The sequence below is a fragment of the Actinomycetospora cinnamomea genome, from assembly GCF_003096675.1.
Lineage (GTDB): Bacteria > Actinomycetota > Actinomycetes > Mycobacteriales > Pseudonocardiaceae > Actinomycetospora > Actinomycetospora cinnamomea.
On record NZ_QEKW01000008.1, the window covers coordinates 114627 to 170976 of the forward strand.

56 protein-coding genes and 1 pseudogene (3 of these 57 cut by a window edge) are annotated in these 56350 nt (G+C 75.1%); 16 read left to right on the forward strand and 41 right to left on the reverse strand.

Annotated features, from left to right (window positions below; translation table 11 throughout):
• On the reverse strand, positions 1–977 hold the beginning of the coding sequence (locus C8D89_RS16505; protein ID WP_243418163.1) for an ATP-dependent helicase. 2293 nt of this gene lie to the left of the window's left edge; the window shows 977 of its 3270 coding nt (coding positions 1–977); it begins with the start codon at positions 975–977; its stop codon lies beyond the left edge, outside the window.
• Between the two features lie 269 nt (positions 978–1246).
• On the opposite strand from C8D89_RS16505, the gene C8D89_RS16510 reads away from it, so the two are divergent.
• Positions 1247–1555 carry an MGMT family protein gene (locus tag C8D89_RS16510; RefSeq protein WP_116709217.1) on the forward strand — a complete coding sequence of 103 codons (309 nt, stop codon included), beginning with the start codon at positions 1247–1249 and terminating at the stop codon, positions 1553–1555.
• A gap of 154 nt (positions 1556–1709) precedes the next feature.
• Here the strand turns inward: C8D89_RS16510 and C8D89_RS16515 are convergent, their stop codons facing one another.
• From C8D89_RS16515 to C8D89_RS16540, 6 genes are all read right to left on the reverse strand, one after another.
• A complete protein-coding gene (locus tag C8D89_RS16515) occupies positions 1710–2840 on the reverse strand; it encodes an MSMEG_0565 family glycosyltransferase (RefSeq protein WP_116709218.1) in 1131 nt (376 codons plus the stop codon).
• A 1-nt stretch (position 2841) separates the two neighbouring features.
• Complete coding sequence (locus tag C8D89_RS16520) at positions 2842–3687, reverse strand: carbon-nitrogen hydrolase family protein (protein ID WP_116709219.1); 846 nt, start codon at positions 3685–3687, stop codon at positions 2842–2844.
• Positions 3688–3697: 10 nt separating this feature from the next.
• Complete coding sequence (locus C8D89_RS16525; protein ID WP_116709220.1) at positions 3698–4573, reverse strand: carbon-nitrogen hydrolase family protein; 876 nt, start codon at positions 4571–4573, stop codon at positions 3698–3700.
• Entirely contained in the window at positions 4570–6123 is a 1554-nt protein-coding gene (locus C8D89_RS16530; protein WP_243418164.1) for an MSMEG_0567/sll0787 family protein, read from the reverse strand. The genes C8D89_RS16525 and C8D89_RS16530 overlap by 4 nt, the downstream gene beginning before the upstream one ends.
• A complete protein-coding gene (locus C8D89_RS16535; protein ID WP_116709221.1) occupies positions 6093–7232 on the reverse strand; it encodes an MSMEG_0568 family radical SAM protein in 1140 nt (379 codons plus the stop codon). The genes C8D89_RS16530 and C8D89_RS16535 overlap by 31 nt, the downstream gene beginning before the upstream one ends.
• A gap of 80 nt (positions 7233–7312) precedes the next feature.
• On the reverse strand, positions 7313–7831 hold the full coding sequence (locus C8D89_RS16540) for an MSMEG_0572/Sll0783 family nitrogen starvation response protein (protein ID WP_116709222.1): 519 nt from the start codon (positions 7829–7831) through the stop codon (positions 7313–7315).
• A 487-nt stretch (positions 7832–8318) separates the two neighbouring features.
• Here C8D89_RS16540 and C8D89_RS16545 point away from each other — a divergent pair, with 487 nt between their 5' ends.
• On the forward strand, positions 8319–9296 hold the full coding sequence (locus C8D89_RS16545; protein WP_243418165.1) for a hypothetical protein: 978 nt from the start codon (positions 8319–8321) through the stop codon (positions 9294–9296).
• A gap of 109 nt (positions 9297–9405) precedes the next feature.
• Here the strand turns inward: C8D89_RS16545 and C8D89_RS16550 are convergent, their stop codons facing one another.
• From C8D89_RS16550 to C8D89_RS16585, 8 genes are all read right to left on the reverse strand, one after another.
• Positions 9406–9705, reverse strand: a complete 300-nt coding sequence (locus C8D89_RS16550; RefSeq protein WP_133251931.1) for a hypothetical protein — start codon at positions 9703–9705, stop codon at positions 9406–9408.
• 49 nt (positions 9706–9754) lie between these two features.
• Entirely contained in the window at positions 9755–10117 is a 363-nt protein-coding gene (locus tag C8D89_RS16555; RefSeq protein ID WP_116709224.1) for a hypothetical protein, read from the reverse strand.
• The gene (locus C8D89_RS16560; RefSeq protein WP_116709225.1) at positions 10114–10839 is read right to left on the reverse strand and encodes a sirohydrochlorin chelatase; all 726 of its coding nucleotides are present in this window, start codon (positions 10837–10839) and stop codon (positions 10114–10116) included. Before C8D89_RS16560 ends, C8D89_RS16555 begins: the two co-directional genes overlap by 4 nt.
• Positions 10836–11693 carry a uroporphyrinogen-III synthase gene (locus tag C8D89_RS16565; protein WP_116709226.1) on the reverse strand — a complete coding sequence of 286 codons (858 nt, stop codon included), beginning with the start codon at positions 11691–11693 and terminating at the stop codon, positions 10836–10838. Before C8D89_RS16565 ends, C8D89_RS16560 begins: the two co-directional genes overlap by 4 nt.
• A gap of 49 nt (positions 11694–11742) precedes the next feature.
• Entirely contained in the window at positions 11743–13131 is a 1389-nt protein-coding gene (locus C8D89_RS16570; protein WP_116709227.1) for a nitrate/nitrite transporter, read from the reverse strand.
• Positions 13132–13253: 122 nt separating this feature from the next.
• Positions 13254–14165, reverse strand: coding sequence for a TIGR02569 family protein (locus tag C8D89_RS16575; RefSeq protein ID WP_116709228.1), 912 nt, complete (start codon positions 14163–14165; stop codon positions 13254–13256).
• A gap of 61 nt (positions 14166–14226) precedes the next feature.
• On the reverse strand, positions 14227–14679 hold the full coding sequence (gene cynS, locus C8D89_RS16580; protein ID WP_116709229.1) for a cyanase: 453 nt from the start codon (positions 14677–14679) through the stop codon (positions 14227–14229).
• Complete coding sequence (locus C8D89_RS16585) at positions 14676–15683, reverse strand: o-succinylbenzoate synthase (protein WP_243418166.1); 1008 nt, start codon at positions 15681–15683, stop codon at positions 14676–14678. The genes cynS and C8D89_RS16585 overlap by 4 nt, the downstream gene beginning before the upstream one ends.
• Before the next feature lie 17 nt (positions 15684–15700).
• On the opposite strand from C8D89_RS16585, the gene menE reads away from it, so the two are divergent.
• Positions 15701–16852, forward strand: coding sequence for an o-succinylbenzoate--CoA ligase (gene menE / locus C8D89_RS16590; RefSeq protein ID WP_116709231.1), 1152 nt, complete (start codon positions 15701–15703; stop codon positions 16850–16852).
• Here menE and C8D89_RS16595 read toward each other — a convergent pair.
• Positions 16813–17151: a TfoX/Sxy family protein gene (locus tag C8D89_RS16595; RefSeq protein ID WP_116709232.1), complete on the reverse strand. Its 339-nt coding sequence runs from the start codon at positions 17149–17151 to the stop codon at positions 16813–16815. The two genes, menE and C8D89_RS16595, sit on opposite strands and share 40 nt — an antisense overlap.
• A 52-nt stretch (positions 17152–17203) precedes the next feature.
• Here C8D89_RS16595 and C8D89_RS16600 point away from each other — a divergent pair, with 52 nt between their 5' ends.
• A complete protein-coding gene (locus C8D89_RS16600) occupies positions 17204–18109 on the forward strand; it encodes a 1,4-dihydroxy-2-naphthoyl-CoA synthase (RefSeq protein ID WP_116709233.1) in 906 nt (301 codons plus the stop codon).
• A gap of 13 nt (positions 18110–18122) precedes the next feature.
• Here C8D89_RS16600 and C8D89_RS30325 read toward each other — a convergent pair whose 3' ends face one another.
• From C8D89_RS30325 to C8D89_RS16625, 6 genes and pseudogenes are all read right to left on the reverse strand, one after another.
• Positions 18123–18593, reverse strand: coding sequence for a cation:proton antiporter (locus C8D89_RS30325; protein WP_243418167.1), 471 nt, complete (start codon positions 18591–18593; stop codon positions 18123–18125).
• Between the two features lie 19 nt (positions 18594–18612).
• Positions 18613–19380: pseudogene (locus C8D89_RS31150) on the reverse strand (cation:proton antiporter domain-containing protein); the annotation flags it as partial.
• A 90-nt stretch (positions 19381–19470) separates the two neighbouring features.
• Complete coding sequence (locus tag C8D89_RS16610; protein WP_116709235.1) at positions 19471–20982, reverse strand: sodium:solute symporter family protein; 1512 nt, start codon at positions 20980–20982, stop codon at positions 19471–19473.
• On the reverse strand, positions 20979–21293 hold the full coding sequence (locus tag C8D89_RS16615) for a hypothetical protein (protein WP_116709236.1): 315 nt from the start codon (positions 21291–21293) through the stop codon (positions 20979–20981). The genes C8D89_RS16610 and C8D89_RS16615 overlap by 4 nt, the downstream gene beginning before the upstream one ends.
• 24 nt (positions 21294–21317) lie before the next feature.
• The gene (locus C8D89_RS16620; protein WP_116709237.1) at positions 21318–22010 is read right to left on the reverse strand and encodes a GntR family transcriptional regulator; all 693 of its coding nucleotides are present in this window, start codon (positions 22008–22010) and stop codon (positions 21318–21320) included.
• Between the two features lie 124 nt (positions 22011–22134).
• Complete coding sequence (locus C8D89_RS16625) at positions 22135–25974, reverse strand: glycosyltransferase (protein ID WP_207787263.1); 3840 nt, start codon at positions 25972–25974, stop codon at positions 22135–22137.
• A 444-nt stretch (positions 25975–26418) separates the two neighbouring features.
• Between C8D89_RS16625 and C8D89_RS16630 the strand changes: the two genes are divergently transcribed.
• The gene (locus C8D89_RS16630; RefSeq protein ID WP_133251932.1) at positions 26419–28107 is read left to right on the forward strand and encodes a sensor histidine kinase; all 1689 of its coding nucleotides are present in this window, start codon (positions 26419–26421) and stop codon (positions 28105–28107) included.
• Here the strand turns inward: C8D89_RS16630 and C8D89_RS16635 are convergent.
• Entirely contained in the window at positions 28071–28778 is a 708-nt protein-coding gene (locus tag C8D89_RS16635) for a response regulator transcription factor (RefSeq protein WP_116709239.1), read from the reverse strand. The two genes, C8D89_RS16630 and C8D89_RS16635, sit on opposite strands and share 37 nt — an antisense overlap.
• Positions 28779–28903: 125 nt before the next feature.
• Here C8D89_RS16635 and C8D89_RS16640 point away from each other — a divergent pair, with 125 nt between their 5' ends.
• Complete coding sequence (locus tag C8D89_RS16640; RefSeq protein ID WP_116709240.1) at positions 28904–30361, forward strand: cation:dicarboxylate symporter family transporter; 1458 nt, start codon at positions 28904–28906, stop codon at positions 30359–30361.
• 275 nt (positions 30362–30636) lie between these two features.
• Here C8D89_RS16640 and moeZ read toward each other — a convergent pair whose 3' ends face one another.
• The 3 genes from moeZ to C8D89_RS16655 all read right to left on the reverse strand — a co-directional run bounded on the left by moeZ (position 30637) and on the right by C8D89_RS16655 (position 34026).
• Positions 30637–31812 (reverse strand): adenylyltransferase/sulfurtransferase MoeZ, encoded by a 1176-nt coding sequence (gene moeZ, locus C8D89_RS16645; protein ID WP_116709241.1) that lies wholly within the window; start codon positions 31810–31812, stop codon positions 30637–30639.
• 97 nt (positions 31813–31909) lie between these two features.
• Entirely contained in the window at positions 31910–32929 is a 1020-nt protein-coding gene (locus C8D89_RS16650; protein ID WP_207787264.1) for a DUF3152 domain-containing protein, read from the reverse strand.
• Complete coding sequence (locus C8D89_RS16655; protein ID WP_243418168.1) at positions 32926–34026, reverse strand: alpha/beta fold hydrolase; 1101 nt, start codon at positions 34024–34026, stop codon at positions 32926–32928. The genes C8D89_RS16650 and C8D89_RS16655 overlap by 4 nt, the downstream gene beginning before the upstream one ends.
• Before the next feature lie 190 nt (positions 34027–34216).
• Here C8D89_RS16655 and C8D89_RS16660 point away from each other — a divergent pair, with 190 nt between their 5' ends.
• A complete protein-coding gene (locus C8D89_RS16660) occupies positions 34217–34843 on the forward strand; it encodes a TetR/AcrR family transcriptional regulator (RefSeq protein ID WP_207787265.1) in 627 nt (208 codons plus the stop codon).
• A 73-nt stretch (positions 34844–34916) separates the two neighbouring features.
• Here C8D89_RS16660 and C8D89_RS16665 read toward each other — a convergent pair whose 3' ends face one another.
• A complete protein-coding gene (locus tag C8D89_RS16665) occupies positions 34917–35147 on the reverse strand; it encodes a DUF3107 domain-containing protein (RefSeq protein WP_116709244.1) in 231 nt (76 codons plus the stop codon).
• Positions 35148–35211: 64 nt separating this feature from the next.
• Positions 35212–35877: a ferritin-like fold-containing protein gene (locus tag C8D89_RS16670; RefSeq protein ID WP_116709245.1), complete on the reverse strand. Its 666-nt coding sequence runs from the start codon at positions 35875–35877 to the stop codon at positions 35212–35214.
• Positions 35878–36135: 258 nt separating this feature from the next.
• On the opposite strand from C8D89_RS16670, the gene C8D89_RS16675 reads away from it, so the two are divergent.
• The 3 genes from C8D89_RS16675 to C8D89_RS16685 are packed head-to-tail and all read left to right on the forward strand — an operon-like array spanning position 36136 to position 40294.
• Positions 36136–37932, forward strand: coding sequence for a DEAD/DEAH box helicase (locus C8D89_RS16675; protein WP_207787266.1), 1797 nt, complete (start codon positions 36136–36138; stop codon positions 37930–37932).
• A 14-nt stretch (positions 37933–37946) separates the two neighbouring features.
• On the forward strand, positions 37947–39293 hold the full coding sequence (locus C8D89_RS16680) for an Rv3212 family protein (RefSeq protein WP_116709246.1): 1347 nt from the start codon (positions 37947–37949) through the stop codon (positions 39291–39293).
• 44 nt (positions 39294–39337) lie between these two features.
• On the forward strand, positions 39338–40294 hold the full coding sequence (locus C8D89_RS16685; protein ID WP_243418169.1) for an alpha/beta fold hydrolase: 957 nt from the start codon (positions 39338–39340) through the stop codon (positions 40292–40294).
• Positions 40295–40300: 6 nt separating this feature from the next.
• Here the strand turns inward: C8D89_RS16685 and C8D89_RS16690 are convergent, their stop codons facing one another.
• From C8D89_RS16690 to C8D89_RS29315, 5 genes are read right to left on the reverse strand one after another with little or no spacing between them, the layout of a single operon-like run.
• Positions 40301–40759, reverse strand: a complete 459-nt coding sequence (locus C8D89_RS16690) for a hypothetical protein (protein WP_133251933.1) — start codon at positions 40757–40759, stop codon at positions 40301–40303.
• On the reverse strand, positions 40756–41610 hold the full coding sequence (locus tag C8D89_RS16695; protein WP_116709248.1) for a RecB family exonuclease: 855 nt from the start codon (positions 41608–41610) through the stop codon (positions 40756–40758). Before C8D89_RS16695 ends, C8D89_RS16690 begins: the two co-directional genes overlap by 4 nt.
• A 29-nt stretch (positions 41611–41639) precedes the next feature.
• Complete coding sequence (locus C8D89_RS16700; protein ID WP_116709249.1) at positions 41640–42506, reverse strand: PHP domain-containing protein; 867 nt, start codon at positions 42504–42506, stop codon at positions 41640–41642.
• Positions 42503–43054: a PH domain-containing protein gene (locus C8D89_RS16705; RefSeq protein WP_116709250.1), complete on the reverse strand. Its 552-nt coding sequence runs from the start codon at positions 43052–43054 to the stop codon at positions 42503–42505. Before C8D89_RS16705 ends, C8D89_RS16700 begins: the two co-directional genes overlap by 4 nt.
• Before the next feature lie 31 nt (positions 43055–43085).
• On the reverse strand, positions 43086–43244 hold the full coding sequence (locus C8D89_RS29315; protein WP_165825748.1) for a hypothetical protein: 159 nt from the start codon (positions 43242–43244) through the stop codon (positions 43086–43088).
• Positions 43245–43354: 110 nt separating this feature from the next.
• Here C8D89_RS29315 and C8D89_RS16710 point away from each other — a divergent pair, with 110 nt between their 5' ends.
• Positions 43355–43801, forward strand: coding sequence for an NUDIX hydrolase (locus tag C8D89_RS16710; RefSeq protein ID WP_116709348.1), 447 nt, complete (start codon positions 43355–43357; stop codon positions 43799–43801).
• Here C8D89_RS16710 and C8D89_RS16715 read toward each other — a convergent pair.
• Positions 43798–44331 (reverse strand): MaoC family dehydratase, encoded by a 534-nt coding sequence (locus tag C8D89_RS16715; RefSeq protein ID WP_116709251.1) that lies wholly within the window; start codon positions 44329–44331, stop codon positions 43798–43800. The genes C8D89_RS16710 and C8D89_RS16715 overlap by 4 nt on opposite strands.
• Before the next feature lie 315 nt (positions 44332–44646).
• On the opposite strand from C8D89_RS16715, the gene C8D89_RS16720 reads away from it, so the two are divergent.
• Positions 44647–45771, forward strand: coding sequence for a magnesium and cobalt transport protein CorA (locus C8D89_RS16720; protein WP_116709252.1), 1125 nt, complete (start codon positions 44647–44649; stop codon positions 45769–45771).
• A 331-nt stretch (positions 45772–46102) separates the two neighbouring features.
• Here C8D89_RS16720 and mgtE read toward each other — a convergent pair whose 3' ends face one another.
• From mgtE to C8D89_RS16740, 4 genes are all read right to left on the reverse strand, one after another.
• Positions 46103–47440: a magnesium transporter gene (mgtE, locus tag C8D89_RS16725; protein WP_116709253.1), complete on the reverse strand. Its 1338-nt coding sequence runs from the start codon at positions 47438–47440 to the stop codon at positions 46103–46105.
• Positions 47441–47487: 47 nt separating this feature from the next.
• Positions 47488–48009 carry a YflT domain-containing protein gene (locus C8D89_RS16730; RefSeq protein ID WP_116709349.1) on the reverse strand — a complete coding sequence of 174 codons (522 nt, stop codon included), beginning with the start codon at positions 48007–48009 and terminating at the stop codon, positions 47488–47490.
• A gap of 99 nt (positions 48010–48108) precedes the next feature.
• Entirely contained in the window at positions 48109–49302 is a 1194-nt protein-coding gene (locus C8D89_RS16735; RefSeq protein ID WP_116709254.1) for an acyl-CoA dehydrogenase family protein, read from the reverse strand.
• A gap of 118 nt (positions 49303–49420) precedes the next feature.
• On the reverse strand, positions 49421–50380 hold the full coding sequence (locus tag C8D89_RS16740) for an HpcH/HpaI aldolase/citrate lyase family protein (protein ID WP_116709255.1): 960 nt from the start codon (positions 50378–50380) through the stop codon (positions 49421–49423).
• A 211-nt stretch (positions 50381–50591) separates the two neighbouring features.
• Between C8D89_RS16740 and C8D89_RS16745 the strand changes: the two genes are divergently transcribed.
• The 3 genes from C8D89_RS16745 (at position 50592) to C8D89_RS16755 (ending at position 53820) form a co-directional block, all read left to right on the forward strand.
• Complete coding sequence (locus tag C8D89_RS16745) at positions 50592–51899, forward strand: magnesium transporter MgtE N-terminal domain-containing protein (protein ID WP_116709256.1); 1308 nt, start codon at positions 50592–50594, stop codon at positions 51897–51899.
• Positions 51892–52515 (forward strand): DUF1003 domain-containing protein, encoded by a 624-nt coding sequence (locus C8D89_RS16750; protein WP_116709350.1) that lies wholly within the window; start codon positions 51892–51894, stop codon positions 52513–52515. The genes C8D89_RS16745 and C8D89_RS16750 overlap by 8 nt, the downstream gene beginning before the upstream one ends.
• A gap of 168 nt (positions 52516–52683) precedes the next feature.
• On the forward strand, positions 52684–53820 hold the full coding sequence (locus C8D89_RS16755; RefSeq protein WP_116709257.1) for an Mrp/NBP35 family ATP-binding protein: 1137 nt from the start codon (positions 52684–52686) through the stop codon (positions 53818–53820).
• A 16-nt stretch (positions 53821–53836) separates the two neighbouring features.
• On the opposite strand, the gene C8D89_RS29320 is transcribed toward C8D89_RS16755, so the two are convergent.
• A complete protein-coding gene (locus tag C8D89_RS29320; protein WP_165825749.1) occupies positions 53837–54100 on the reverse strand; it encodes a hypothetical protein in 264 nt (87 codons plus the stop codon).
• Positions 54101–54343: 243 nt separating this feature from the next.
• Positions 54344–55393, reverse strand: a complete 1050-nt coding sequence (gene rsgA, locus C8D89_RS16765) for a ribosome small subunit-dependent GTPase A (protein WP_243418170.1) — start codon at positions 55391–55393, stop codon at positions 54344–54346.
• Positions 55394–55848: 455 nt separating this feature from the next.
• Here rsgA and C8D89_RS16770 point away from each other — a divergent pair, with 455 nt between their 5' ends.
• Positions 55849–56350, forward strand: the 5' portion of a protein-coding gene (locus C8D89_RS16770; RefSeq protein ID WP_116709260.1) for a MarR family winged helix-turn-helix transcriptional regulator. Its footprint extends 14 nt past the window's final position; only the first 502 of its 516 coding nucleotides appear in the window; the start codon lies at positions 55849–55851; the stop codon falls past the right edge of the window.
• Positions 56270–56350, reverse strand: partial view of an adenylate/guanylate cyclase domain-containing protein gene (locus tag C8D89_RS16775; protein ID WP_243418171.1) — the end only. 756 nt of this gene lie beyond the right edge of the window; the window shows 81 of its 837 coding nt (coding positions 757–837); its start codon lies beyond the right edge, outside the window; its stop codon occupies positions 56270–56272. The two genes, C8D89_RS16770 and C8D89_RS16775, sit on opposite strands and share 95 nt — an antisense overlap.

A 56350-nucleotide genomic window follows, 5' to 3' on the forward strand; every position in this document is an offset into this window, starting at 1 on the left:
GGGTCGGCGTCGCGCAGCAGGGCCGGGTCGGCGCCACGGAACCCGAGCACCGAGGAGTCGGGGTCGCCGGCGAGCACCCAGTCGTCGGCGGCCTCGCCGAGCGCGCGGGCGAGCTCGACCTGCTGGGGATCCATGTCGTGGGCGTCGTCGACGACCAGGTGGCGCACGGCGGCGCGCTCGGCCTCGAGCAGCTCGGGGTCGGCGACGAAGGCGTCGAGGACGGCGGCGACGAGCTCGGCGGCGTCCAGCGGCGGGGCCGAGGCCAGCGGGTTGGCCGACCCGGCCGCGGCGCGCAGGAGCGTGACCTCCTCGTACGTGCGGTAGAACCGCCCCGCCGCGACCCAGGCCGGCGTGTGGTGGCGCTTGCCGAGGTCGGCGAGCTCGCGGGGCCCGAGCCCGCGTTCGGCGGCGCGGAGCAGGAGATCGCGCACCTCGCCGGCGAAGGCGGGCGCCTCGAGCGCCGGGCGCATCCGCACCGGCCAGCCCGACGGCACGCCCGCGCCCGCGACCTCGCCGGCGAGGAGCTCGCGCACCATGGCGTCCTGCTGGGCGCCGGGCAGCAGGCGCGGCGGCGCCTCGCCCCGGCGGGCGGCGTGCCGGCGCAGCACGGCGAAGGCGTAGGAGTGGACACTGCGCACGAAGGGCTCGCCCACCGCGGAGGCCCCCGGCTCCCGGCCCGCGTCCTGGCCCGCGAGCGCACGGCGGCGCGCGGCGATCCGCTCGCGCAGCGCGGCGGCGGCCCGCCGGTCGCCGACCAGGACGAGGGGGCGGGCATCGGGCTCGGCGTGGAGCAGGCGCGCCACCCGCTCGGCGAGCAGCGTCGTGCGGCCCGTGCCCGGCCCGCCGAGGACGCGCAGGAACCCGGCGTCGTGCTCGAGCACCCGGCGCGCGGCGTCGTCGAGCACCAGCTCGCCCGGCACCCACGGCGCGGCGCGGCGCAGCTCGGGCGCACGGCCGGCGCTCGTCGGGTGGCTCACGTCCACCACTCCACCACGACCCCCCGACAACACCGTGCCGGGTCGGCGTGTGTGTCGGCGCGAGCGTGCGGCGTGCCCGGTGGGGGCGCACACGGGGGTGTGCGAGCAATGCGGCTTTCCTGGCGTTGAACGCCAGGATCGCCACATCCTCGCCGTCGCGACACGCCGGGCACGTCGTGGCCGGTCTGACGGCCACCGGACGTCGGGAAGCCCGCACGGGTCGCCGAGGTCCGGTGCGCACACTCCGGGCGTCGTGCTGGACTGCGCGTGTGGACGAGGCGCGCCACGAGCGCATCCGTGCGGCGGTGACAGCGATCCCCGAGGGTTGGGTGGCGACGTACGGCGACGTGGCCGCGGCGGCCGGCGAGCGCTCCGCCCGGGTGGTCGGGCACGTGCTGCGCGAGGACGGCGCCGACCTGCCCTGGCATCGCGTGCTGCGCTCCGACGGCACCTGCGCCCCGCACCTCGTCGAGGAGCAGCACGCGCGCCTCCGTGCAGAAGGCGTCGAGATCCGCGACGGCCGCGTCGTCCTCGCGAACCACCGCCTCGCCGGCGGGAGCCGCGCTCCTGATGTCTGACGTTCGCGGGGACGACACGCCTCGCGTCGGCGTGTCGCGCGAATGAGGATGTGGCGATCCTGGCGTTGAACGCCAGCAAAGCCGCATTGCTCGCACACCCCGTGTGCGAAACGCTCTGTCGCTCCGCTCGCGCCCGCGGCTCGGACGCGTGTCCTCACGCGCCCGGAGCCCCGCGGCGGTAGAGCGCCAGGTGAGCGCGGGCCGCGGCGTCCCAGGTGTGGGCGGCGGCGAGGGCCCGGCCGACGGTGGCGTGGGCCGGGTCGCGCTCGGGGTCGCCACCGACACCACCGCCGTCGAGCACGCGCGCGATCTGCTCGGCGAACCCCGCCGGCCCCTCCGCGAACCGCGCCGCGCCGCCGAAGACCTCGCGCAGCACCGGCAGGTCCCGCGTCACGAGTGGCACGCCCGCGGCCAGCGCCTCCATCGCCGCCAGCCCGAAGCCCTCCTTGGTCGACGGGAACGCGAACACCGCCGCGCCCGCCACGAGCCCCGGCAGCTCCACGTCGTCCACGGGCCCGAGCACCACCGGCTCGACGCGCAGCGCCGCGGCGCGCGCGAACACCTCGTCGCGATAGCCCCGGTAGTCGAACAGCGTGTCCCCGCCCGCCAGGAGCAGCGGCACCTCGGGACGCCCCAGCACCGCCATCGCCTCGACCAGCTCGAGCGTCCCCTTGCGCGGCTCGATCCCGCCGACGGCGAGCACGTAGCGCCCGTACCGCGCCCGCCACGGCTCCCCCGCCCCCGACGCGGCCGCGTCCGCGAACCGCGCGGCGTCCACCCCGTTCGCGATCACCGTCGCCGCGCGTCCCCAGCCCGACCGCACCTCGCCCGCCACCGCCGCCGACACGCACACCAGCCCGCCGGGCAGGGCGATCGCGCGCTCGTGGCACGCCGCGAGCTCGGGGGTGGTGAACGCGTCGACGTGGTGCACGGTCCGCCACAGCCCGGCGTAGCCCCGCGCCCGCCCCACCGCGTTCGCCGTCAGGCAGTCCTGCGCGTGCACCACGTCGTAGGGGAGGGCGGGGGAAGCACCGAACGCCGCGGCCAGCAACGAGATCGACCGCAGGATCCGCTCCCCCACCGCCTCGCCGTCGACCTCCGGCACCGCGACCAGCCGCACGTCCACGTCGGCGGAGACCGGCCGGAAGAACCCCGTGTCGCCGCCGCGGGCCAGCGCCCACACGGTCACGTCGTGGCCCGCCCGTGCGAACGCCTCGGCCAGCGCGAGGGTGTGCACGACCCCGCCGCGCGGCTTCGTCGAGTACGTCAGCAGCGCGATCCGCATGTCAGGACCCGTAGGCCTCGGGGCGGCGCTCGGCGAGGTGGTGCAGCACCCCGCGGGCGGCGCCCACGACGCCGGGCAGGTCGACCTCGGCCACGGCGAGCCCGCCCTTCGACCACGTCCGCGCCAGGATCTCCCCGCCGGGGCCGACGACCTTCGCCCGGCCGAGGAAGTGCAGCGCGCCGTGGCGCCCGCTCTGGTTCGCCGACAGCCACACGACCTGGTTCTCGGCGGCCCGCGCCTGGTCGTAGAGGTCGAACAACCGCGCCTGGCGGTCCTGCGCCATGCGCGGCGCCCGGTTGGTCAGCGACGTCGGCCACGCCGACAGGCAGGCGATGAGCTCCGCGCCGTCGAGCGCGAGCGTCCGCGGCGCCTCCGGGAACGTCTTGTCGTGGTCGATGAGCAGGCCCATCCGCCCCGCGGGGGTGTCGAACGCGCGGAACGCGTCGCCGGGCGCGAAGAGGGGCGCGATGCCGGCCGGGAGGTGGACCTTGCGGTGCCGGCCCAGGATGCCGTCGCCGGACAGGCACACCGCGGCGTCGTAGCGCACCGGCGCCCCGTCGGCGGGCCCGGCGTCCCGCCCGCGCTCGCTGTAGCCGAGACAGACGACCATCTCGCCGGCGATGTCGATCACCGAACGGACCTCGTCGCCGTTGGGGTCGAGCAGCGGCGGCAGGCACGTCTCGTCGGGGTGGCGCAGGTCGGTGAGGTAGCCCCCCAGCGCCCCGTCGGGCAGCGCGAGCACCGCCACCCCGGCGTCCCGCGCGTGCGAGACGATCATCTTGATGCGGTCGAGGTCGAACCCGATGTCGCGGGTGAAGTGGGCCGCGGCGGCGGCGAGGCGGACCACCCGCGAGCCCCTAGCCGGCCCGCGCCGGGAGGGGCAGCGCGGCGTACGACGCGGGGCGCCGGTCGCGCAGGTGGCCCATGACCCGCCGCGCCCGGTCCACCGCGTCGTCGACGTCCACCGACGCGACGGCCAGGCCCGCCTCGGTGCCGGTGGTGGCGAGCACCTCCCCGCCCGGGTCGACGACCTTGGCGCTGGCCACCAGCCGCATGTCGCCGAACGTCCCGGCCTGGTTCGCCGACACCCAGACGATCTGGTTCTCCAGCGCGCGGGCGCGGTCGAACAGGTCGAAGCGGCGGGTCCAGCGGTCGTCGGCGAGCACCGGCGCGGGGTCGGTGCGCGACGCGGGCCAGGCCGACAGGCAGACCACGACGCGGGCCCCGTCGACGGCCAGCGCGCGGGCGGCCTCGGGGAAGGCCTTGTCGTAGCAGATCACCATGCCCAGCCGGCCGATCGGCGTGTCGAACGCGGTGAACCGGTCGCCCGCGGCGTACGAGGTGTTCTCGTTGAGCGGCTGGTGGACCTTGCGGTGGTGCCCGAGCACGCCGTCGCCGGTCACGGCCACGGCGCTGTTGTAGGGCCGGTACCCCGACGCCGCGTCCCCGCGCTCGCAGAACCCCGCGGTGACGACCAGGTCCCCGGCCAGGGCGACCAGACGGGCCACCTCCGGCCCGTCGACCTCGAGCTGTGGTGGCACGTCCGCCGGATCGTTCATGGCCGGGTCGTCGTGCAGCGACGACAGGTACCCGCCGAGCGCGGCCTCGGGCAGGGCCAGCAGGTCGGCGCCCGCCGCCCGGGCCCGGCTGATCAGCGACGCGATCGTCGCGAAGTCCTCGTCGAGGTCGCGGCCGAAGCCCGCGGCCGCGGCGGCGAACGTCCTGAGGGTCATGGGTTCCCTTCCGTCCGAGGTGCCCTGCCGAGCCCGGTCACGCCACCGGAGATCGCCTCGGTGACCTCGCCGTCGGGCCAGCGCAGGGCCACCCCGGCGGTCCCGGTGAGCTCCCCGCACACCGCGCTCGTCGCCGGGCCCGCCGACGGCGCGGGCGCGCCGGGCTCGTCGGCGGTGAGCAGCCCGAAGCCGGGGAAGCAGGTCAGCCAATCGGCGACGCTCGCCCCGACCGGTCGCGGGACGGCGGCGACGTCGAGCACCGCGCCGGTGCCCGAGGCCTCGGCGAGCATCCCGAGCGTCCCGACGACACCGGCCATCGACACGTCCTTGGCCGCGGCCGGGCGGTGGGCCGCGTCGGGCCCGATCGCGGCGACCATCGCGCGCAGGTCGGCGGGCGCGCGCGTCGAGGTCGAGTCCCACTGGCGGCCGGTGTAGCCCGGGCGCCAGGTGCCACCGAGGTCGGCGGTGAGGCGCACGGCCATCCCGGGCCGCCCGCCCGCGGCGGGGACGGGCCGCCGGGACGCGGGGCCCGCCGCAGCCGGACCCGTCGGCGTGGTCCGCCCGAGCGCGGTGATCGCGAGCGACGCCGGCACCTCGAGCTGGGTGTGCCCCCCGATCACCGGCACCCCGTAGGCGTCGGCGGCGGCACGCACGCCGGTGAGCACGCGGTGGGCGAAGGAGGCGTCGCGCGCGCCGACGGCGTCGAGCAGCGCGACCGGCGCGGCGCCCATCGCCGCGAGGTCGTTGACGTTGACGAGCACGCCGCACCACCCGGCCCACTCGGGGTCGCGCTCGACCATCGCGGGCAGGACCGCGTCGCACGCGGCGACCACGTCGCTGCCGGGCACCGGCGCGCCGTCGTCGCCGAGGTGCACGCCGGAGCCGGCCAGGCCCACGACGAGCTCGCCGAGCGGGGCCTTGGTTGCCGCCACGAGGTCGGCGACGCGGCCCACCGGCCAGCGCATCCGGACGTGCGGCCGGCCGGCGACCGTCGTCGCGCGGACCCGCTGCCAGCCCAGACGGCGGAAGAGGCTCTCGTTGGCGGCCTGGACGTCGGCCTCGAAGCGCAGGACGCCGGCGGCCTCGGCGCGGGCGCAGGCGGCGCGCACGAGGGCCGCGCCGACACGCGTCCCGGCGCGTCGCCGGGCCGTCGGGGCGACGACGAGGCGGCTGCCGGCCCACCAGCCGAGGTCGTTCCGGGAGGCGTCGGGGTCGGCGGGCGCGAGGCGCACCCCGCCGAGCACCGCGCCGGCGGCGTCCCGGGCGACGAGCACGACGGCCCGCGGGTCGTGGTCGTGCTCGTCGAGGTCGCCGACCGGGTCGTCGCGGAACAGGGCCTGCTCGTCGACGAACACCGCGCGGCGCAGGGCCCGGTGCGCGCGCACGTCGGGGTGACGCGCGTCGACGGCCGGCGCCTCGGCGATCGTCACGTCGCGGGTGGGGCGGCGCGCCCGCCCACCGAGGATCTCGTCGGCGGCACCCAACGCGACGGTGTGATCGTCGAGGAGCGGCACCGCGGTCAGCCCCCCGCCGCGGACAGCGCCGAGCACGCGCCGCACGCCGCGCAGCCGGCGGCCTGGTCGGCGCCGCGCATGCCGGCGGCCTGCAGGACCTTCGCGACGCGGGCGGTGACCTCGGCGAGCAGCTCGGGGTCGGGCGCGGGGTCGCCGTCGGCGAACGCGAGCGTGCCGGGGATCGGGCGGTAGGGCACGACGAAGGGGTAGACGCCGCGGTCGACGAGGTCGGCGGCGCCCGCGACCAGCTCGTCGGGGTCCTCGCCGAGACCGACGATGAGGTAGGTGGAGACGGCGTTCGGGCCGAAGAGGCGCACGCTCTCGTCCCACGCGAGCCGGTACTGGCTCAGGGGCACGGTGGCCTTGCCCGGCATCCACCGGGCGCGCACGGCGTCGTCGAGCGACTCGACGTGGATGCCGATGGCGTCGGCGCCGGCCTCCCGCAGCTCGTGCAGGACGGCGAGGTCGGACGGGGCGGGCGGCTCGCACTGCACCTGGACGGGCAGTCCGGGCACCGCGACCTTGATCGCGCGCACGCACCGGGCGAGGTGGCGGGCGCCGCGGTCCCGACCGTGCGAGGTGCCGGTGGTCAGCACCATCTGCCGCACGCCGTCGAGGCGCACCGCGGCCTCGGCGACCTCGGCGAGCTGCTCGGGGGTCTTCACCGCGGTGGTGGCGCCGCTGCGCAGCGACTGCTCGATGGCGCAGAAGCGGCAACGGTCCTGTTCGCCGTAGCGCACGCAGGTCTGCACGACCGTCGTCGCGAGCACGTCGTCCCCGTGCAGGCGCGCGATCTTCGCGTAGGGGACGCCGTCGGCGGTGGTGAGGTCGTAGAACGCAGGGCGCCCGATGGTGGCGACCTCGACGCCGAGGTCGGTGACGCCGCCGTCGGGGCCGGTGCGCACCAGGCGGCCGTCGCGCAGGCGGTAGGGGCTCGCCGGGTCGATCGGGATCGTGGTCCTGAGGCCGTCGACGAGGACGTGGCCGTCGGCGGACGGTCCGGCCCCGCCGGGGCGGCGCAGGGGGATGGTGGCGCCGAGGTCGACGGGGCCGGTGCCCGCCGTGTCGGGGAGGTCGAGCGCGACGCCGCGGACGGCCACTGCGGAGCGGGCGGACAACCCGAGGTCGGGTTGGGGGGACGACATCAGCGGACCTCCTGGGCGCTCGACTCGGGCGTCGCGGGCGGGGTGCGGTGTCGGTGCGGCCCGCACCCCCGCCGGGCGCGTCAGAGCTGGTAGGTCGAGTTGATGATCGCGCCCTTGCGGGCGTAGTGGATGAGCGCGTCCTGGACGTCGAGCGGGTGGGTCGGGATGACACCGGAGATGAGGTCCTCCTCCCGGGCGCCGTGCAACGACAGCCCGAAGCGGCAGCAGTAGACCTTGCCGCCCTCGCCCATGAACGTCTTGAGCTGGTCGTTGATGTTGTGCTCGCCGGGGAACGCGGAGGTGCCCGTGGTGGGGAAGCCGCGCGTGGCCAGGCAGTTCAGCGAGCCCGGGCCGTAGAAGTACATCGCCGACTCGAAGCCCTTGCGCAGCGCGCGCGTGGCCTGGAGGACGGCGACGAAGCTGACCGACGACTCGTGGGCGATGCCGTGGACGAGGGTGAAGTAGGCCTCGCCGTTCTCCGCCTGCAGGTCGGGGAAGACCTTCGTGCCGCCGTAGATGCTCGACCCCTCGGGCAGCGAGGGGTGCGGGATCTCCTCGAGGCTCTTCTTCTCGACGTCGGAGAGCTCGGTGCTGGTCATGCTGGTGTTCTCCCTCGGGGACGCGGGGTGGAGCGGCCTCGGCACCCGACGCCGGCCGGGTACGAGGTGAACTCGGGGATGCGCTGCCGGCCGCGTGATCGGCCGGTTCCTCGCTGCGCTCAGCTCACCAACCGGCCGTTGCCGAAGTGTTTCCTCGTGACTACGAGGGCGGGTCGTCCTCCGCCCCGTGTTTCACGGCGGTGACCCTCGTCCCGACGTGTCCGGGGGACGGGTGGACGGCTCGAACACGGGGTGTTCGAGCAATGCGGCTTTGCTGGCGTCCAACACCAGGATCACCACATCCTCGTCGCGACGACACGCCGTGAGCGGCGACGCGACGCGCGGGCGCAGCAGGCGGAGCGCACTACACCCCACGGGCGCACGCGGCGGCCATCGCGAGCCGCGTCCGTCCCCACCCCGCTCCGCGGTCCACAGGGACGCCGGCGGCGCTCGGCTCCGAGCACGCGCCGGGCCGACCGTGGGCGGCATGCGACGAGGAGAGTGGGCGGTCAGCCCCGACCTGCTGATGGCGGCGAGCACCGAGGGCGTCATCTCGGTCCGGGCGCTGGTGGCCCTGGGCGTCGACGAGACCACCGCCTACCGTCGCTGCCGCCAGGGTGGGCCGTGGCAGCGTCTCCTGCCGGGGATCGTCCTGCTCCACAACGGCACCCCGACGCGGCGCGAGCGGGAGATCGCAGCGCTCCTGTACGCCGGCGACTTCGCCGTCCTGACGGGCCTCGCGGCTCTGCGACACCACGGCCTGCGCCGTGTCGACGAGAAGGGCGAGACCGTGCACGTCCTCGTGCGGGCGGACCGGCAGGTGCGCAGCGCGGGGTTCGTCGTCATCGAGCGCACGACCCGCCTCCCGCGGCCGCTCGAGCGCGACGGGCTGGCGGTCGCGCCGTTGGTGCGGGCGGCGCTGGACGAGGCGCGCCGGCGCCGCGACCCCGCCCTGATCGCCGCGCTGCTCGCCGAACCCGTCCAGCGCCGCATGCTCGTGCCCGAGCAGCTGGCCGAGGAGCTCGAGGCCGGGTGCCGTCGCGGGACGGCGGCGCCGCGGGTCGTGGTCCGATCCCTGCTCGCCGGTGTGTGGTCGGCGGCGGAGTTCGAGGCACGGGACTGGTGGATCGCGCGGGGACTGCCCGACGCCCGGTTCAACGTCGGCGTGCTCGACCCGCGGGGCCGCCTCCTCGGCATCGTCGACGTGATCGTCGAGGACGTGGGGTTCGGCTGGGAGATCGATTCGGTCGAGGCCCACTTCGCGACGCCCGACCAGGTCGAGGCGACGGCCCGGCGTCGGCGACTGCTGCGCGGCGCCGGGCTGGTCGTCGTCGGCTCGCGGCCGACACAGGTGCGCGACGACGGGGACGGCGTCGAGCAGGACATCCTCGACGGCCTGGCCGTGGCCGCCCTCCTCCCGGCGCCCGATGTCCGCTACGTCGACGACATGCCGCGGGAAGCCTGACGCGCTCGAGGATGTGGCGTTCCTGGCGTTGGACGCCAGCAAAGCCGCATTGCTCGCACACCCCGTGTGCGGCCGCCCCACTCGGCGGGCGAGCGCGGGATCGGCGAGGTCAGGGGGTGGGCGGGGCGGAGCCGTCGCCTGTCTCCACACCGCCGGCGGGGTAGCTCGACGAGCTCGAGCCGGACGACGAGCCGGACGACGAGCCGGACGACGAGCCGGACGACGACCCCGAGACACTGATCGACTCGAGGTCGCTGACGAGGCTGCTGAAGAAGACCGTGAGCGACGAGCCCGCGTCGCCGGCGGTGGACAGCCCGCTCTGCACGCTCTCCGCCGAGTCCTGGGGTTCGGTGATGATCGCGAACAGCACGAGGATGATCACGATGGTTCCGATGACGCGGGCGAGCACGACCACAGCATCACCCCAACGTGACCATCGGTAAACACCGGGGTGGCGCTCAGTCGCCGACCAATCGGTGAGCTGCGACGTCGACGTACCCGATCGGGGGCGGCACGGCGATCGTCCGGTCGACATCGGGTGGGCCGACCGGACGCTGGGGCTCCGGGACGCGCGCCGGCACCGGGCGGGGCAGGCGGGCCGTGCGCGCGAGCAGGCGGTCGCCCACAACCGTGCCGAGGTACGCGTCGTGCGGGTCGAGGACGTCGTCACGGACTCCCGGCGTCGGCTCGTCGCACCACGGGAACCAGCCGATCCAACGGTCGACGGTGTTCCACAGGTACGGCAGCCCCGGCCGGTACCACGCGATCCAGCGACCGTCCGACGCGTAGAGGTGCACGGCGAGCCCGACGGGGCTGCTCACGGCACGACCTCCGCGGGCACCGCCGCCCGGTACCGCGCGACGGCGACGCCGACGACGTCCGGGTGGTCGCCGAGCGGCTCGGCCACGACCGCCGCCCCGGCGTCGGCCAGCCACCGGTGGAAGGCGCCCGGCGCGAGCAGCCAGCTCGCGAGCACCACCCGCTGTCCCCGCGGCGCCGCCGACGCCACGACCGACGCGACCCGTGGCTCGCCGCCCGCGACGTAGCCGACCGGAACCTCGTGTCCCACCCGCGCGGTGAGCAGCGCCGCCGCGGTCCGCAGGTCCTCCTGTGCGCCCGGGTCCCGCGACCCGGCCGCGGCGAGCACCACCGTGTCCCCCGGCCCCGCGCCGGCCTCCTCGAGACGGTCGAGCAGCACGCCGACCAGCGCCGGATCCGGTCCGAAGGGCTCGGCGACCACGACGTCGGTGCGCCCCGTCGCGGCCAGCTGCTCGGGCACGTCGACGCGCACGTGGTACCCCGCGGCCAGGAACGCGGGCACGATCACGACCGCCGGTCCGGCCCCGCCGCGCGGCGCGTCCGGGGGCCCCGGAAGCTCCGCCAGCGCCTCGGCCATCGTCGGGCTCACCACGTCGGCGTACGCGAGGCGGACCTCGACCCCCGGCAGCGCGCGGCGCACGGCGAGCAGCAGGCGCTCCCACGTCGCGCGGCCGGCGGCGTCGGAGGTGCCGTGGGCCAGGAGCAGCAGCGCGGGCGCCGTCACGACGAGACCGGCACGGAGGCTGGTCCGGCTCCGCGGCGCCGCGCGTCCGCGTGTTCCTCCAGGCGCTTCACCATCGCCCCCAGCCGGAAGCGGTCCGGCGCGATGCCCTCCACGCCCAGGCGCGCCAGCGGCGCCGCGGTCACCGGCCCCACGCAGCAGGCCAGCACCGCGTGCGACCGCAACGCCTCGAGCACCGCGTTGCGCACCCCCCGCTCGGCGGCCCGGTGCACGAGCCCCTCCACCGCGGGCGCGCTGGTGAACGTCACGGTGTCGACCTCGCGCGCGACGATCGCGTCGAGCAGCGTGTCGACCGCGGGCAGGTCCGGCGGTGGCTCCCAGCGGTACACGCCCACGGTCACCACGTCGGCGCCCGCGGCGCGCAGGGCGGCGAGGAAGTCGGTCATCGGGTCGCCGTGCAGCTGCACCGCGACGCGCGCACCGTCGACCCCCGACGCGAGCAGGTGCTCGAGCACCTCGGGCGACGACTCCGTCGCGTCGGCCGACCACGCCTCGCGCAGCCCCGCCCCGCGGATCGCCCCGCGCGCCTTGGGTCCGCGCGCGAGCAGCGTCGCCGAGTCCAGCACCGCGTGCAGCGCCTCGCCCAGCCCCCAGTGCTCGGCGACCGACAGCCACCCCCGGAACCCCTGCCCGGTGGTGGCGACGACGATCGCCGGCGGGTCGGCGAGCAGCGCCCGCGTGGTCGCCGCGAGGTCCGCGTCGTCCTCCAGCGGCACGATCCGCATCGTGGGCCCGTGCAGCACCTCGGCGCCCTTGCGCCGCAGCAGCGCGAGCTGGTCGTCGGCGCGGCGGTCGGCCGTCACCCCGACCCGCCACCCGGCCAGGGGAGCACTCACGGGTGACCCACCTCGACGACGCCCACCCGACCAGGATAGGTCGCCACGCTCAGACCTCGGCGTACGACAGCCGGGCGCCGGTGGTGGGCTCGGTCGCGGTGCGGGCGTGGCGCATGTAGACGAGGAAGGTCACGGCCATGCAGGCGGCGTAGAACCCGAGGAACGCCCAGAACGCCGGCGCCCCCGACTGCGCGGACTGGAAGGACGACCGGAACGCCAGGTTGATGAGCAGGCCACCGAACGCGCCGATCGCCGCGGTGATGCCGATCGCCGCCCCGGAGACGCGGCGGGCCCACAGCAGCGCCTCCTGCCGGTCCTGGCCCCGGTCCTCGGCCGAGGCGAGCGCCTTGGTGCGGAAGATCGACGGGATCATCTTGTAGGTCGACCCGTTGCCGATGCCCGAGGTGATGAACAGCAGCACGAAGCCGACGGTGAACAGCGCCAGCGAGTCGATCCCGGACGCGCCGATGCAGATCGCCGTCGCGGCCGCCATCGCCGCGAAGTTCCAGAAGGTGACCTTCACCCCGCCGATGCGGTCGGAGAGCCACCCGCCGACGGGCCGGATCAGGGAACCGAGCAGCGGTCCGATGAAGGTCACCGAGGCGGCCTGCAGCGGCGTGCGACCGAACTGGTTCTGCAGGACGAGGCCGAAGGCGAAGCTGTAGCCGATGAACGACCCGAACGTCCCGATGTAGAGGAAGGACATCACCCACGTCTGGGCGTCCCGCGAGGCCTCCTTCAGCGCGCCCGTGTCGTTGCGCACCGAGGAGATGTTGTCCATGAACAGCGCGGCACCCACCAGCGACAGCACGATCAGCGGGATGTAGACCGCCAGCACCAGGCGCGGGGCGCCCGTGCCGGCCGTCCCGATGATCAACAGTGCGACGAGCTGGATCACCGCCACGCCGAGGTTGCCCCCGCCGGCGTTGATCCCCAGCGCGGCGCCCTTGCGGTGCTCGGGGAAGAAGGCGTTGATGTTGGTCATCGAGGAGGCGAAGTTGCCGCCGCCGACCCCGACGAGCGCGGAGAGCACCACGAACGTCGTGTAGGACGTGCCCGGCTCCATGTACACGGCGAGGAGGACGGTCGGGACCAGCAGCAGGCCCGCGCTCACGAGCGTCCAGTTCCGCCCCCCGACCACGGCGACGGCGAGGCTGTAGGGCAGGCGCAGGGCGGCCCCGACGAACGTGGCCACGGACACCAGGACGAACTTGCCGGCCGCGTCGATGCCGTAGGCGGGCCCCATGAACAGCACCAGGACCGAGAACAACGTCCAGATCGAGAACCCGATGTGCTCGGAGAAGACGGAGAACCACAGGTTGCGGTTCGCGACCCGCCTGCCGGTGGAGCGCCAGAACGCCTCGTCCTCGGGACGCCAGTCGTCGATCCAGCGTCCGCGCAGCAGGCTGCCGCGGGTCCGCGCCGGCGCTGCGGTCATGCGCTCGCCTCCCCGATCTCGCGGGGACCGTGGCGGTCCCTCGACCGGAGTGACGCTAGGTAGCCGGTGTTGCCGTCACGTGACCGCGTGTTGCGACGGGACGACGGCGGGTGCGGCGCCCGTCACGCCGGGAGCAGGCTGCCGACGAGGCGCGCGGCGTGCTCGAGCCCGTACAGCGACTCGCGCGTGCACGAGGGGTGCTGGGCGTGCACGGCGAGACGGAAGAGCAGGGCGTGCAGCAGCACCTGCGGCCACTCGGCGAGGTGGGACCAGCGCGTGAGGATGCCGGGGTCGGCCCCGCCCCACGCCAGCGCGTCGACCACCACCACCGCGGCCGCCCACTCGACCGGCCGCCAGAACGGCACGAGGTCGAGCACCGCGGGCGGGGCACCGGGGTCGGAGGGGTCGAACAGCACGGTGCCGAACAGGTCACCGTGCACCAGCTGCGACGGGCGCGTCAGCGGGCGACGCCGGCGGGCGAGCTCCGCGAACAGCGTCCCGCCGGTCTCCGCGTCGAGCGGGACCTCCTTCTCGCCGAAGGCGGCGCGGTCCGCCCGGGCGAGCAGGTCGTCGCGGTCGTCGACGAGACGCGGGCGACCCAGCCGGGCCGTGGCGCGGTGCAGGCGCAGGGACGCCGCGACGACGTCGTCGTGGCGCGGCTCGACGCGCCCGGCGACATCGTGGCTGGCGGCCCAGCCGGCCACCACACGACGCCCGTCGCTCGCACGCACCGGCCGCGCCAGGCGCAGGCCGTCGACCCCGCCGCCCGAGAGCAGCTCCTCGATCGCGCCCGCGGACCACGCCGCGAGCACCGTGTCGGCCACGGGGCGCAGCACGAGCCCGTCGCAGCGCCAGGCGGGACCGGGGAGGTCGGGCCGCGGGTGCGGCACCGCCTCCCGCACGCCGAACGCGGTCCGGACGTGCTCGGGCGGCCCGTGCTCGAGACGCGGATCGGACCCGGCCGCCTCCGCCGCGGCGCCCTCGGCCGACGAGTCGGGCGAGGTCGCCGTGTTGTGCGGGGGCGCGGCGGTCACGCTCCGCACGCTACTCGCGCGCGGGAGGCCACCCCCTCAGCCCGACCCGGCGTGTCGGCGTCTACCACACCTTGTACGGCAGGAACTTGCCGTTCAACGTCAGCTTCACCCGGTCGCCCTTCGGGTCCTCGACGCGCTCGAAGTCCAGGGTGAAGTCGATGGCGCTCATGATCCCGTCGCCGAACTCCTCGCGGATCAGCTCGTGGATGCTCGTGCCGTAGACCTGCAGCGCCTCCTGCAGGCGGTAGGTCACGGGTTCGGTGGGGTCGAGGGCCACGTCCCCCCGCACCGGCGGCAGGGTGAGCGCCTCGACGGTCTCGTCGTCGAGGTCGAGCGCCTCGCCGATCGTCCGGGCCTGGTCGGCGTCGAGCGGCTGCTGGCCGAGCAGGGCCGAGGTGGTCCAGACCAGCGACCGGTCCAGGGCCTTCGCGAGCTCGGCCCAGCTCACGCCCGCGGCCTCCTTGGCCCGCACGATCTCGCGGCCGGCCTCGAGGCGGTCGTCCTTGTCGCTCATGGCGGCGTGCTCCTCACGTCGGGGGTGGGGGGGACGACGCTGTCCGCGGGGTCCGCGAGCCCCTGTACCCGGCGCAGGCGGTCGGTCCACCAGGCACGGCGGTCCGGGTCGGCGGCGTGGCGCGCGAGCAGCGCCGGGTCGGGCGCGGGCGGGCGGCGGAGCACGGGCAGCACGCCGTCGACCGGGTGCAGCGGGTCGGCGACGACGTCGGCGGCGAGCAGGTCGGCGGTGCCCAGCCCGCAGGCGTGCGGCAGCTCCGGCAGCGCCCCGGCCAGCGCGAGCCCCGCGGCCAGGCCCACCGAGCTCTCGACCGCCGACGAGACGACGCAGGGCAGCCCGATCCGCTCGGCCACCCGCAGCGACGCGCGCACCCCGCCCAGCGGCGCGACCTTGAGCACCGCGACGTCGGCCGCCCCCGCCCGGGCCACCCGCAGCGGGTCCTCGGCGCGGCGGATCGACTCGTCGGCGGCGACCGGCACGTCGACCCGCCGGCGCACGGCGGCGAGCTCCTCGACCGACGCGCACGGCTGCTCGACGTACTCCAGCCCGCCCGCGGCCCGGTCCAGCGCCCGGATCGCGGCCACCGCGCCGTCGACGTCCCACCCGCCGTTGGCGTCCACGCGCACCCGACCTGCAGGACCCAGCGCGTCGCGGACGGCCTCGAGGCGGGCGAGGTCGTGGCGCGCGTCCTGGCCCTTCTCCGCGACCTTCACCTTCGCCGTCCGCGCGCCGGACGCGGTGACGATGCGGTGCGCGTGCTCCGGGTCGACCGCCGGCACGGTGGCGTTGACCTCGACCTGCTCGCGCACCGGCGCCGGCCAGCCTCCCTCCGCGGCCTCGCGCGCGCAGCGCCACCAGGCCCGCGCCTCGGCGTCGTCGTACTCGACGAACGGGCAGAACTCGCCCCAGCCACCGGGCCCCTCGACCAGCGCGAGCTCGCGCGTGGTGATCCCGCGGAAGCGCGTCCGCAGCGGCAGCGCGACCACCGGCGGTGTCCCGATCACGGACATACCCTAGGTCGGTGCGCGCGGTGGAGACCGTCCCGACCGACGGGAGCCCCGAGGCGGCGGCACGCCTGGGCTCGCTCGCGTCCGCGGCCGTCGAGGGCGACGGACCCGCGGTGCTGCCGACCGGCCCGGACGAGCCGGCCCCTCCCCCGGAGCTGCGGACGCCGGTCGACGACGCCGTCGCCGCCGTCGTCACCACCACCGGCTCCACGGGCGCCCCGAAGGCGGTGCTGCTCCCCGCCGCGGCGCTGCGCGCCTCCGCCGACGCGACGTACGCCCGGATCGGCCCGCCCGGCCGCTGGCTGCTCGCCCTGCCCGCGCACCACGTCGCGGGCCTGCAGGTGCTGCTGCGCTCGGCGCGGGCCGGGGTGCCCGCCGCGGCGATGGACCTGCGCGACGGCTTCCGCCCCGACGCGTTCGCCGCCGCCGCGGCGGACGCCGGCGCGTCCTACACCTCGCTCGTCCCGACCCAGCTCCTGCGCCTCCTGGACGCCGGCGGTCCGGCGGCGGACGCGCTGCGGTCGTTCACCGCGGTGCTGCTCGGCGGGGCGGCCGCCGACCCCGTCCTGCTCGTGCGGGCCCGCACCGCGGGTGTGCCGGTGGTCACGACCTACGGCATGAGCGAGACCTGCGGCGGCTGCGTGTACGAGGGGCGCCCGCTCGCGGGCGTGACCGTGACGCTCGAGGAGGACGGCCGCATCCGGCTCTCGGGCGCGACGCTCGCCGCGGGCTACCGGGGCGCGGTGTCCGACGCCGACCGCGCCGCGTTCACCGCCGACGGGTTCCGCACCAACGACGTCGGGGCGTGGACCCCCGACGGCCGGCTGCGGGTGCTCGGCCGGGCGGACGACGTCATCGTCACCGGCGGGGAGAAGGTGGCCCCGGCGACCGTCGAGCGGGCCCTGCTCGCGCAGGCCGGGGTGCGCGAGGCGTGCGCGGTCGGGCTGCCCGACCCCGAGTGGGGCGCCCGGGTCGTCGCCGCGGTGGTGGGCGACGGGCTGGACGGGGACGCGCTGCGCGTGGCGGTCGCCCCGGGGCTGGGGCGCGCGGCGCCCCGGGCGGTGGCGGTGCTCGACGCGCTCCCCCTGCGCGGGATCGGCAAGCCGGACCGCGCGGCGGTGCGGGCCTACCTCGCGTCCTGCTTCGGAGGCAGCGACCGCACGTAGCCCACGCCCTCGTCCACCCAGCCCTGCAGCGCGTCGTCGTCGAGCTCGCCCTCGACGTCCAGCCAGCCGCGCATCGGGCGCCCGCGCATGATCGTCGGCTCGGCGCCCGGGCGCTCGAGGAGCGCCTCGGCTCGCGCCGGGTCGACGCGCACCATGAGCCCGCCACGGCTGCCCGCGCAGATGGCCATGCGCCCGCCGAGCAGGAACGCGTGGCCGCCGAACATGCGCTTCTCGGTGAGGTCGTCGTGCCCGGCCAGCAGGGCCCGGAGGCGCTGGGCGAGCTCGGGGTCGTGGGCCACGGTCGGAGTATGGCGCGTCGCACCGACAGCGGGCCTCCTACGCTCCCCGACCATGGTCGACGTCGACGCCCCGCTCTTCGATCCCTCCCAGTGGCGCGAGGTGGCCGCGTACACCGACATCACCTACCACCGCCACGTCGAGCTGGGCTGCGTGCGGATCGCGTTCGACCGTCCCGAGGTGCGCAACGCCTTCCGGCCCCACACCGTCGACGAGCTCGCCTCGGCCCTGGAGCACGCGCGCACCAGCGCCGACGTCGGTGTCGTGCTGCTGACCGGCAACGGGCCGTCACCCCGCGACGGCGGGCACGCGTTCTGCTCCGGCGGCGACCAGCGCATCCGCGGGCGCACCGGCTACCAGTACGCGGAGTCCGAGACCGAGGTGTCGGCCGCCGAGCTGGGCCGCGCCGGGCGGCTGCACATCCTCGAGTGCCAGCGCCTCATCCGGTTCATGCCCAAGGTCGTCATCGCCGTCGTCAACGGCTGGGCCGCGGGCGGCGGGCACTCGCTGCACGCCGTCGCCGACCTGACCCTGGCCTCGCGCGAGCACGCGCGCTTCAAGCAGACCGACGCCGACGTCGGCAGCTTCGACGCCGCCTTCGGCTCGGCCTACCTCGCCCGGGCGGTGGGCCAGAAGTTCGCCCGCGAGATCTTCTTCCTGGGGCGCACCTACACCGCCGAGCAGATGCACGCGATGGGCGCGGTCAACGAGCCCGTCGCGCACGCGGAGCTCGAGACGACGGCGATCCAGTGGTCACGGGAGATCCTCGGCAAGTCCCCGCAGGCCCAGCGGATGCTGAAGTACGCGTTCAACCTCCCCGACGACGGCCTCGTCGGCCAGCAGCTCTTCGCCGGCGAGACGACCCGGCTGGCGTACATGACCGACGAGGCCACCGAGGGCAAGGAGGCGTTCCTCGGCAAGCGCGCGCCGGACTGGAGCCCGTTCCCCTGGTACTACTGATCCCGGGTCCCGGTCACGGCAGCGGTCCGCCGACCTCCACGGACTCGCCCTCGCGGCGCTCGGTGCCGGCGCGGCGGGCGAAGCCGAAGACCCCGGGCGTCGAGGTCAGCGTGTGCACGACGACCGACGCGCAGATCGCGAGCGAGCCCGCGGCGAACAGGCGCTCGTACTCGGCCAGGCCGTAGCGCTCGATGTAGGCGAGGTAGTAGATGCCGGCCACGCCGAGGGGCCCGAACCAGGCGAGGAAGGCGCGGGAGGACCGTCCGGTGTCGGTGGGCCGGAGCGCGAGCCAGACGACCGGCGGGCGCCGCACGACGAGGACCCAGAACGCGAAGACCACCCCGAGCACGCCCAGCTCGGCCCACCCCGACCAGGGCACCACGGTGCCGAACACCCCGAAGACCGCGACGATGGCCAGGCGGGCGGCCGCCGTGAGGGTCGTGCTGAGCGCGTCGCGCAGCTCCTCGGGCAGGGTGAGCGACATACGTGGTCGCCGCGAGGAACGCCCCGAGGACGCCGCTGCCGCCGAGCAGGTGCGCGACGGTGAGGGTCAGGAGCGCGAGGGCGACGCCGACGAGCGGGAGGTAGCTCTGGGCCACGAGCTCCTCGCGCGCGGAGAACCGCAGCAGGCGCCCCACGAGCCAGCCCAGCGCCACACCCACGGCGACCGCGAGGCCCAGCTCACGTGCGGCCTCGGCGAGCCAGTGCGTCACCGCCGACCCGGACGCCTCCGTCGCGAGCAGGCCGGCGAGCAGCACGAAGGGCAGGGCCAGCCCGTCGTTGGCGCCCGACTCGGCCTGCAGGCTGCTGCGCAGCCGTCGCGGCAGCATCCGCTGCGGCAGCGGCCCGCTGACCAGCGTCGAGGCGACGGCCGGGTCGGTGGGGGTGAGGGCGGCGCCGAGCAGCAGGGCCAGGACGAGCGGCAGGCCGAGGACCAGCCACCCACCCACCGCGGTGAGCAGCCACATGCCGACCATGCCGACGGTGAGCAGCAGCGCCAGCCGTCGGGTGTTGCTCCGCAGGTCCTGCCGCGTCAACTTGAGCCCGATGTCCGCGACCGACAGCGCGACCGCGACCCGTGTGAGCTCCTCCAGCAGCGTCCCCCGGGGGATCGTCGCGGTGAGGTCCACCCAGCCCAGCGCGGCGGGCCCCACCGCCATCCCGAACAGCAGGGCGAGGAGCACCGGCGAGAGCGAGTTGCGCTTGAGCAGGCGCGCGGAGAGACCCAGGACGAGGACGGCCCCGGCGAGGAGCGAGAGCACGGTGTCCACGGTGGCCGCTACCCGGGCGGGTCGATGCGACAAACGGACGCCGCGGGGTGCCCCGGAGCCGGACGGGGTCGCCCGGCCCCGGGTCGCGGGTCAGCTCGCGGGGGCCGTCGCCCGGGCCTCCGGGGCCAGCGGGTCCTCCGACGGGTGGTCATCGGGTCGCCCGACGGCCAGCGAGCCGAGGACGCAGATCACGACGTTGACCGCGAGCCCGACGAGGCCGCCGGGCACGCCGCCGAAGTCGTCGACGCCGGCGAGGGTCAGGCCGCCCGCGATCACCGCGCCCGCGAGCATCCCCCAGAACGCCGGTCCGGCCGCCATCCGTCGCCAGTACAGGCCGAGGACGAACACGGGGGCGAGCTGGACGATGAGCTCGAACTTCAGGACGAAGATGTCGTACAGCGTCCCGGGCGGGTTCCAGGCGATGACCAGCAGGATCGCGACGGCCACGATGCCCGCGATCTTCCCGACGAGCACCTGGCGCTTCTCCGGCGCATCCGGGCTCACGTAGCGTCCGTAGATGTCGCGCGAGACCACCGACGAGAACGCGAGCAGCGCGGAGTCGGCGGTCGACACGATCGCGGCCACGACACCGCCGAACAGCAGGATCATCATCAGGTAGAAGAACAGGTTGATCCCGGCGACCTCGTTGGCGATCATGCCCACGAGCTGCTCGGAGTCGTCCTCGGAGAGCCCGGGGAAGATCTGGGTCCCGACGATCCCGACCACGAAGACGACCGCGGTCGTCAGCAGCGGCATCCACGCCATCACGGCCAGCGACCGCTTCAGCGTGCGCTCGCTGCGCGCGGCGTAGATCCGCTGGATCGCGTGCGGGTAGACCGAGGCGCCGAAGCCGATGAGCACGATCATCGACAGCCACTCCACGGAGGTCGTCGTCGACGGCACCGCGACCTTCTCCGGGTCGGTGTCCGCGAGCGCGGTGGTGACCCCGGCGACGTCGCCGCCGACGAGGTAGAGCGCGCCGAACAGCAGCACCCCCACACCGACCAGCAGGGCGATGCCCTGCATGACGTCGGTGAGCGCGACGGCGCGCATCCCGCCCGACCAGGAGTAGATGAGCATGACGAGGACGAACGCGATGACGCCGATCTCGTAGGGGATGGTCGCGCCGGTGAGCCCGGCGATCCCCTGGCCCATCGCCACGAGCTGCTCGAGCAGGTAGTTCGCCAGGCCCCAGAGCATGAGGATCGCCACGAGCACGATGAGCTTGCCCGAGCCGAAGCGGTGGCGGACCCAGTCGGTCGGCGTGACGAAGCCCTCGCGCTTGGCCACCACGTAGAGGCGGGGCGCGAACAGCAGGTACACCGCGATGACCGCGACCATGAACGGCACCGACTGCCACCACGAGAAGCCCGAGCGATACGCCTCGGGGGCGTAGCCGACGATCGAGTTCCCGCTGTACTGGGTGGCGTAGAGCGTGAAGAACAGGGCGACGAACCCGAGGCCGCCGCCGGCGAGGTAGTAGCTGCGCGCGGAGCTCGACGTCGTGCCGCGGCCCGCCCACCAGCCGATGAGCAGCATGATGATCGCGTAGGCGCCGAGGACGAGGACCCCGCTGACGCCGGAGAAGGACAGGCCGGTCACGGGCGCACCTCCGCGTCCCGTTCACGCGCCGCTTCCTCGGCGGGCTCGGCGAGGTTCCAGCCGCGCAGGCACACCCAGCAGGTCAGCGCGCTGAAGGCGACCGTGGCGGCGACGCTGATGAGCAGCCAGTAGGGCACGCCGCCCACGAGCGGCCGGATCGAGCCGGTCGGCAGGTACAACGGCACGCCCGCGAGCACCACGAGGGCCATGGCGACCCACAGCCAGGGGTTGCGGACGGGCTCGCGCAGCGGCCGGGCCGCCGCGGAATGATCCGCGGTGGTCCCGGGCCCGTCGGATCGTCGTCGGTCCATGGGTGCTCCCGTCGTGCTGGGCGGTCAGCGACCGCCGGGGTCGGGGCCCGACCGGGGCCGGGCCGGTTCGGGGTCGCGCAGCGAGCGCAGGGTGGCGCCCGCGGCGCGGATGTGGGCCTGCATCACCGCGGCCGCCCAGTCGCCGTCGCCGGCGGCGAGGGCTTCGACGAGCTCACGGTGCTGCGCGAAGCTGCGCTGCAGCTCCGCCTCGGAGTAGGTGTGGAAGGTGCGGCGCACGACGGGCACGTCGATCAGCCGCACCAGCAGGTCGGGCAACAACCGCCCGGCGGCGCGGTGCACCGTGCGGTGCAGCTCCATGTTCAGGCGGGTGATCTCGTCGGCGCCCCGCTCGCCGCGGGTCTCGGCGTCGCCCTCGGCGTGGGCCTCCATGCGCTCGCAGAGCTCCCGCAGGACGACGAGGTCGACACCGCCGTCGATGGCGGCGCGCCGGGCGGCGTGGCCCTCGAGCAGCGCGCGCAGCTCGACGAGCTCGGCGACGTCGTCGTCGCGCCACCGCACGACCTCCGCACCGCGGCGCGGCGTCACGACCACGAGACCGTCGGCCTCCAGCCGGCGCAGGGCCTCGCGCACGGGCGTGCGGCTGACGCCGAACCGCTCCGCGATCTCCTCCTCGCGCAGCCGCGCGCCGGGCTGGCAGCGGCCGCCGAGGATGTCACTCCGCAGCTCCGCGTGCACCCGCACCGCCGACTGTGACACCGCACACCTCCCTCGCGCTTGTGTACAAGCTAAGGAAGGCGTGAAGCGGTGACAAGGGGTTCATGCGCAAACGGCGGCCCCACAACCCGAATCTGTGTACAAGATTCGTTCCCCGAGCGACGTCTCAGCGCGCCCGGGGTCCCTCGTCGTCGCCGGTCCGGTGGTGGTGGCCGGAGGGCTGCGGTGGGGCGGGCACGTGCCCGGCGCGGTCCGCGGACGGCACGGGCCGGGGCGCCGTCGGCCGGGGCGCCGTCGGCCGCGGCGCCCGACCGGGCCAGGGCGTCGCCGGCCCGGGCGCCGGGGCGGGCAGCGGGGGCGGCGGCGCCGGGACGGGCGCGGCACCGTCCGGGACGGGCGTGTAGCGCCCGTCGCCCGAGGTGCGTACCCCCACGGGCATCGCCACACCGCTCGGCGGCGAGATCGGCGCCGGGAGCGGCGCGGGCGTGGCCCGACCGCGGCGCGGACCGACCGGGATGTGCGGCATCGGCCCCCGCCGCGGGGGCACGACGGCGGCGACGCGGTCGGCGGGTGGTGCCGACGGCGTCGGCGGTGCCTGGCGGGGCGGCGGGGGCGCCACCCCGACGGCGCGGCCCAGGCGGGCGCGCAGGCCCTGGGTCCGCAGCGACCCCTGCGACAGGGCCGAGGTCACGCCGTTCTCGACGTCGGTGGGGATCACCGGCGGGCGGGGACCGACGGGCGCGGGGCGCGCCGGACGCCGCGTGGCACGGCTGTCGGGCAGCAGCGCGAGCCTCCGGCCCGCCGCGAGGTCCTCGACCCACCCGACCGCGAGCACCGCGACGACGACCAGCCCGAGCGCGACGAGGAAGTACTGGCCCCCCGATCTCCACCCGAGCCGGTCGCCGATCGGGACGGCGGCGGCGATCGCCACGTTGTGCCAGAGGTAGATGGTGATCGCGCGGGCGTTGACCACCGTGACGAACCGGCCCAGCAACGGCACCCGTTCCAGCCACGCCATCGCCGGGTTCACCCGCAGCACCAGCAGCACCGCACCGAAGGAGACGAGGGCCTGGGCGAGGGGGATGTCGTTGAGGTCGACGCCGTCGTCACCGGCGGGGTGGGTGAACGCCCACGCCAGGCCGCCGGCCACGAGCACCGCCGCGGCGCCCGTCCCGAGCAGCACGGGGAGCCGGCGCAGCGTCCCCTCGCGGTGGGCGAACCCGAGCATCCAGCACGCGGCGAACGTCGCCCCGTCGACGAGCACGGGACCGATCGCGCCCCACTCGCCCAGCGGCGAGCCGAGCACGGCGTCGAGCGCCACCACCACGAGCGGGACCGCCAGTGCCACGAGCGGGCGGCGCCGGAAGAACCACAGCATCAGCGGCGTGAGCAGCACGAACCACAGGTAGGCGCGGATGTACCAGAGCCCGATGACCGCATCGGCGCCCCAGTCGCTGCCGGGCGGGTCGACCAGCGGGAACACCCAGTAGAGGAGCTCGGACCACACCAGCGGCGAGTTCACGGTGCCGTCGGCGTCCTGCGCGGGCCACCCGCGCCAGAGCATCACCGGCACGGCGATCAGCCCGAACAGCCACAGCGGCGGCAGCAGGCGGCGCAGCCGGTGCCCGATCACGTCGAGGGCGGTACCAGAGCTGCCGCGGCGCAGCGACTGCACCATCAGCGACCCGCCGAGCGCGAACATCACGCCCATCGACGGGAAGACCATGCTCATCCACCCGCCGCCGAACGCGTGGTAGGTGACGACGCGCAGCAGCGCCACCGCCCGCAGCAGGTCCAGCCAGCGCTCGCGCCCGCCGCCGGTGCGTGGCGCCCGGGTCGCCGCCGGAACCGCGGGCGCGTCGTCCGGCGCCGGTCCGCGGGTCGTCGCCGGCACGGGCAGGCGGTCGCCGGCGGGCCGCGAGCGCCCGTCGTCACCCGCGGGTGCGGCGAGGTGCTCGGCGACCGCGCCGACGCGCTGGAGCTTCTGCCAGCGCACGCCGGCTCCGGTCAGGGCACTGATCACCGCCTGGACCAGCACGACGTACATGAGCTGGCGGTAGAGGAGCTGCTGGACGGGCAGCGCCCACAGCGGACCGACGGGCTCGCCGTCCATCCGGAACGCGAGCAGCCCGGCGACGGTCTGCAGCAGCAGCATCGATCCCCACAGCAGCAGCGCCACCGCGGGGTCGCCGAAGAGCAGCCCGTAGACGAACAGCAGGTCGACCAGGGGCGCGGCCAGTGGCAGGGCGACGTGGAAGACCGCGATGTGGGCGAGCCCGAGACGGCCCATCCGTCCGGACGCCCCGCGCTCCCGCAGGGCGCGTCGGTGCTTCCACAGCGCCTGCATCGTCCCGTAGCTCCAGCGGAAGCGCTGGCGCCAGAGCTGGCCCGCGGTCGCCGGGGCCTCGGTCCAGGCGAGCGCACGGTCGGCGTAGACGACGCGCCGACCCGCCCGGCCGAGCGCGATCGTCAGGTCGGTGTCCTCGGCCAGGGTGTCCGACGACAGCCCGCCGACCTCCTGCACGGCCTCGCGGCGGAAGGCCCCGGCCGCACCGGGGATCGTCGAGATCGAGCCCCACGAGTCCTGGACGCGCCGGTCGACGTTGAAGCCGACGACGTACTCGAGGTGCTGCATCCGCGGGATCAGGCGGTCGCGGTTGGCGATCTTGACGTTGCCGGCGACCGCACCGACGGCCGGGTCGGCGAACGGGGCGACGAGCTCGGCGACGGTGTCCGGCTGGAAGATGGTGTCGCCATCGATCATGACGACGATGTCGTGCTCGGCGGCGGCGACGCCGCGGTTGAGCGCCGCGGACTTGCCCGCGTTGGCCTGGCGCACCACGCGCACGCGGGGCAGCGCGAGGTCGGAGAGGAGGTCGGCGGTGCCGTCGGTCGACCCGTCGTCGACGACGACGACCTCCAGCGGGTGGTCGTTCGCGAGGATCGACCGCACGGTGGCCTCGATGTTCTCGGCCTCGTTGAACGCCGGCACCACCACCGACACCGGCTCGGTCACCGGCTCGCCCCAGGAGAAGGCCGGGTCCCTGCGGCGGCGCGCATGGCGACGGGCGACGACGAGCATGACGGCCAGCCGGAGGATCACCAGCGCGCCGACCCCGATGAGCGCGACCCGCATCAGCACCACGACGCCCTGCGCGACCCCGACCGTGGCCAGCAGGCCCTGGCCCACCAGCCGGTCGCGCGGCGGGGCGGCCCGGCCGTACGGGCCCAGGCCGGCGGCGTCGGAGACCGTCGCGAACCGGTAGCCCTGCGCCTGCAGCTGCGGGATCAGCCGCTCGAGCGCGGCGACGGTCTGGGACCGGTCGCCGCCCGCGTCGTGCAGCAGGACGGTCGCGCCGGCCCCGTCGCGCGGGGTCGCGTTGCGCACGATCGCGTCGACGCCGGGGCGCTGCCAGTCCTCGCCGTCGACGTCGGTGAGCACCGTGACGTAGCCCGCGCGACCCGCGGCGACGACCGTGCCGTAGCCCGGGTCGTCGAGGGCGTCGGAGGTCGACGAGAACGGCGGGCGCACGAGGTGGGTGGAGACGCCGGTGGCGCCCGCGATGGCCAGCTCGGTGTCGGCGATCTCGCGCTCGCGGCGCCAGCCGGAGACCCCGGCGAGGTCGGGGTGGGTGAACGTGTGGACGCCGAGCTCCGAGCCCGCCGCGACGATCCGCTGGGCCACCTCCGGGTGCTGCGCGACCATCGAGCCGACCACGAAGAACGTCCCGGGCACCCGGTGACGGGCGAGGACGGCGAGGATCTCGGGGGTCCACCGCGGATCGGGACCGTCGTCGAAGGTCAGCGCGACGGTCCGCTCGGGCAGCCGGGCGGAGCGGACCGGGTCGGTGCGGGCGTCGATGACCGGCCCGCCGGCGCTGATCGCGGGCGGCACGGCGTCGTGGCCCTCCGAGGGGCGGGCGTGCGCGTCGTTGCCGACGCTCGCGTTCACCAGCCCGGAGACCGTGAGCACGGTGAGCACCATCGCCACTGCGACGGCCGTCATCGCCCAGATCCCCCAGCGACGGGGCCGACGTGCGCGAGCCTTGGTCACCGTGTGTCATCGCCCCCCGGAGTCCGTGACCGCCCTGTGTCCGCGCCGTCACCTCGTCGTGCACCGAACGATAACCATCCGGCGCGCGGCGTCACGCGCCGTGGGACCCCGCCGCGGAGAGGTCGCGCCGGGTCCGTCCCCCTCCGTCCCGCGGCGTCCCTTTCGACCCGTCGGCCCAGCACACGGGCCACCGACAGGCCGGACGGCCACGGCACCGGGGGCGGGCCGTGGGGAGGCGGGCACCCCACACCCCGACCGCGCACGAGCGGCGCGGTCCCGGCCCTGGGGCCCGGTGCACCGGCCCGCCCACGGCGGCGCCACGGCCGGTGGACGTCGCGCTGCGTGACCGTCGAGGACGTGCTTGCGCCCGGCGTCCCGGGGCGCGACGGTCAGCGCGTGACCCCGTCCCCCCGTCCCGCGCCGCGGGGCTCGCGGCTCGTGCGGCGGCTGTTGGCCCTCGAGATCGTCACGGTGGTGCTCACCGCGGTGATCGCGGGCGGGGTCAGCGCCTGGACGACGCGCCAGACGATCGAGCGGGACGCGGCGGACAGGATGCGGTCGATCGCCGCCACGCTCGCCGTGGCCCCGGGCCTGGCCGAGGCGGTCGCGGCGCGGGACGTCACCCGGGTGCAGCCGGCGGCCGAGGCGGTGCGGCGGGGCTCCGGCGTGTCGTTCGTGACGGTCATGGACCCGCGCGGCACGCGGCTGAGCCACCCGGAGCCCGCGCGGATCGGCGAGACCTACCAGGGCACGTTCGTCCCCGCGGCGGCCGGCGCGACGCTGGTCGAGACGTTCCCGGGCACGCTCGGGCTCTCGGTGCGGGCGATCGTCCCCGTGCGGGCGCCCGACGGGGCCGTGGTCGGGATGGTCGCGGTGGGGCAGCTGCGGGTGCAGGTGGCCGACCGGGTCGCCCGCGAGCTCGCCGTGCTCGCCCTGGCCGCAGGAGCGGCGATCGCGCTGGGTGTGGGGCTCGCCGTGCTCGCCGCGCGCCGGGTCAAGCGCGACACGCTCGGGCTCGAACCGCGCGAGATCACCGCGCTGCACCGCCACCACGAGGCCGTCATGGCCGCGATGCGCGAGGGCCTGCTGGTGCTCGACGCGGCCACCGGGCGGGTCGTCGTCGTGAACGCCGAGGCCGCGCGTCTGCTCGGGCTGCCCGCGGCCGTGACGCCGTCCCGGGGCGCGGGGCCCACACTCGACGAGCTCGGCGTCGACCCGGCGCTGCGCGAACGCCTCGCCGACCGCTCCCCGGTCACCGACGAGACCGTGCTCGTCGGTGAGCGCCTCCTGCTGGTCAACCGCACCGAGCTCGCGGGGCAGGACGGCGGTGACCCCGACCTCGTGGTCACCCTGCGGGACCGCACCGAGCTGGAGGCGATGACGCGCGAGCTCGACGACGCCCGCTCGGTGACCCGCGCGCTGCGCTTCGCCGCGCACGAGCACGCCAACCACCTGCAGGCGGTGTCGACGCTCATCGAGCTGGGCGCGCAGGACGACGCCCGTGACCTCGCCCAGCGCTGGAGCCGCGACCTGCTGGGCCCCGACATCGACGACGACGCGGACCTGCGGGAACGCCTCGCCGATCCCGCCCTGGCCGCGCTGCTGCTGGACAAGGCGACCGACGCGCGTGACCGGGGCCTGCAGCTGCGCATCACGCCCGCGACGGCCCTCGACGCCGCGGACGCCGGCGACGAGCAGGCCTCGACCGACCGCGTCACCGTCGTGGGCAACCTGCTCGACAACGCCCTCGACGCGGCGCTGGAGAGCGCGCACGCCGGGCGCGGCGGGGTGGTGGAGCTCGACGTGCAGGCCGGTGGGGGTGCCGTCGTGGTGCGGGTGACCGACGACGGGCCGGGCCTCGCCGACGCCGAGTCCGCGTTCACGCCGGGCTGGTCGACCAAGGACGACGGACGACGCGAGCAGCGCGGTCTCGGCCTCGCCCTCGTCCGGCGCGTGGTGGACCGCCGCGGCGGGGCGATCGAGGTCGGCCCCGGGACCGACGGCGGCACCGTGTTCACGGTGACGCTGCCGGTGGCCGGGCCGGTGGATCAGCGTGGCTCGGGATCGACCGCCGCGAGCCGGTAGCCGACCCCGCGCACGGTGACCACGGCGCCGGGTACGTCGAGCTTGGCGCGCAGCGCGGCGACGTGGACCTCGAGGGTGTGCAGGCCCGCCTCGCGGCCGGGGTCGTCCGGGGGGAGGCCCCACACGTCGTCGAGCAGGTCGGTGCGCGGGACGACGGCGCCGTCGCGGCGGGCGAGGGCGGCGAGCAGGTCGAATTCCTTGCGCCGCAACGTCACCTCGCGCCCGTCGACCTCGACGACGCGCCGCGCGAGGTCGATGCGCAGCGGTCCCGCGACGACGACGGGCGCGACGACGTGCCCGGCGCTGCGGCGCAGCACCGCGTCGATCCGGGCGGTGAGCTCGTCGATCGCGAACGGCTTGACCACGTAGTCGTCGGCGCCGCTGCGCAGGCCCAGCACGCGGGCCTGCTGGTGGCCGCGCGCGGTGACGGCGATGATCGGCACCGTCGAGCGTGCGCGCAGCCGCCGGCACACCTCGACGCCGTCGAGGTCGGGCAGGCCGAGGTCGAGCAGGACGAGGTCGGGCGGGTCGGCCGCGGCATCCGGCCCGGTCACGGCCTCGATAGCCGCCGCCGCGCTGGCGACGGGCCGGACGCGGTAGCCGGCGGCGCGCAGCGCGGCCGTCAGCGCGTCCCGCACCGCCTCGCTGTCCTCGACCAGCACGACCTTCACGGCCCCGCCCCCTTCCTCAACAGAAACCCAACTCCTCGTCGTCGGCGTCGCACCGTGCGTGCACGGCGCCCTAGCGTCGCCCCCCGGGTGAGATCCACGCCACCTCGCACCGGGAGGAGACGACGATGTCGACACAGGAAGCGGGCGCGCGGTCCGCGCCGGAGCCCCAGGGCGGGTCGCCGGGCCGCGGCCGGGTGTGGACGCAGCTGTGGTTCTGGGTCGTCGTGGGCATCGCGGCGGGCGTGGTGGTGGGCCTGGCGGCGCCGTCGTTCGCGGCGGACCTCAAGTTCCTGCCCGACATCTTCATCCAGCTCATCAAGATGATCACCGCGCCGGTCATCTTCTGTACCGTCATCGTCGGCATCGCCTCGATCGGCAGCCTCGCCGCCGCGGGCGGCATCGCGGTGCGGGCGCTCGCGTACTTCCTGCTCATGACCCTGGTGGCGCTCGGTCTCGGGCTCCTCGTGGTCAACATCGTGCAGCCGGGCGCCGGCTTCCCGCCCATCCCGCCCGACCCCGAGACGCTCGCGGAGGCCCAGGCCGACGTGGCCGGCGGCGCCGACGAGGGCGGGGCCATAGGCTTCATCGAGAACACGCTGCTCCCGGACAGCTTCGTGGGCCCGTTCGTCGAGAACGAGATCCTGCGCGTGCTCGTGCTGGCGATCCTCGTGGCCGCGGCGACCTCGATGCTCGCCCCGTCGCTGCGCCGCCGGGTGGTCGGCGGCATCGACCTGTTCGCCAAGGTCATCTTCGGCATGATCCGCCTGATCATGTTCCTCGCGCCGATCGCGGCGTTCGGCGGCATCGCCTACACGGTCGGCGCGCTCGGCGGCGAGAGCCTCGGCAACCTGCTCGCGCTGATGCTCACGTTCTGGGGCACGTGTGCGCTGTTCGTGGTCGTCGTCCTCGGCGCGGTCGCCGCGTTCTCCGGGTTCAACGTCTTCAAGATGATCCGGATGATCAAGGACGAGATCCTCATCATCGTCGGAACGTCCTCGTCCGAGACCGTCCTGCCGCGCCTGCTGGCGAAGCTCGAGTCGGCGGGAGCGTCGCGCTCGACGGTCAGCATGGTGCTGCCGACCGGGTACTCGTTCAACCTCGACGGCACCTGCATCTACCTGACGATGGCGGCGCTGTTCATCGCCCAGGCCGGCGGGCAGGACCTGCCGTGGGCCGTGCAGCTCGGCCTGGTCGCGCTGATGCTGTTGACGTCGAAGGGCGCGGCGGGCGTCTCCGGCGCGGGCCTGGTCACCCTGGCCGCCTCGCTGCAGGCGTTCGGCGGCGAGTTCTACACGACGGAGTCGATCGCCATCGGCATCGCGATCATCGCCGGTATCGACCGCATCATGAGCGAGGGCCGCGCGCTGACCAACGTCATCGGCAACGCCGTCGCGGTCATGGTCGTCGCGGGCTGGTGCGGCGAGCGCGACGACGCGCGCTTCCAGGCCGCCCTCGACGACCCGTCGCTCGTCCGCGACGCGATCGAGCAGGAGTACCACGGCAGCGTCGAGAACGACCTCGACGACGACGCCGAGCGCCGGACCGAGCGCACCCCGGTCACCGCCGGCGCGTCGTCGGGCTGATCGGGCTGATCGGGCTGATCGGGCTGTCGCGGCCGGCCCCGGCGTCGAACGAACGCGCCGTTCGCTGCTTCTACGCCAGCGAACGGCGCGTTCGTGTCACGTGCGGGGTGCGGCTCGACGCGAGGGCCGGGGTCGCAGGTGCCCGGGTGAACGCAGCGAGGGACGCCCTGGCTGCGTGGGACGCAGCGGAGGCGTCCCTCGCTCCCCCGGGCTCGGCGCGCCCCGCACGGGCGGCGCGATCCCGCCCGGCGTGGCGCACCGATCACCCCGCCCGGTCAGTACGTCGGCAGCGAGGTGTCGACCTGCTGTGCCCAGCCCGTCACGCCGCCGCCGACGTGGACGGCGTCGGAGAAGCCGGCCTTCTGCAGCGCCGAGAGCGCCTCCGCCGAGCGCACGCCCGACTTGCAGTACAGGATCGTCTGGCGGTCCTGGGGGATCTCGGCGAACGCCTCGCCCGAGAGGATCTTGTCCTTCGGGATCAGCTTGGCACCGGGGATGCGCACGATCTCCCACTCGTGGGGCTCACGGACGTCGATCAGCTCGAACTTGTCGCCCGCGTCGATCTTCTCCTTGAGCTCCGACGGGGTGATCGTGTTGCCCGCGGCCGCCGACTGCGCCTCGTCGGAGACGGTACCGCAGAAGGCCTCGTAGTCGATGAGCTCGGTGATCTCGGCGGCGTTCGGGTCGCGCCGGATCTTCACCTCGCGGTAGTCCATGTCCAGCGCGTCGTAAATCTTCAGCCGGCCCAGCAGGGTGTCGCCGATGCCGGTGATCAGCTTGATCGCCTCGGTGACCATGATCGAACCGATCGACGCGCACAGCACACCGAGCACGCCGCCCTCGGCGCAGGACGGCACCATGCCCGGCGGCGGGGGCTCGGGGTAGAGGTGGCGGTAGTTGAGGCCCTGCCCGTTCGGGGCGTCCTCCCAGAACACCGACACCTGGCCCTCGAAGCGGAAGATCGAGCCCCAGACGTACGGCTTGCCCAGCAGCACGGCGGCGTCGTTCACCAGGTAGCGCGTGGCGAAGTTGTCGGTGCCGTCGAGGATCAGGTCGTAGTCGCGGAAGATGTCCAGCGCGTTCGACGAGTCCAGCGGCGTCTCGTGCAGGTTGACCGTCACGAGCGGGTTGATCTCGGCGACGGACTCCTTGGCCGACTGCGCCTTGGACTTGCCGATGTCGGACTGCCCGTGGATCACCTGGCGCTGCAGGTTCGACTCGTCGACGACGTCGAAGTCGATGATGCCCAGCGTCCCGACGCCGGCGGCGGCGAGATAGAGCAGCGCCGGGCTGCCGAGGCCGCCCGCGCCGACGACGAGCACCTTGGCGTTCTTCAGGCGCTTCTGCCCGTCGACGCCCACGTCGGGGATGATCAGGTGACGGCTGTACCGGGCGACCTCGTCCTTGGTCAGCTCTGCGGCCGGCTCCACCAGGGGCGGCAGGGATGCCATGGCGGCGCTCAACTCCCTATCGGCGTGCTTGGAATTCGGGTCCTCACCGCGCACAACCTCCGCGGTGCCCGCCGTGTTCCCGACGTCCTCCCGGGCCTCAGCCCGGGACGGGCACGGGCCCCTGAGGATAGGGCCAGGCGTTCGGGGCGCACGTCTTCCCGTCACGCGGGATCTGCGTGCCCTGCGGGTTCTCCTCGGTCAGCTGCGCCAGGTAATCGTTCGCCGTGCCGAAGCTCTGCTGCATCATCACCGGCGCGAGCGCCCCGTTCTCGGGGCACGGCACGTGCCCGTTGTTGAAGACGTGCCCGACCTCGTGGTTGATCGCGTACTGCCGGTAGAGGCCCAGCTGCCCGTCGAAGGCGCCGGCCCCGCGCACCCAGCGGGCGCCGTTGATGAGCACGCGCCCGAGGTCGGACCTCCAGCACGACGCCTCGTACCCGATCGCGTAGCCGCACTGCCCACGGGAGGTCATCTGCGCGGACAGGCTGACGCGGAAGTCGGGGACGCCGCTGTCGATGCGCCGCACCGCGATCTGCCCGGACCCCACCCAGCTGCGCGGGTCGGTCAGCGTCGCGTCGACGGCCGTGGCGAACGCCTGCTCACCCTCGGGGACGGTGACGCCGTCCTCGACCTCGACGGTGTAGGTCCACACGCGACCGGTGCCGGCCTGCGCCGTGGTGCCCGGCACGACGTGCCAGGTGCCCGCGCCGGTCACGGGGAAGGTGCCGCCGGCGGGCAGCTCGGCGCTGGGGATGTCGACGTTCCGCCCGACGCCCGGCGGGGCCTCGCCCACCACGGGCGGCGGGGTGGCGGGCGGCGTGAGCAGCGGCGACGGGGAGCCGGCGTCGCCGTCGGGCGAGACGGCGTCGACGACCGCGAGCACGGTGAGCACGACCAGGGCCGGGATCGCCCAGACCCGCCACGACCGCAGCACCGACGAGACCGTGGGGCCCCGCCCGCGGGGGGCCGGCTCCGGACGCCGGCGCGGGGCGTCACGGGGCGGGAGGGGGTCCTCGAGCCCACCACCGGGGCGTGACCGTCCGGTGGGTACCGCGTCGGGCGGGGAGTCGGCGAGCGCGTCCTCCCCGTCGGCGGTGCGCCTGGCCGGCCGGGTCACACGGGCACTGTCCCACACGCCGCACGGCCGGTCGCCGTCACGGCCACGCGCCGCCGCACCCGTCGACCGACGCCGTCCCCGGCCCGTTCGGCCGCCCGCGCGGCGGGCCAGGACCCGTCGGCGGCGGCGTCGACCAGCCCGAGGACGGCCCGCGCGACGGTCTCCGGCCGCTCGATCTGCGCGACGTGCCCGACGTCGGGCAGCCGCAGGAGGCGCCCGGCGGGCAGCGTCGCGGCGGTGCGGGCGGCGCGGTACACCCCGACGAGACGGTCGACCTCGCCCCACACCACGAGCGTCGGTGCCGTGACGCGGGCCGCGGCCGTCCACAGCGAGCGCGGCGGCGGTGCGAGCCACGTGCCCACGAGCCCCGCGAACGAGCGGTGGAGGGCCTCCGGCGCCCAGGCCAGGCCCGCGCGCTCCTCGGCCTCCGCGGCGGCCATCGCGAACGCGTGCGGCCCGACGCGCTCCGGGTCGGCGTGGCAGAGCGCCATCGTGTGCGCCAGGCGCTCGCGCGGCGAGCGGGCGTCCTGCTCGGCCCGCGCCCGGCCGCCGAGCAGCGGCACGAGCGCCAGCGCCGCCCGTGCACCCCCGATCCGGGAGGGCAGGGGGCGGAGGTCGGGCATCGCCGGGCTGACCAGGGTCAGGGTGCGGACGAGGTCGGGACGCGACGCGGCCACCAGCAGCGTCACCGCCCCGCCGAGCGAGTTGCCCAGCAGGTGGACGGGCCCGTGCCCGGCCCGGCGGAGGTCCTCGAGGTAGGCGGTGACGACGGCGGCGTGCGCGGCGGGCCGGTAGTCGCGCGAGGCCGGCGGCGGGGTGCGCCCGAAGCCGGGCAGGTCGAGCGCGAGGCCGCGGCAGCGCCCCGAGACCGCGCCGGCGAGCTCGGTCCAGTTGTTCGACGACCCACCGAGCCCGTGCACGTACACCGCGGTCTCGTGCTCGGGGCCGGGCGTCTCCCGGACGTGGAGGGTCGTCCCCCCGACCCGGACCTCCCGTCCGGGCCAGTAGGGCGTCGGCGCCGCCGCGGTGCCCAGCGGCGCGAGCGCCGCCGCCGGCGCCAGGGGCGGGGGTGCCGACGGCACCGGGCGGGCGATCATGCCCGCCATGATGCGGTGTCCCGCCGATGGCGTCACGGTGACCCCGGGCTGAACGGAGGGCATCCGCCGACCGCCTGCGTGGCGACCGACGCGCGGAGGTCACCCGGTGGGTAGGGTCGCGGTCTCGGGGCGGTCGAGACCGGTGCCGCCCGCAGGAGGCCTGATCGGGGGCGGGGTCATGGGTGGGCAGATGAGCCCGGACAGCCCCGGCATCGCCGCGGGGCGTCCGCGCATGACGCGGTCGGCGCGCCGCGCGCAGCTGCTGGAGGCCGCGCGCGAGGTGTTCGGCGCCCGCGGCTACCACGCGGCGGCCATGGACGAGATCGCCGAGCGCGCCGGGGTCAGCAAGCCGGTGCTCTACCAGCACTTCCCGGGCAAGCTCGACCTCTACAGGGCGCTGGTGCAGGGCGCGGCGGACGACATGGTGCGCACCGTGCGGGCCGCCATCCGCTCCACCACCGACAACAAGGCGCGCGTCCAGGCCACGATCCAGGCCTACTTCGACGTCGTCTCGTCCCGCGACGGGGCGATGCGCCTGGTGTTCGAGACCGACACCCGCGCGACGCCGGAGGTCGCGGGCCTGGTCGACCGGGCGACGTCGGACTGCATCGACGCGGTCACCGAGGCCGTGACCACCGACGCCGGGCTCGAGCCCGAGCGGGCGCGCCTGCTCGCGGTGGGTCTGGTGGGGCTCTCGACGACGGCGGCGCGCTACTGGCTCGATGCGGGCCTGCAGCCCCCGCGCGAGGACGCGATCACGCTGATGTCCCAGCTCGCGTGGCGCGGCATCGGCGGCTTCCCCCGTCAGGAGGGGTGACCGTCAGGAGGGGTGACCGTCAGGAGGGTGACCGGGGCGGTCACCCGCCCCGGCCACCCTTGCTCCCGGTCTGCTAGCTCCCGACCCCGAAGCCCACGCGACGCCCCTCCTGGGGCGCGATCTCCACGTAGGCGATGCGAGCCGCGGGGACGACGTACCGGCGACCCTTGTCGTCGGACAGCACCAGGGTGCCGCCCTTCGAACCCAGCGCCTCGTCGACCAGCGACTGCACCTCGTCGGGTGTCCTGTCGCTCGCGACCACCAGCTCGCGCGGGCTCTCCGCCACGCCGATCTTGACCTCCACGCGTTCCTCCGCTCCAGTCGTGGTGCCCGCGCGAGGCTAGTCCACCGGGGGCGCGCGGGTCGGTCTACAGGCCGAGGGCGTGCAGGCGCCGCGAGTGCCGCGACTTCAGCGCCTTGAACACCGCGTTCCGCGAGGCGCCACCGAGCAGGGCGGACGCCGCGGTCGGGTGCTCGTCGAGGACCTCCGCGGCCGCGGCCAGGGTCTCGCCGAGCAGCCGGCGGCCCCACATCGCGAGCCGCGCCCGCGTGCGCTCGTCGGCGACGAGGTCGGCCACGGCCCGCTCGGCGAAGGTGTCGAACCCGCTCTCGCCCGCGGCCTCCCGCCCGGCGTCGGGCCCGCGCAGCAGCTCGGCCGCCTCGCCCTCCGCCTCGGCGGCACCCGTGGCGGCCACGAGGTCGACGGCCAGCGTGCGTCCGACGTACGCGCCGACCAGTGCCTCGCCCCAGTCGCGGGACGCGGTGCGCGCGGCGAAGGCGTCCAGGAGCGCCGCGTACGGCGCCATCGCGGTGACGAGGTCCACGTCGCGCGCCGCCAGGTGGGCGCGGACCCGTTCGACGTGGGCCATCTCGACGGCGGCCAGCGCGGCCATCTCGGCGCGCCCGGTGAGGTCGGGCGCCAGCGCCGCGTCCGCCGCGAGCCGGGTGAACGCGGTGAGCGCGCCGTAGGCGACGGCGCCGAGGAGGTCGACGGGCGGGGCGGGATCGGCCTCGGGCGGATCGGGCTCGGTCACGGCCGATCACCCTAGGGCCCGGACACCCGGACCGGCGGTGACGCGGGCACGCCGTGCCAACCGTTACCATGGTGTCGTCCCGCGGGGGCTTGCACCGTCGCCGACCACCCGGTCGCCGTCTCGCTCCGCGGAACGCAACCGAGCGTGCGGGCGCCTCCCCCGGCTCTCCCGCGTCCGGTGACGTGGCTGCTCCGACGACGGAGCCGAACGATCGCAGCGTCGCCGACCCCGACGTGGTCGAGCCAGCCGGCCCGCCTCGTGCGCACGAGCCGCGAGAGAGGCAGACCCCTGACCACCGTCACCACCGACACCGCCACGTCCGATCCCGGCCCCGGCGAGGCCGACGACGAGCCGGTTGCCGCGCCCCTGCGGGCCGGCGCCCCCGTCACCGAGGACTCCCCCACCTTCGCCGAGCTCGGCGTCGACCCCGCCATCGTCGGCGCCCTGTCACGGGCCGGCATCGAGCGCACCTTCGCCATCCAGGAACTGACGCTGCCGCTGGCGCTGGCCGGCGAGGACGTCATCGGTCAGGCGCGCACCGGCACCGGCAAGACCCTCGGCTTCGGCGTCCCGCTGCTGCAGCGCCTCGGCCGCCCGACCGAGGACGGCACGCCGCGTGCGCTGATCGTCGTCCCCACCCGTGAGCTCTGCGTCCAGGTCGCCAAGGACATCGAGGACGCGTCGAAGGACCTGGGCACCCGCGTGGTCTCGATCTACGGCGGGCGACCGTACGAGCAGCAGATCGCCGCCCTCCAGCGCGGCGTCGAGTTCGTCGTCGGCACTCCCGGCCGGCTGCTCGACCTCGCCCAGCAGGGCCACCTCGTGCTCGCCAAGATCGGCGGACTCGTGCTCGACGAGGCCGACGAGATGCTCGACCTGGGCTTCCTGCCCGACGTCGAGCGCATCCTGGGAATGCTCCCCGAGCAGCGCCAGACCATGCTGTTCTCGGCGACGATGCCCGGGCCGATCATCACGCTGGCCCGCACGTTCCTGACCCAGCCGACGCACATCCGCGCCGAGCAGGTCGACGCCAGCGCGATCGGGGAGAAGACCCAGCAGTTCGTCTACCGTGCCCACGCGCTGGACAAGGTCGAGATGCTGGCCCGCACGCTCCAGGCCACCGACCGCGGCCCGACGATGGTGTTCACCCGCACCAAGCGCACCGCGAGCAAGGTCTCCGAGGAGCTGGCCGAGCGCGGCTTCGCCGTCGGCGCCGTGCACGGCGACCTCGGCCAGGGCGCCCGCGAGCACGCGCTGCGCGCCTTCCGCGAGGGCCGCATCGACGTGCTGGTGTGCACCGACGTCGCCGCGCGCGGCATCGACGTCACCGGGGTCACCCACGTCGTCAACTACCAGTGCCCCGACGACGCGAAGACCTACATCCACCGCATCGGGCGCACGGGCCGCGCGGGGAAGACCGGCATCGCGATCACCCTCGTCGACTGGGACGACCTGCCCAAGTGGAAGACGATCTCCGACGACCTGGGGCTCGGCGCTCCGGAGCCGCCGGAGACCTACTCCAGCTCGCCGCACCTCTACGCGGACCTCGGGATCCCCTCCTCGGCCGGTGGGCGCATCGCGCGCCGTCGTCGCCCCGCGGAGGAGGAGGCCGAGGACGGGCCGCAGCGCGAGACCCGGGAGAGCCGCGGCCGGGGCCGGTCCCGCGGCCGCTCGCGCGGTGAGGCCACCGCGGGGACCCCCGACGAGGGCTCCGGCGAGGGCTCCGGCGAGGGCTCCGGCGAGGGCTCCGGCGACGACACCGGGCCCGGCCGGCGCCGCCGCTCGCGCTCGCGTACGCGGCGCCGCGGCGGCGAGGTCGTGTCCGGGCCGGAGGCCGGGGACACCGGGACGACCGAGGAGTCCGAGGGCACCGAGGGCACCGAGGGCACCGACGCCGCCGCGGAGCGCACCGAGGACGCCTCGGGGGAGGCCGGGTCCAACGGCCGCCGCAGGCGTCGTCGTCGCGGGGGCCGCGGCTCGGGCTCCGGGTCTCGCGCGGCGGAGACCACGCCGGACGAGGCCCCGGCGGCCGCGTCCGTGGCGTCCGCCGACTAGCTCCTCCCGCGCCGGTGAGCTCGCCGACGTCCTCGCCGGGCGCCCCGCCGGGGGACCACCCGTCCACCGGCGGTCGACGCCGCCCGTTCGACCTGCCCGCCCCCGAGCGGCGGCGCCGGGGCGACCTGGTCGCGATCGCGCTCATCGTCCTCGCCGCCGTCGTCGGCACCGTGCTGGTGCTGGCGACCGGCGACGGGGCGGGCACCACCTCGCAGGTGGCCTCGCCCCCGCTGGCGCCGGCGCCCGACGGGCCGGTGCCCACCGCGCTCAGCGAGGCGTGGCGGGCGGAGAGCCCCGCCACGCCCGCGCCGCTGGCGATCGGCCCCGCGGTGGTCACCGCCGGGCCCGACGGTGTCGTCGGGCGCGACCCCGCCACCGGGCGCGAGGCCTGGCGGTACGCCCGGGCCCAGCCCCCGTGCACCGTGGGCAGCGGCTTCGGTGATGTCCTCGCCGTGTTCCGCACCGAGGGCGCGCTGGGCACGTGGTGCTCCGACGTCGCGGCGCTCGAGCCGGCGTCGGGTGCGCGCGGCCCGGCGCGCAACGCCGACCTGCGCGAGGGCACCCGCCTGCTCGCCGACCGCGACCACGTCACCGCCACGGGCGTCGACCACGTGGAGACCTGGCGCTCCGATCTCGTGCTCACCACCGAGGTGGGGCGGGTGGAGACGCCCGTGCAGCCCCCCGAGGCCCAGCCGCGGGCCGGGTGCACCAACGGCTCGGTGGCCGTCGGCGGCGGCACGGTCGGCATGGTGCAGCGCTGCCCGGGCGAGGACTCCGACCGCCTCACCGTCGTCGACGCCGACCCGTCGAGCTCGGAGAAGCCCGAGGAGCGTGCCAGCACCCTGCTCGGCGTGCGCGGGGCGCGGCTCGTCGCGCTCACCGACCAGCGCGCCGCGTGGGCGGCGCCGGACGGCACCCTGCACGTGATCCCGACCTCACCGGACACCGCGGACCCGGCCGCGCCGGCCGAGGCCGTGTACCCCCTCGGCCCGGCCGCCGGGCCCACGACCGACCCGCCCGGGCTCGCCGCCACCGTCCGGCCGATCGGCCCGGTCCTGCTGTGGTGGACGGGCACCGCGACGGTCGCCCTCGACGCCGGCGACCTGAGCCCGCGCTGGACCGTGCCCGGCGCGCTGGGCGCGGGCGCCGCCTGGCCGGGCAGCGCGCCCGCGGCGGTCGCCCTCGTCCCGGTGCCCGACGGTCTGGCCGTGCTCGACGCCGCGACCGGCACGCCCCGGGGTCCGACGATCCCCGTCGCGCGGGATCTGCCGCCCGGCACCCCGGTCGCCGTGGCCGCCGCCGGGACCACGGTGGTCGAGCTGCGCGGCACGACCGTCGTCGCCCTGCGGCCGCCCGGGTAGGCGAACCGCGCCACGACGCGGGGGCATGCGGCAGAGTGACCGGGGTGCGCCCACCCGACGACCCCGACGCCGCGCACCCGCCCGACGCCACCCCGGCCACCGTCGCGCCGGCGCGTGGTGAGGCGCAGTGCCATCCGCACGGGGCGCGGCGGGTGAGCGTCGACGCGCGGCCGGGGCCCCTCGCCGCGCTGCGCGCGGACCCGGACGGGGACGCCGGGGTGGGCGGGCCGCCGACGACGGCGCTGCTCGTGCCCGGGTACTCGGGCTCGAAGGAGGACTTCGCCCCGCTGATCGACCCGATCGCGGCGGCCGGCATCGGCGTGCTCGCCATCGACCTGCCCGGCCAGTACGAGTCCCCCGGCCCCGACGCCGAGGCCGACTACCGGCCGTCTCAGCTGGGGCCCGTACTCGCCGAGATCGTCGCCGGCGAGGTCGCCACGGGGCGCCGCGTGCTGCTGCTCGGGCACTCGTTCGGGGGGCTCGTCGCCCGCGCCGCGGTGATCGCGGGCGCCCCGGTGCGCGGGCTGACACTCATGGACTCCGGACCGAGCGAGCTGCCCATGGGACGGCGCCGCACCGCGCTCGACGTCCTCGAACCCGTCCTGCGTCGCCGCGGCCTCGAGGCCGTCGTGGAGCTGCGCGACGCGTCGGGCGAGTGGTCGTCGACCGACCCGCAGGTCGTGGCGCTGCTGCGCGAGCGCCTCCTGCGCTCCGCCCCCGCCGGCCTGCTCGGCAAGGGTGACGCGCTGCGCGCCGAGCCCGACCGCACCGCCGAGCTCGTCGCGGCCGCACGCGCCCGACGCATCCCGTGCCTGGTCGTGTGCGGGCTCGACGACGACGCCTGGCCGGTGAGCGTGCAGCGCTCGATGGCCGACCGGCTCGAGGCGGAGTTCGCCGCCGTGCCGGACGCGGCGCACGCCCCGAACGTCGAGAACCCGGCGGCGCTGCTCGACGTCCTCCTCCCGACGTGGCGGACCTGGCTGCGCGACGACCTGGGCTGAGGCGGGTCAGGCCCACCAGAAGGACCACAGCACGACCAGCAGGAGCGCCGGCACCGCCGCGGCGGCCGCGACCGCCGGTCCCGAGGGGGTGCGCGGGTGGGCCGCGACGGCCGTGGCGCCGACGGCGAGGACGGCGCCGACGACGTGGCCGACGACCGTGTCGGTGCCCGGTCCGGGACCGCCGAGCAGGGACGGCGCGAGGAGCACCACGACCGCGAGGACGACGAGGCCCCCGGCGAGCACCCGGGCCAGGCCCACCAGCCGGCGGCGGGGCCGGGCGAGGCGGTCGCGGCGCTCGGCCCGCGGGATGCCCGCCGTCGAGAACCCGGGCGCCGGCGCGGGGAATCCCGACGGCGGGGTGGGACGCCGGCCCCGTCGCGGCGTCCCGCCGCCGTACGGGCGGGTCGGGGCCTCGCGCGGTGGCCAGGGCCGCCTCTCGGGGGGCTCGGGGCGGGCGTGGCTCACGGCGCCAGCCCGGCCCACGCGGCGTCGGGCGGCGCGGCGGCGCGGCCCTCCGGGCAGTGCCGGCGCACGTCGCAGGCCGCGCAGCGCGGCCCCGGGGCGGGCGGGAAGAGCGCCTCGGCGCGCCCGGGTGCCGCCTCCAGCGCGTCCGCGGCCTCCGCGAGCCCCGCGGCGGACGCCTCGGCCCGCGCGCGGTGCGCGGCGAGGGTGTCCTCGTCGTGGTCGGCGGCCGCCACCGTGCCGCTGGGCAGGTGGTGCAGCTCCACCCGCCGGCACGGCCGGCGCAGCACCCGGCGCACCGCGAGGGCGTAGAGCGCGAGCGCCGGCGCACGGGCGACGTCGTCGCGGTCGGGCACCCGCCGGCCGGTCTTGTAGTCGACGACGACGATCTCGCCGTCGCGATCGTCGAGGCGGTCGGCGCGGCCCTCGGCGACGATCGTGCCGACGGGTGCGCTGAGCCAGCGCTCGCGGCCCACCGTCTCGCCGGCGGGCTCCGGGGCGTCGGCGACGGCGTGGCGCTCGACGTAGTCGGACACCCAGCCGCGGGCGCGCTCGCGGTACACCGCCGCCTGGGCGTCGTCGCGGAAGCCCTCGTCCGACCAGCGACGATCGACCTCGGCGGCGGCACGCGCGGGGCTGCGCCGGGCCGGCGGCTCGCCGAACACGGCGTGCAGGGCGTTGTGCACCACGGCGCCGAGCGTGCTCGCCGCGCGGGGCCCGCCCCGCGGCGGCGCCGGCCGGTCGAGGTAGGTCAGGCGGTACCGGCGCCGGCAGTCCTCCCAGGTGGCGAGGCGCGACGGGGTCACGCGGACCAGGCGGGCGGGCATGCCGTCCAGACCCAGCTGCATGCTCATCGCCGTTCACCCTAGGCGCTGCGCCTTCCTCAGCCCTCCAGCACCTCGGCGCCCGTCGCCCGCGCGACGAGGGCGTCGAGCACCGCCGGTGCCGTGGTCTCCGCGGCGATCGGCGTCGCCTTGTTCGTGCCGTGGTAGTCGCTCGAGCCCGTCACCAGCAGCCCTGTCGCCGCGGCCACGTCGCGCAGCGTGGCGCGGTCGGCGGGAGAGTGGTCGGGGTGGTCGACCTCGATGCCCGCCAGGCCCTGGCGGGCGAGGTCCGCGAGCACCGAGGCCTCCACGACGTCCCCGCGCCGCCGCGCGAACGGGTGCGCGAACACCGGCACGCCGCCCGCCGCGCGGATCATCGCGATCGCCGTCGTGATCGGCGTGTTCTCCTTCTCGACGTAGTACGGCCCGCCCTTGCGCAGGATGTCGGCGAAGGCCTCGGACACCGAGCCCACGACGCCGGCGTCCACCAGCGCCTGCCCGAGGTGCGGGCGCCCGGCCGGCGAGTCGGCGGGCAGCCGGGCGAGCAGCCCGTCGGCGTCGACGGGCAGCCCGCCGGCGGCCATCCGCTCCCCCATCGCCCGGACCCGGTCGCGGCGCGAGGCCCGCAGCCGCTCCTGCTCCGCGAGGATCTCCGGCGCCCCGGCGTCGAACAGGTAGCCCAGCAGGTGCGCGGTCACGGTGCCGCCGCGCCCGTCCGGGCTCTCGGTGGAGAACTCGGCACCGCGGACCAGGGCGGTGCCGGAGGGCCGCGCCGCGACGGCCTCGTCCCAGCCCGCCGTGGTGTCGTGGTCGGTCAGCGCGAGCACCGTGACCCCGGCGGCGTGCGCGGCCGCGACGAGCTCGGCCGGGGTGTCGGTGCCGTCGGAGGCCGTGGAGTGGGTGTGGAGGTCGATCCGCGGGCTCACCGTCGACGACCGCGCGCGCCGCCGAAGCCCGACCCGGGCAGCGTGTACGAGCGGGTCTGGCGCTTGTCGCCGAACACCAACTCGGAGATGGCCTCGTAGACCTCTTCGGGGTCGGGCAGGTAGTCGATGCGGTTGAGCGCCTGGATCTGACCGGCCGACTCGATGACCATCGTCCCGTAGCCGAGCATGCGGCCGAGCAGGCTGCGCTCGAAGGTGAGGTCGGTGACCTTGGTCAGCGGCATCATGCCGGCCTGGTGGGTGATGATCCCCTTGGTGAGCATGACCCGCTTGTCGGTGACGACGACCTTCTCGACCCACCACTCGCTGACCTTGTAGCTGGTCTTGAGCAGCACGAGCAGGGCGCCGTACCAGAAGAGGTTGTCCAGCACGACGTTCTGCGGCAGGAACGCGGCGCCGAGCGCGAGCAGGACGAACAGGACGACGGCCTGCAGCACCTCGCCGACGATCACCGCCCAGTGGCGCCGGAAGCGGATGACACGGCGCTCGGTCGGCAGGACGTACTCGTCCACCTCGCGGGGTGCCAGCACGTCGGACCTCCCGACCTCGAGCGGGCGCGCCTCAGAAGAGGGCGCGGATGAACTCGACCACGGCGGCGGCCGCGTCACCCAATATCGTCAGGATACTGAGCACGAGGTCGGCCGAGCCCTGTGGCTGCGAGATGACGAAGAAGAGCGCGAACGCGACGCCCGCGATGATGCCCAACTTCTTCGCGTTCACCAGTGTTCCTCGCGGTAGGTCGGGTCGACGTGTGTCGTCGGCAGTATGGGCTCGTCCGGGCCGGGACGGGAATCCGGCACGGGGTGATACTAGGGTGAACTGGTGTGACGATGCGTGACCCCCGGGGTGCGCCCGGCGCGTCGCCCGAGATTCCCTGCGTCGGGGGCATCGTCGTCGACGCGGACGGCCGTGTCCTGCTCGTCCGGCGGGGCCGCGATCCCGAGGCCGGCCGCTGGTCGCTGCCCGGCGGGCGGGTCGAGCCGGGCGAGACCGCCGCCGAGGCCACGGCCCGTGAGGTCACCGAGGAGACGGGGCTGCGGGTGGCGGTGGGCGACGAGGTCGGCACCGTGCGCCGCCCCGCCCCCGACGGCCGGATCTTCGCGATCCACGACTTCCGCTGCCGCCCGCTCGACCCCGCCGCCGTCCCCCGCGCGGGCGACGACGCCGCCGACGCCCGCTGGGTCGACGCCGCCGCCTTCGATGCCCTCGACGCCGCCGGCGAGCTGGTCTCCGGGCTCGGTGTCGCCCTGCGGGGGTGGGACTGCCTGCCGCGCTAGTCGCGCCGGGGGACGGGACGGCGGGGCTGCTCGGCCTCAGCCAAGATCTGGTCGGAGCGGGCTTCGTCACTGCCCTCGGACGCCGGGCGCTTGGGCACCATCACCTTGCGGCGGTAGATGCACACCACCACACCGTCCTGGTTGTAGCCGATCGTCTCGACCTGGACGACGCCGCGGTCGTTCTTCGACGACGACTCCTTCTTGTCCAGCACCGTCGACTCGCCGTAGATCGTGTCGCCGTGGAACACCGGCTTGACGTGGCGCAGTGACTCGACCTCGAGGTTCGCGATCGCCTTCCCCGACACGTCGGCCACCGACATGCCCAGCAGCAGCGAGTACACGTAGTTGCCCACGACGACGTTGCGCCCCTGCTGCGTGCCCTCCGCGTAGTGGGAATCCAGGTGCAGCGGGTGGTGGTTCATCGTGATGAGGCAGAACAGGTGGTCGTCGTACTCGGTGACCGTCTTGCCCGGCCAGTGCTTGTAGGTCGCACCGACCTCGAACTCCTCGAAGTACCGACCGAACTGCACGGATCCGCCTCCTGAACGTCTCTGGGCGAGACGGCCCGGCCGGGGTCCTCCGTCCGGCGCCGTCGACGAAGGTCGTTAGGATGACGGATCGTCCGGCGCCGTGTCGTGCGAGGCCAGGGAGGTGAGACGTGGACGACTCCTCGAGCAGGGCCGACGCCCTGCCCTCCAGTACGGGCCGCGTCCCCTCCCCCGCGACGACCGCGCGCTGACCGCGCCGGCGGGTACCCCGGGGAGGGACGCGGTGGCATCGAGGCTCCACGTGAGCCCACGAGAGAGGCCAGCCCCCACCTGCGCGTCCGGTCCCCGGAGGTCCCCATGCCCAGCCTGCCCACGCTGCGCAACGCCGGTTCCCGCGTGATCCGTCCCGGGCGGCTCCGCCCCCAGGACCCGCGTGTCCCGCACGTGCCCCTGGCGGCGTTCGTCGTCGACTGCGCCGTCTACGTCGACGGCAAGCGCCTCGAGGGCCGGTGGAACCACCGCGACGCCATCGCCGAGGTGCGCCGGCGCGAGGAGGGCTTCGTCTGGATCGGGCTGCACGAGCCCGACGCCGAGCAGATCCAGGACATCGCCGAGGTGTTCGGGCTGCACCCGCTCGCCGTCGAGGACGCGGTGCACGCCCACCAGCGCCCGAAGATCGAGCGCTACTCCGGGGCGAGCGGAGCGGCGGGGCAGTCCGACGACATGCTGTTCTCGGTGTTCAAGACCATGCGCTACGTCGCGCACGCGTCGCCGACGACCGCGAACGAGATCGTCGAGTCGGGCGAGCTCATGGTGTTCCTGGGTCGGGACTTCGTCGTGACGGTGCGCCACGGCCAGCACTCGGGGCTGCGCCGCGTGCGCCGCGAGCTCGAGGCCGACCCCGAGCACCTCGCGCTCGGCCCGGCGGTCGTGCTGCACGCGGTGGCCGACCACATCGTCGACGCCTACCTCGCGGTGTCCGAGGGCGTCGAGGGCGACATCGACACGATGGAGACCGAGGTCTTCGCCCCCTACAGCGACGTCGGCGCCGAGCAGATCTACCTGATGAAGCGCGAGGTCCTCGAGCTGCGCCGGGCGGTCACGCCGCTCGTGGCGCCGATCCGCCGGCTCACCGAGGGCTACTCGCCGCTCGTGCCGTCGGAGGTGCGCAGCTACTTCCGCGACGTCGACGACCACCTCGCGACCGTGGCCGAGCGCGTCTCGTCGTTCGACGAGCTGCTCACCACGCTGGTCGACGCCGTGCTCGCGAAGATCACGTTGCGCCAGAACAACGACATGCGCAAGATCACGTCCTATGCGGCGCTGTTCGCGGTGCCCACCATGATCGCCGGCATCTACGGCATGAACTTCGAGTTCATGCCCGAGCTGCAGTGGAAGTTCGGCTATCCCGCCGTGCTGCTGTTCATCCTGCTGATCTGCGGCACGCTCTGGCGGACGTTCCGTCGCAACCGCTGGCTTTGAGCTCCGCTCTCGTGCGTGCTTGCCCGTGCTGGGGCACGGACAAGCGCGCACAGCCCCTGGTGGGGGGCCGAGGTTGCCCTCGTCAGCGGATACGGCCCCGAGCGCCGGGCGAACGGGCGGGGAACCCGTCGGTCCGGAGTCGCGTCGCACGAGCCCGGCGAAGGGGCTCACCCGTCGCGAGCGCTCGGTCGAGAGCATGTCCACACGCCCGTGGTCGTCGTGCTCCGGCGCGTCGCGCTCGCGAAGATGTGGCGATCCTGGCATTGAGTGCCAGCAAAGCCGCATTGCTGGCAACACCCCGTGTGCCACCCCCGCCCGCGGCCTCAGTTCCTCACAGCCCGAGGAGCAGTGTCGCCGTCGTGAAGTAGATGATCAGGCCGGTGGCGTCGACGAACGTCGTGATGAACGGGGCGCTGACCACTGCCGGGTCCACCCCGGCCGCGCGGGCGACCAGCGGCACGGCGGCCCCGGTGCCGGTGGCGAGCATGCAGATGGCCACCACCGTCAGCGCCAGCACCACCGCGATGTCGAGACCGACGAACCACCACGCCGGCCCGAACCCGACGACGGCCAGGCCGGCGCCGAGCAGGAAGCCGGTGGCGAGCTCGCGGCCGACCACCCGCCCGAGGTCGCGCAGCCGCAGGTCGTCCGTGGTGATGGCGCGGACCACCGTGGTCGCCGCCTGCGCGCCGGCGTTCCCGGCGGTGCCGATGAGGAGCGGCACGAACAGCGCGAGCGCCACCACCTGCTCGAGGGCGTCCTCGAAGGAGTCCAGCACGGTGACGGTGAGCGTGGCGCCCACCACCAGGCCGAGCAGCCATCCGATGCGCGACCGCACGACGCGCAGCACGCCGGCCGAGAGATAGGGCCGGCGCAGCGGCTCGGTGCCTCCTCCGCGCGCCGAGTCCTCGCTCTCGGCCCGTTCGAGGGCGCGCATGGCGTCGTCGACGGTGAACACCCCGAGCAGCCGCCGCTCGTGGTCGACCACCGGGAGCGCGATCAGCCCGTTCTCGCGCACCGTGCGGGCCGCCGTCTCCTCGCCGTCCTCCGGGAGGACCGACACCGGCTCGGCGCACACGTCGCGCACCGGCACGTCCCGGCCGGTGACCAGCAACCGGCGCAGCGAGACCACGCCGACCAGCCGGCGTCCCTCGCCGACCACCGGGACGAGGTAGATGGTCTCGGCCCGGTCCCCCTCGCGGCGGACCCGCTCCAGCGCCTCGCCGACGGTCACGGTCTCCGGCACGGTCGCCACCTCGGGCGACATCCGCCGACCCACCGAGCCGGCCGGGAACCCGAGCAACGCCGCGGTCATCGAGCGCTCGCCGGGGCTCAGACCCGAGAGCAGCCGCTTGGTGACCTTCGCCGGCAGCTCCTCGAGCAGCTCGGCCCGGTCGTCGGGGTCGAGCCCCTCGAGCAGGACCTTGATCTCGGTCTCGTCCCGCAGCCGACCGACGAGGTCACCCTGCAGGGGCGGCTCGAGGGCCTCGAAGACGGCGATCGCGAGGTCCTTGGGAAGGGACCGGAAGAGGGACGCCGCCGCGCCACCGCCGCGCCGACCGAGCTCGGCCGCCACGATCTCGACGATCTCGGTGACGTCGAGCTCGTCCAGCCGCTCACGCACGCCGCGCAGGTCCCCGCGCGCCGCGAGGTCCCCGAGCGAGGTCATGGCATCGTCCCCGCGGGGTTACCGCGCCGTCCGGGGCCGCGGCCCTGTCAGCCCTCGGTGCCCATCGCCAGCTTGCCCAGCATGTCGCGGGCCTTCTCGGCGTTGCGGGGCTGGCAGAGGACGTCGTAACGGCCGGCCACGAGCTGGCTCTGTGAGGTGAAGTCGCGCCGGCCGCGCGAGGCGCCGTAGGTGATCGCCCCGGACACGACGCCGAACACGATACCGATGACGAGGCCGGTGAGGATCGACGCCAGCCCGCCGGTGGGCGAGAGCAGCGAGAGCACGAGGCCCACGAACAGACCGAGCCACGCGCCGGACGCCGCCCCGGTGAGCAGCACGCGGCCCCAGGTCAGGCGGCCGATGACCCGCTCGACGAGCATGAGGTCGACGCCGACGATCGTGACGTCGGCGACGGGGAACTCGTTGTCCGCCAGGTGGTCGACCGCGCGCTGGGCCTCCTCGTACTTGGCGTAGGAGCCCACCGGCCAGCCCGACGGCGGCTCGGGGAGATTGGGCAGCCCCGGCTGGGCGCCGGGGCGGTTCCCGGTGAACGGCGCAGTCACGACGATTCCTCGCTGTCCTCTCGACGGTTCCGTCCCGTACAACGGTCTACCCGGCCCGGGAGTGCCCGAGCCGGGTGCCGATGTGACGCGAGACGGTACCGCCGATCAGCGCAGCTTGTAGTCCTTGAGCAGACCGCGGCTGATGATGGTCTTCTGGATCTCCGAGGTGCCCTCGCCGATGAGCAGGAACGGCGCCTCGCGCATGAGGCGCTCGATCTCGTACTCCTTGGAGTAGCCGTAGCCGCCGTGGATGCGGAACGACTCCTCGGTGACCTCCTTGCAGTACTCCGAGGCGAGCATCTTGGCCATCCCGGCCTCGACGTCGTTGCGCTCGCCGCGGTCCTTGAGGCGGGCGGCGTTGACCATCATCTGGTGCGCGGCCTCGACCTTGGTGGCCATCTCGGCGAGCTTGAACGCGATGGCCTGGTGACCGGCGATCGGCTTGCCGAACGTGGAGCGCTGCTGGGCGTACTCGATGCCGAGCTCGAAGGCCCGGATGGCGATGCCGCAGGCGCGGGCGGCGACGTTGACGCGGCCGACCTCGACGCCGTCCATCATCTGGGCGAAGCCCTTGCCGGGTGCCGCGCCCAGGACCTGCGACTGCGGGATGCGGAAGCCCTCGAACACCATCTCGGTGGTGTCGACGCCCTTGTAGCCCATCTTGTCGATCTTGCCGGGGATGCTGAGGCCCTCGGCGACCTTGCCGAACCCGCGCTCCTTGTCGACGAGGAGCGTCGTCAGGTTCTGGTACGGCTTCTCGGCGCCCTCGTCGGTCTTGACGAGCACCGCCGACAGGTTCGAGGACCCGCCGTTCGTCAGCCACATCTTGGCGCCGTTGACGACGTAGTCGTCGCCATCGGCCTTGGCGCTCGTCTTGATCGCGGCGACGTCGGAGCCCAGGTCGGGCTCGGACATCGAGAACGAGCCGGTGATCTCACCGGTGGCCATCTTCGGCAGGTAGTGCGCCTTCTGCTCGGGCGTGCCGTGCTGGCGCAGCATGTAGGCCACGATGAAGTGGGTGTTGATGACGCCGGAGACGCTCATCCACCCGCGGGCGATCTGCTCGACCACCAGCGCGTAGGTCAACAGCGACTCGCCCAGACCGTCGAACTCCTCCGGGATCATGAGCCCGAACAGGCCCATCTCCTTCATCCCGTCGACGATGTCCTGCGGGTAGACGTCGTCGTGCTCGAGCTGCTGGGCGTGCGGGATGATCTCCTTGTCCACGAAGTCGCGGACCGTGGACAGGATCTCCTGCTGCACATCGGTCAGGCCGGCGGTCTGGGCGAGGCGTGCCATGCGTCGTGCTCCTGCTCGTGAGTGGTTACCGGCCAGTATGCGCCCCGGCTCGGTGGTTGTGAGTGCTTGTCCGTGCCCCAGCACGGACGAGCACTCACGAGGCCGGAGGCCCAAGGCATCAGCTCTCCGGCGGCGTCCAGCGCTCGCCGCGGGTCATGCCGGCGGCACGGCCCTTGCCCGCGATGACCAGCGCCATCTTGCGCGAGGCCTCGTCGATCATCTCGTCGCCGAGCATCGCCGAGCCCTTGGCGCCGCCCGCCTCCGAGGTGAACCACTCGTAGGCGTCGAGGATGTTCTCGGCGTGGTCGTAGTCCTCCTGCGACGGCGAGAACGTCTCGTTCGCGGCGTCGATCTGGCCGGGGTGCAGCACCCACTTGCCGTCGAAGCCCAGCGCCGCGGCCCGGTTCGCCACGCGGCGGAAGCCGTCGACGTCGCGGATCTGCAGGTAGGGCCCGTCGATGGCCTGCAGGTCGTTGGCCCGCGCGGCCATGAGGATCTGCATGAGGATGTAGTGGTACGCGTCGCCCTCGGTGTAGCCGGGGGGCTGCTCGCCGACCACCAGCGACTTCATGTTGATCGAGGCCATGAAGTCGGCCGGGCCGAAGACGATCGTCTCCAGTCGCGGCGACGACTCGGCGATCGCGACGACGTTGTTGAGCCCCCGTGCGTTCTCGATCTGGGCCTCGATGCCGAGGCGCCCGACCTCGTAGCCCATCGTCTTCTCGATCTGGGTGAGCAGCATGTCCAGCGCCTGGACCTGCTCGGCGTTCTGCACCTTGGGCAGCATGATCGCGTCGAGGTTGGCCCCGGCGCCCTCCACGACCTCGGTGACGTCGCGGTAGGTCCACTCGGTGGTCCAGTCGTTGACGCGCACGACGCGCGTCTTGCCCTCCCAGCCGCCCTCGTTGAGCGCCGCCACGATCGTCTTGCGCGCCTCGGGCTTCACCAGCGGGGCGCAGGCGTCCTCGAGGTCGAGGAAGATCTGGTCGGCGGGCAGGGTGCGGGCCTTGTCGATGAACTTCTGGCTCGACCCGGGCACCGCCAGGCACGACCGGCGGGGACGGTTCTCCACACTCACTTGGCTGCTGACCTCCTCGTCTGCGATCGGCCTCCGGCGCGTCAGCTCCGCCGCGCTCCGTGCCGCCTGCTGGGGGCCGATGCTGACACGGGTGGTCACGCACCATCGGTCGAGGTGGCGACCCTCTCACCCCGGCGAGGATCCGTCTCGATACAGCCGCACGGCACGACCGGCCCTCGGAGACCGTTAGCCTGCTGCCGTGACTACCGCCATGACCAGGGTGTTCGTGGCGCGCATGGTCGGGCTGCCCGTCCTGGGCCCGGACGGGGAGCGCATCGGGCGCGTCCGCGACGCCGTCTGTGCGGTCTCGGTGGGTCCGCGGCCACCCCGGGTGCTCGGGCTCGTGGTCGGCGTCGGGTCGCGCCGGCGCATCTTCGTCCCGATGCTGCGGGTCACGGCGGTGGACGCGAACGCGGTGACGCTGGCGACCGGCCAGGTGAACCTGCGGGCGTTCGCCCAGCGTCCCAACGAGGTGCTGGTCGTCGGCGAGATGCTCGACGCACGCGTCCGCGTCGTCGACCACGACGCGGACGCCGTCGTCGTCGACGTGCTGATGGAGCACCAGCGCAGCCGCGACTGGCTGGTGACGCGGCTGGCGGTGCGCGAGCTGGTGGGGCGGCTGGGCCGGCGCGGGCCGGTGCAGGTGCTGCCGTGGGCCGCGGTGTCGGGGCTGTCGCTGTCGGAGGAGGGCCAGGGCACCGAGCAGCTGCTCGCGACGTTCGAGGACATGCGCCCCGCCGACATCGCGCACGCGCTGATGGACCTGCCGCAGCGGCGCCGCCACGACGTCGCCGACGGCCTGGGCGACGACCGGCTCGCCGACGTCCTCGAGGAGCTGCCCTCGGCGCAGCAGCAGGACCTCCTGCGGCACCTGTCCACCGAGCGCGCCGCCGACGTGCTCGAGGAGATGGACCCCGACGACGCCGCGGACCTGCTCGCCGACCTCCCCGGCGCCGAGTCCGAGGAGCTGCTCGGCCTCATGGAGCCCGAGGACTCCGAGTCGGTGCGGCGCCTGCTGACCTACTCGTCGGACACCGCGGGCGGGCTGATGACCCCGGAGCCGATCGTCCTGGCCCCCGGGGCGACGATCGCCGAGGCGCTCGCGCACGTCCGCAACCCCGACATCACCCCGGCGCTGGCGTCGATGGTGTTCGTCTGCCGGCCACCCTCGGCGACGCCCACCGGGCGCTACCTCGGCTGCGTCCACGCCCAGCGCCTGCTGCGCGAGGCCCCGTCCGAGCTGGTCGCGGGCGTGCTCGACTCCGAGCTCACCCGCCTCGGGCCGGAGGCCTCACTGGCCGAGGTCACGCGGTACTTCGCGACCTACAACCTCGTGTGCGGCCCCGTCATCGACGAGGGCGGGCACCTGCTGGGCGCCGTCACCGTCGACGACGTCCTCGACCACCTGCTGCCCGAGGACTGGCGCTCCCAGCCCGACCCGGAGCCGCCGGCGCGCCCTCCCGGTGCGGGGGCCGCCCCGACCCCGCCGGCCCCGACACCGGGAGGCCGCCGTGCCTGAGCCCACCCCACGCCGCCGCCTCGACCAGCCCGCCGGAACGGCCCGGCTGCGCCTCACCGTCGACACCGAGTGGTTCGCGCGGTTCGCCGAGCGCCTCGCCCGGTTCCTCGGCACCGGCACGTTCCTGCTGTGGCAGTCGGTGCTCGTCGTCGCGTGGATCGTGCTGAACGTCTTCGCGATCAGCCTGCAGTGGGACCCCTACCCGTTCATCCTGCTCAACCTGGCCTTCTCCACCCAGGCCGCCTACGCGGCGCCGCTGATCCTGCTGGCGCAGAACCGCCAGGACGACCGCGACCGCGTGGCCCTGGAGGAGGACCGCACGCGCGCCGGGCGGCTCTCCGCCGAGACCGAGTACCTCGCCCGCGAGCTCGCGTCGATGCGCCTGCAGCTCGGTGACGTGGTCACCCGCGACTACCTGCGCGGCGAGCTCGAGCAGGTCCGGGGGGCGCGGGGCGACGGCACCGGCAAGTCGGACAAGAGCCTGGAGAAGGCGGTGGGCAAGGCCGTCGACCGCGCCGTCAACCGGTCGCTGGACGACGCCGTCGAGCGCGCGCTGGTCCGCGCGCTCGAACAACGCGCGCTGTCGGTGGACGCGGAGCGCGCCAACGGGCGGTGAGCGCGCCGTGAGCAGGGCGTGACGGGGGACGCTCCCCGCACGGGGCGAGCGTTGCCGACGGACACGTAGCATGGTGGTGAGCCGACGGTGGCCGAAGCGCCGCCGTCCCCCGGCCTGGAGTGCGGATTCCTCCCCGGGACCGCCGTCCGCCGAGACAAGAAGGGTCCGATGGCCGCAGCACCGTCCGTCGACGCGATCCGGTCCGCACTGGCCGGTGTCGAGGATCCCGAGATCCACCGTCCGATCACCGAACTGGGCATGGTCAAGGACATCAACGTCCTCGACCACGGCAAGGTCGAGATCGGCGTCTACCTCACCGTGGCCGGCTGCCCGATGAAGGAGACCATCACCTCCCGCGTCACCACCGCGGTGTCGGCGGTCTCCGGCGTCACGGCCGTCTCGGTCGACCTCGACGTCATGAACGACGAGCAGCGTCGCGAGCTGCGCAAGACCGTGCGCGGCGACGCCGACGAGCCCGTCATCCCGTTCGCCCAGCCCGGGTCGCTCACCCGGGTCTACGCCGTGGCGTCCGGCAAGGGCGGGGTCGGCAAGTCGTCGGTGACGGTCAACCTGGCCGCCGCCATGGCCGACAAGGGCCTGTCGGTGGGCGTCGTCGACGCCGACATCTACGGCCACTCGGTGCCGCGCATGCTCGGCACCGACGACCGGCCCACCAAGGTCGACGACATGATCATGCCGCCGCAGAGCCACGGCGTGAAGGTCATCTCGATCGGCATGTTCACCCCGGGCAACACCCCCGTGGTGTGGCGCGGGCCGATGCTGCACCGCGCGTTGCAGCAGTTCCTCGCCGACGTCTTCTGGGGCGACCTGGACGTCCTGCTCATGGACCTGCCGCCCGGCACCGGCGACATCGCCATCTCGGTCGCCCAGCTCATCCCCAACGCCGAGCTGCTCGTGGTCACCACCCCGCAGCAGGCCGCCGCGGAGGTGGCCGAGCGTGCCGGGGCGGTCTCGCTGCAGACCCGCCAGCGCCTGGCCGGTGTCGTCGAGAACATGTCGTGGATGGACATGCCCGACGGCTCGCGGATGGACCTGTTCGGTTCCGGCGGCGGTCAGGTGGTGGCCGACTCGCTGGCCAAGAGCGTCGGTGGCTCCGTGCCGCTGCTGGGCCAGATCCCGATCGACACCCGCCTGCGTGAGGGCGGCGACGCGGGTGTCCCGCTGGTGCTCAGCCAGCCCGACTCGCCCGCGGGCGCGGCGCTGCGCGCCGTCGCCGAGAAGCTCTCGGTCCGCTCCCGCGGCCTCGCGGGGATGTCGTTGAACATCTCGCCCGCGGGCCGCTGAGCTCGGGCTCGGCAGCCTAGTCCGGACCGAGGAAGGCCGGGTCCTCCCCGTCCGGGGACGGGCCCGCGGCGGCCTGGTCGGGCAGCGGCGCGTCGTCGGCGGCGGCCTGCGCCACGCGCGGGTCGTCCTCGACGGCGGAACCGACGTCCTCGCCGGGCGGCTCCGCCTCCAGTGCGGCGATCTCCTCGCGGTCGGCGGGGCCCACGGTGCTCTCCCCGGGCTCGCCCCCGTCGCTGCCGGTCTGCATGCCGCTGTCCGGCACCGTGCCGTCGTCGCTCATCCGCGTACTCCCTCCGTCGTCGATCGGGGCGCGCCGGATACCCGATCGGTCGGTGGGCACGCGGTGGTTGCCCGGCCGCGCCCCGCCTCCGCCACGTGGCGGGGGTCGTGGTCCGGCGCGCGGGGCGGAGCGAGGGCGTCCCCGACCGCCTCCCACGCAGCCAGGGCGTCCCTCGCTCCCTCCACCCGCGCCCACCCGCACCGTCACCCGCCCACCCGCACCGTCACCCGCCCACCCGCACGTTCATCGCCCCCGTTCCCGGTACGCCGCGCGCTGGGCCTTGGCGATCGACTTCCATCGCGCCCGGCGCTCGGCCGCGAGGCGGGCGTCGGTGCGGGCCGCGGCCCACTCGTCCTCGCGCACGAGCTTGCGGTACGCCGCCCACCGCCGCGCCGGGAGCTCGCCGGCCTCGACGGCGGCCCGCACCGCGCACCCGGGTTCGTGATCATGGGCGCAGTCGGCGAAGCGGCACGCGTCGGCGAGGTCGACGACGTCGGTGAAGGCGCGGTCGATGCCCTCGGCGGCGTCACGCACGCCGACGGCGCGCAGTCCGGGGGTGTCGATCAGCACGCCGCCCGAGGGCAGGGCCACCAGCTCCCGGTGCGCCGTGGTGTGGCGGCCCTTGCCGTCGCGGGCCCGGACCTCGCCGACCGCCAGCACCTCCTCGCCGAGCAGGGCGTTGGCCAGCGTCGACTTGCCGGCCCCGGAGGGCCCGACGAGCACGGTCGTGCCACGCGCCGCGGCCGCGGCCACCACGTCCAGACCCTCGCCGGTCACGGCGCTGACCGCCACGACCTCGGCGCCCGGGGCCGCGAGGGCCAGGTCGGCGACGGCGGCCGGGGAATCCTCGAGCCCGTCGACCTTGGTGAGCACGACCACCGGCGTCGCGCCGCTCTCCCAGGCCAGGGCGAGCAGGCGCTCGACCCGTCCGGGGCGCGACCCGACCTCCGCCGGGACCGCGATCAGGACCGTGTCGACGTTGGCGGCCAGGACCTGGCCCTCGGAGCGGCCCGACGCGTCGGCGCGGGTGAGAACGGTGCGGCGGGGCAGGACGGCCGTCACCACCGACGAGGCGAGGACGACCCAGTCGCCGACCGCCGGCACCTCGCGACCGGGAGCGGCACGGAGCCGCCCGTGCTCGGTGTGGACGTCGACCCGGCCGCGGTCGACGCGCGCCACCCGCCCGGGCACGTGCCCGGACTCGAGGTGCGCGAGGGCGAGCTGCGCCCAGGAGGCGTCCCAGCCGTAGCGGCACAGGACAGGGGCCGGATCAGGTGAGAGATCAGGGGACAACGGAGGAGACCCTTCGAGGAGAGGATCCCGGCGCGCCCCGACCGCGGCGCGGGCGGCGGGCTCACCAGGAGGTGAGGGCGGCGGCGCCTTCATGGCGCCCGTACCGGGCGGCCATGGCATCTCCTCGATCAGGTGCGGGACGGACGCGCCGAGCGTGCCGGGGCGGCGCGGGCGCGCGCCACCCGTTTCCGCCCGTCAGGCCACCTGCAGCGAGCGTCGCGACAGGCCCCACATGTGCCCGTCCATGCGGTCGAGCGCCTCGGCGGCCCAGGCGTCGAAAGTCGCCCGTCCAGCCCGGCGTGCTCCGCCCGGCCAGCATCTCGGGCGTGAGGCAGGGCAGCCCGTGGGTCATGAGGCCCGACCCGGCGACGAGGACGCCCTCACCGCGCGCCTCTTTGTTGCTTCAACCGCGAAAGGTGCGCGACGTGAGTTGAAGCATCAAGTAACCTGGTCCCATGAACGAGGGGCCCTGGCTGGACGACGACGAGCAACGGGCGTGGCGGCGAACCGCGGCGGTGATCACGCTGCTGCCGGCGGCGCTCGACGCCCAGCTGCAGCGCGACGCCGGGCTCACCCAGTTCTCCTACCTGGTCCTCGCGATGCTCTCCGAGGAACCGGGCCGGACCATGCCCATGAGCGCCCTCGCCGCCACCGTCAACTCGTCGCTCTCCCGACTCTCGCACGTCGTGGCGCGGCTCGAGGCGCAGGGCTGGGTGACGCGCGAGCCGTCGCCCGAGAGCGGACGGGTGACCGTCGCGCGGCTCACCGACGCGGGCATGGAGAAGGTGGTCGCGACCGCGCCCGGACACGCCGCCGAGGTGCGTCGGCTCATCTTCGACGCGCTGGACGGCGACGGTGTCGCGTCGCTGGCCTGCGTCACCGCCGCCATCCTCGGACGGCTGGACCCGTCGGGCGCCCTGCGGGCGAACCCGCTGCGTCACGAGACGGGTGATCGAC

Coding starts and splice junctions, on each gene's coding strand:
- C8D89_RS16515 (WP_116709218.1), bottom strand. CDS start 2,840: ATGCGGATCGCGCTGCTGACGTACTCGACGAAGCCGCGCGGCGGGGTC.
- C8D89_RS16525 (WP_116709220.1), bottom strand. CDS start 4,573: ATGACCCTCAGGACGTTCGCCGCCGCGGCCGCGGGCTTCGGCCGCGAC.
- C8D89_RS16535 (WP_116709221.1), bottom strand. CDS start 7,232: ATGTCGTCCCCCCAACCCGACCTCGGGTTGTCCGCCCGCTCCGCAGTG.
- C8D89_RS16540 (WP_116709222.1), bottom strand. CDS start 7,831: ATGACCAGCACCGAGCTCTCCGACGTCGAGAAGAAGAGCCTCGAGGAG.
- C8D89_RS16545 (WP_243418165.1), top strand. CDS start 8,319: ATGCGACGAGGAGAGTGGGCGGTCAGCCCCGACCTGCTGATGGCGGCG.
- C8D89_RS16570 (WP_116709227.1), bottom strand. CDS start 13,131: ATGACCGCAGCGCCGGCGCGGACCCGCGGCAGCCTGCTGCGCGGACGC.
- cynS (WP_116709229.1), bottom strand. CDS start 14,679: ATGAGCGACAAGGACGACCGCCTCGAGGCCGGCCGCGAGATCGTGCGG.
- C8D89_RS16600 (WP_116709233.1), top strand. CDS start 17,204: ATGGTCGACGTCGACGCCCCGCTCTTCGATCCCTCCCAGTGGCGCGAG.
- C8D89_RS30325 (WP_243418167.1), bottom strand. CDS start 18,593: ATGTCGCTCACCCTGCCCGAGGAGCTGCGCGACGCGCTCAGCACGACC.
- C8D89_RS16615 (WP_116709236.1), bottom strand. CDS start 21,293: ATGGACCGACGACGATCCGACGGGCCCGGGACCACCGCGGATCATTCC.
- C8D89_RS16625 (WP_207787263.1), bottom strand. CDS start 25,974: ATGACGGCCGTCGCAGTGGCGATGGTGCTCACCGTGCTCACGGTCTCC.
- C8D89_RS16640 (WP_116709240.1), top strand. CDS start 28,904: ATGTCGACACAGGAAGCGGGCGCGCGGTCCGCGCCGGAGCCCCAGGGC.
- moeZ (WP_116709241.1), bottom strand. CDS start 31,812: ATGGCATCCCTGCCGCCCCTGGTGGAGCCGGCCGCAGAGCTGACCAAG.
- C8D89_RS16655 (WP_243418168.1), bottom strand. CDS start 34,026: ATGATCGCCCGCCCGGTGCCGTCGGCACCCCCGCCCCTGGCGCCGGCG.
- C8D89_RS16660 (WP_207787265.1), top strand. CDS start 34,217: ATGAGCCCGGACAGCCCCGGCATCGCCGCGGGGCGTCCGCGCATGACG.
- C8D89_RS16695 (WP_116709248.1), bottom strand. CDS start 41,610: ATGAGCATGCAGCTGGGTCTGGACGGCATGCCCGCCCGCCTGGTCCGC.
- C8D89_RS16710 (WP_116709348.1), top strand. CDS start 43,355: ATGCGTGACCCCCGGGGTGCGCCCGGCGCGTCGCCCGAGATTCCCTGC.
- C8D89_RS16720 (WP_116709252.1), top strand. CDS start 44,647: ATGCCCAGCCTGCCCACGCTGCGCAACGCCGGTTCCCGCGTGATCCGT.
- mgtE (WP_116709253.1), bottom strand. CDS start 47,440: ATGACCTCGCTCGGGGACCTCGCGGCGCGCGGGGACCTGCGCGGCGTG.
- C8D89_RS16735 (WP_116709254.1), bottom strand. CDS start 49,302: ATGGCACGCCTCGCCCAGACCGCCGGCCTGACCGATGTGCAGCAGGAG.
- C8D89_RS16745 (WP_116709256.1), top strand. CDS start 50,592: ATGACCAGGGTGTTCGTGGCGCGCATGGTCGGGCTGCCCGTCCTGGGC.
- C8D89_RS16755 (WP_116709257.1), top strand. CDS start 52,684: ATGGCCGCAGCACCGTCCGTCGACGCGATCCGGTCCGCACTGGCCGGT.
- C8D89_RS29320 (WP_165825749.1), bottom strand. CDS start 54,100: ATGAGCGACGACGGCACGGTGCCGGACAGCGGCATGCAGACCGGCAGC.